Raw genomic sequence first — 43528 nt, 5'->3', positions numbered from 1 at the left:
CCGAGCCCCAGCGAGCGGGCCGCACGTAGGAGCAAGCCTTTTGGGTTACCTTTTCGGCGTTTGGAAAAGGTGACCCGCCGTAAGGGCGGAACCCTAAGACGCCGTTACCGCAGCAACGGATCCACCCCAAAAAATTGACTAAAAACCCAACCCCATGCTCTCCTACACAACTTGTTACGGGTGCCCTTCACAGGGTGAAACGGGAAACCGGTGAATCATGTGCTTTACTCAAGCCCATGTCAGTCCGGTGCTGCCCCCGCAACGGTAAGCGAGCGAAGCGTCAAAACCACTGTGCCCGTACGGCATGGGAAGGAGACGCTTGCAGGTCGGCCTGACGCCAACCCCTCGTGAGCCCGGAGACCGGCCCGCAACACACAGCTCGCACCTCGTGCGTCGCTGAACATAACAAACCCGCGGTGGGCGGGCGCTGTTCGAACCTCTGCTAGCCCGACCCGCAGGGGTTTTCATGCGCTCGATTCACCCGCTGACACTCCAGAGGGAAGCGCCATGTCGATCATCAGCAGCACCGGCAGCAACACGGACAAAATCACCAGCAGCGCCACACTGAGCCAACGCCTGAGCGCCGCGATCTTCGCGTCGATCCTTGGCGCCAGCCTGGTCTACTTCGCCGGCTTCTCGCACATCGAAGCGGTACACAACGCCGCCCACGATACCCGCCACAGCGCCGCGTTCCCGTGCCACTGAGACCTGCCGACATGATCAAGCGTATTGCGCAAACCGCAGGTTTCACCGGTCTTCTGGCCGCCCTGCTCCTCACCCTGCTGCAAAGCTTCTGGGTTTCGCCGCTGATTCTTCAAGCGGAAACTTTCGAGAAAGCCGAACCCGTCGCCGTGCATGAACACGCCGAAGGCGCCATGGCCGGCCACACCCACGACGCCGAAGCCTGGGAGCCGGAAGACGGCTGGCAGCGCGTGGTCTCGACCACGGGCGGCAATCTGGTGGTAGCCGTCGGTTTCGCCCTGATGCTCGCCGGCCTTTACACCCTGCGCGCACCGACCAAAACCTCGCAGGGCCTGCTCTGGGGCTTGGCCGGTTACGCCACGTTCGTCCTCGCGCCGACCTTGGGCCTGCCGCCAGAACTGCCGGGCACCGCGGCCGCTGATCTCGCTTCGCGACAGATGTGGTGGATCGGCACTGCCGCGTCGACTGCCGTCGGCCTGTCATTGATCGCGTTCAGCCGTCACTGGCTGATGAAAGTCCTCGGTGTGGCGATTCTCGCCGTGCCGCACGTGATCGGCGCCCCACAGCCGCAAGTGCATTCGATGCTCGCCCCTGAAGCATTGGAAGCGCAGTTCAAAATCGCTTCGCAGCTGACCAACGTGGTGTTCTGGCTGGCCCTGGGCCTGATCAGTGCCTGGTTGTTCCGCCGCAAAAGCGCTGACGCATGACAAATGACAGCGCAGCGCCGACCTTTGTGGTCGGCCTGGGCTGCCAGCGCGGCTGCCCTGCCAGCACGCTGCGCGCGTTACTCGATCAGGCGTTACAGGCACATCGCATCGAGCTTCACGCGGTCAAGGCTCTGGCCAGTATCGACCTGAAACGCGATGAACCCGGTTTACAGGAACTCGCCGCACAACTGGCGTTGCCATTGCTGTACTTCAGCAGCGAGGAATTGGCCAGTTACCAAGAGCGACTCAGCCATCGTTCCGAGATCGCTTACGAACGCACCGGTTGCTACGGCGTTGCCGAAAGTGCTGCGCTGGCCCTCGCCGAACAGTTGATTCAGGCACCGGCAAAACTGCTGATTTCCCGGCAAAAATACGCCCAGGCCACCTTCGCATTGGCCGGCGCTGCGTAAAAACCCGATAATCCCCGCCATCGATCATGAGCAATCTTCATCTGAAGCCATTGCTGCGCCTCTTTTTCACAGGATTCTACGATGACCGTCTACTTCATCGGCGCCGGCCCCGGCGACCCGGAACTGATCACCGTCAAAGGCCAGCGGCTGATCCGCAGTTGCCCGGTGATCATTTATGCAGGCTCGCTGGTGCCGACGGCGGTGCTTGAAGGTCATCAGGCTGAAACGGTGGTCAACAGCGCCGAATTGCATCTGGAACAGATCATCGAACTGATCAAAAACGCGCACGCGAAGGATCAGGATGTAGCGCGAGTGCATTCCGGCGATCCGAGTCTGTATGGCGCGATTGGTGAGCAGATTCGCTATTTGCGCGAACTGAATATTCCGTTCGAGATTATTCCCGGCGTGACGGCGACGGCGGCGTGTGCGGCATTGCTGGGTGCGGAACTCACGCTGCCGGACATTTCACAAAGCGTGATTCTGACCCGCTATGCCGATAAAACCGCGATGCCCGCGGGTGAAGAACTCGGCAGTCTGGCGCAGCACGGTACGACCATGGCGATTCATTTGGGCGTTAATCACCTGGACAAGATTCTGGCCGAGCTATTGCCGCATTACGGCGCCGATTGCCCGATTGCGGTGATTCACCGGGCGACGTGGCCGGATCAGGATTGGGTGGTCGGAACGCTGGCGGATATTGCCGGAAAGGTTCAAGAGAAAGGCTTTCGGCGTACGGCGTTGATACTGGTCGGGCGGGTGTTGGGCAGTGAAGTGTTCAGCGAGTCATCGCTGTACCGCGCGGGGCATGCACACCTTTACAGACCCTGAAAGCAAAAGATCGCAGCCTTCGGCAGCTCCTACAGGGAAACACATTCCAATGTAGGAGCTGCCGAAGGCTGCGATCTTTTGATTCTGTGGCTTCAGACAATGCATTCATCACGGGAAAATGCATTGCCTGAATTGGAACTGCTGCGCAGTTCATCGGGGATAAATCCCCTCGCCACAGCGCCGTTTTTCATGTCCGCAGCGAACACCTTAGTAGTAGGCGTTTTCTTTCTGCGTATGGTCGGTCACGTCACGAACGCCCTTCAGCTCAGGAATGCGCTCAAGCAAAGTGCGCTCAATGCCTTCCTTCAGGGTCACGTCCGCCTGGCCGCAGCCTTGGCAGCCGCCGCCGAATTGCAGAACGGCGATGCCGTCTTCAACCACATCGATCAGGCTGACCTGACCGCCGTGGCTGGCCAGCCCCGGGTTGATTTCGGTTTGCAGGTAATAGTTGATGCGCTCGTTGACCGGGCTGTCAGCGTTGACCATCGGTACTTTGGCGTTTGGCGCCTTGATGGTCAGTTGGCCGCCCATGCGGTCGGTGGCGTAATCAACAACGGCATCATCGAGAAACGCTTCGCTGAAGTGATCGATATAGGCGGTGAAGCTTTTCAGCCCCAGCGCGGTGTCTTCAGGTTTTTCTTCGCCCGGCTTGCAGTAGGCAATGCAGGTTTCGGCGTACTGGGTGCCAGGCTGGGTGATGAAGACGCGGATGCCGATGCCCGGGGTGTTCTGCTTGGAGAGCAGATCGGCCAGGTAATCGTGGGCGGCGTCGGTAATGGTAATAGCGGTCATGGAAACTCCTCGCAGGCTTGGGCGCAGTTTACGCCAATCGTTGCGCCGGACAAAGTCCTAGTATTTTTGTCGGGAAAGATTCTCGTCCGACTCGCCGTCGATGCGTGCCTTGAGCCAACGATAGCTGCGTTTTTCCACCCATTCGTAGCTCAACCACGAGCCGGCGCCAATCGCCAGCACACAGACGACAAACATAAGATACGGGTTGATCCCATAGCGCCGCGCGATAAAACCGCCCGCCGACAGCACCAGCACGTGCATCAAATACACCGAATACGAGCAGTCACCCAGCAATTTCAGCAACCGACTGCGTTCCACGTAACGCTCCAGCGCCATGCACGCCATCACCAGCACCGCACTCGGCACGCCCCAATTGAGCAGGCGAGGCGCTGGCGCCAGGTGATAAATCGCCAACAATGCCGCGACGATGCCGGCCAGCGGCAGCCATAGACCGGCGCCAATCCAGCCCCGACGATGGAGCATGCCGATGCCGATCCCCAGCAAAAACTCGTAGACGATGTCCGAACGATAAAATTCGCTGATCCAGCCAAACCCCGTCCACGCCTGACTCACCGCAAACAGCAGCGCCGCGACCACCAGCAGGCGCACCTGCAAGCGAAACAGCAGCGCCCAGGCGAACAGCACGTAGAAGAGCATTTCGTAATTCAGCGTCCAGCCGACATTCAACGTCGGGTAAATGCCGTAGCCGCCGGGGTTTTCAGTCGGGATAAACAGCAAGGACAGCAGCAGATGGTTCCAGTCCACCGTTTGATCGGGCAATAGCGGCTGGGCAAACACCACCAGTAACGCCATCAGCACGGTGTACAGCCAATACGCCGGGACGATACGGAACAATCGGTACAGCAGAAAGCGCGCGGGCGGCAGCGGTTTGTTCTCGGTGGAGAGGAAAATCACCAGACCGCTGATGACGAAGAAGATATCAACGCCCACCGCGCCTTTGTCGATGAACAACTGGCCGATCGGCCCGCGTGCTTCGAAATTGAAAAAAATCTGCATGAAGTGATGGCAGACCACCGTCCACGCGGCAAACGCACGCAGGGCCTGCACTGAAATCAACATCGCCCGCTCCCGTCCACACCCTCAAATCCAGCACCGCCCCAACGTCATCCGAATACTTCGATATGGCGCTGAATTCATGTAGGAGCTGCGGCACGCTGCGATCTTTTGATTTTGATTTTCAAGGTCAAAAGATCGCAGCCTCGTTGCACTCGACAGCTCCTACACAGCCCCTACACAGCTCCTACAGGGGTTTTGCGGTGTTGCTTATGGGTGGGACAGCGGGTCGGCCGCAAAAGATCAAAGATTCTCGTAGCGGTTCATGTCCAGCACGCCCTCTTCCACCGGGTCGGTTTCGTGCAGGTACTGGCTCAGGTCGTGGAAATAGAACCAGAACTGCGGGTGACTGCGGCGGATGCCCCAACGTTCGACGATTTTCTCGAACCGGTTGGCGTCCTTGGCATTCTCCATCGCGTCAACGAAGTCCGGCACCTGCTGCGCCGGAACGTTGAAGATGAAATTCGGGTAGCTGCTGAGCACCCCCGGATAAACAGTCAGCGTGTCCAATCCGGGCTGATAGCGCAGCGACTCACCGAGCAAAAACGCCACGTTGCTGTGCGCGCGGTTGCGCAACAGGCTGTACACCTCGCGTTTGCCGCTGGCGGTTTCAACGCGCAGCATCGTTGCTTCCGGCAACTGATCAATCACCTTCAAACCGGCGGCCGGGCGTGAGGTCAGGCGGCTCAACGCCTGTTCGGCATTTTGCAGCGCTGGCTCGATGTTCGGCCGCGAGCAATAAGCGCCGTCGCAGCGGTTGATCGGGTCGGGGCGCGCATTCAAGTCGCCGTAACGCGCCAGCAACTGCATGGCGAAGTCGTATTTCGGGTCTTTCTCGTTGAGTTTCAGCGCGGTCGGCTTGTCGTCATCAATGGCTTCGTAATCGAGCCACATCTTGAACTGGCCGCTGTTCTGGTACCAATCGTCCAGATAGTCCTCGCGCGAATCGGCCGGCATCAGGCGCAGGAAGTTCTGCTCGGCGCCGTTGCGAATCAGGTCGAAATACAGGCGAGTCTGCGCCTGGTGGGAGACGTTGCCGAACACGTCGAAGTTGACCGCCAACTGGTAATAGGTGCGTTCAAGCAGCGGATAGTCGAACAACCACATCGTCTGCGGCACTTCGCCGATCAAGCCCTTGGTCACCGAAGCACTGTCGAAGTGGCGGAAAATGCTCAGCAGCGCGTTGTCGTTGCCGGCCCACAGCGTCGACCAACTTGGCGCAGGGACTTCGGCATAACTGTCGCGACGCAACGCCTCGTATTCATTACGTTTGTCGCGATAGTTGTGCCACAGGCTCAGGACGCTGCCGACATCGTCGTTCTGCCCCGGCATCGCCAGCAATGGCGTGGCCTGGCCGCGATAGTTCGGGTCGGTGATGTACAGGTCGTGTTCCGGCGCCTGGAACAGCGCCCAGAAGTTGTCGCGGATCACGTCGGTGGCGATCTGCCCGCGGCACACCGGCCCGCGAATAAACGTGCGGACAAAGTATTCGGCGTTATCGAGCATGAACTGATAACGCGCCTGCGCCGGAATCGCCTCAAACGTGGCGAACGGGTTGGCGCGGCTCTGCGGGCCGTAGCCCGGCAAGGCATTGACCTGCCAGTTGCCGCTGTAGAACAGACTCTTGACCCGCGCCATCTTCGCCGCGCTCAGCGGATAGGTGATGTGGGTCTTGTGCACGATCACCCCTTGCACCGGCCACAAGCGGTAATACACCTGCGTACCGGGGTCGTCGTTCGGGCGACGGGTGGCGATCAGGTCAATTGGCTGGCCAGTCGGTGTGCGCGAGCGCACCCACTGGAAGAAATGCCCAGGCTCGCCGTCCTTGAAATAAAGGTGCGCGAGGAACAGATGCTCGTACAACCAACGGCCGACCAGGCTTTCGCGGGCACCAGGGCTGTTGAGCAGATTTTCCCACTGGACGATTTGCAGGGATTCTTTAGCGCTCGGCGCCAGGCCTTGTTCGTCGATCGGTGCACCGGAGGCGAGCCAGCGTTGCAAGGTCTGGTATTGCTGATCGGTCAGGCCAGTGACTGCCAGCGGCATGCCCTCTTTCGGGTGCGCCCCGGCGTAACCCTCGAATTCGGCGGGCATGGCGCACTGGTTTGCCCGATTCAGACCCAAGACGATGTCTTCGGGAAGTTTCGCGTTAGGCGTCAGCGGCGTCGTGTGCCCCAGTTCCAGCATCCGCGCCATCAACGCTGCTTGGCTGCCTTGGGCGTCGAGTACCGAATAGAAGTCCTTTTGCTGCCAGGCGCGCTTGCCGAAGGCGTCGTAAAACAAGCGAGTGGTCGGCGCCGCGACAGTGCGCTCGCCGTCATACACCGGCATTTTGCTCGCACCACGGGCTGCGCCCTCGCCACTGCCGAGATTGAGCTGGCAGGCGGAGTCGTAGCACGCATGGCAGGCCACGCATTTCTCGGTGAAGATCGGCTGGATATCGCGGGTGTAGGAAATAGAAGGGGAAATCGAAGGAGAAATGGCCGGTGCAGCCGCTGGCTCTTGCGCCACGGCGCCCCAGCTGAGAAACAGCAACACAAAACCCATGACGCGGTAAGACATGCTGCTGATCCCGATTTTATAAAAAACGCCGCGATTCTACATTATGACGTCCGTACCAACATGAGCGATATTCATGCAAAAGCGCCACATGCTCCAAAACCGCACAGGTTTGTTATGATCCCGCTCCTTCGTAATGGTCTTTCCGAGTAGTCCAAATGTCCGATCGCAGCGTCCGTCTTCAAGCTCTCAAGCAGGCTCTCAAAGAGCGCATCCTGATACTCGACGGCGGTATGGGCACGATGATCCAGAGCTACAAGCTCGAAGAGCAGGATTATCGCGGCAAACGCTTCGCTGACTGGCCGAGTGACGTCAAGGGCAACAACGACCTGTTGGTCATCACCCGTCCCGACGTGATCGGCGGCATCGAGAAAGCCTATCTGGATGCCGGCGCCGACATCCTCGAAACCAACACCTTCAACGCCACGCGCATTTCCATGGCCGACTACGGCATGGAAGAACTGGCGTACGAGTTAAACGTAGAAGGCGCTCGCCTGGCGCGCAAGGTCGCCGATGCCAAGACCGCTGAGAACCCGGACAAGCCACGCTTCGTTGCCGGCGTACTCGGCCCGACCAGCCGCACCTGCTCGCTGTCGCCAGACGTCAACAACCCGGGCTATCGCAACGTCACCTTTGATGAACTGGTGGAGAACTACACCGAAGCCACCAAAGGTCTGATCGAGGGCGGCGCCGACCTGATCCTGATCGAAACCATTTTCGACACCCTCAACGCCAAAGCGGCGATCTTCGCCGTGCAAGGCGTGTTCGAAGAGCTGCACCTCGAACTGCCGATCATGATTTCCGGAACCATCACCGATGCGTCTGGCCGCACCCTGTCGGGCCAGACCACCGAAGCGTTCTGGAACTCGGTAGCGCACGCCAAGCCGATTTCCGTCGGCCTCAACTGCGCACTCGGCGCCAGTGAATTGCGTCCGTACCTGGAAGAGCTGTCGAACAAGGCCAGCACCCACGTGTCCGCGCACCCGAACGCCGGCCTGCCGAACGAATTCGGCGAGTACGACGAACTGCCGTCGGAAACCGCCAAGGTCATCGAAGAATTCGCCCAGAGCGGCTTCCTCAATATTGTCGGCGGTTGCTGCGGCACCACGCCGGGGCACATCGAAGCCATCGCCAAAGCCGTCGCCGGTTACGCGCCGCGGCAGATTCCGGACATCCCCAAGGCTTGCCGCCTCTCGGGTCTGGAGCCGTTCACCATCGATCGCAGCTCGCTGTTCGTCAACGTCGGCGAGCGCACCAACATCACTGGCTCGGCGAAATTCGCCCGGCTGATCCGTGAAGACAACTACACCGAAGCGCTGGAAGTCGCCCTGCAACAGGTCGAGGCCGGCGCGCAGGTGATCGACATCAACATGGACGAAGGGATGCTCGATTCGAAGAAGGCCATGGTGACCTTCCTCAATCTGATCGCCGGCGAACCGGACATCTCGCGCGTGCCGATCATGATCGACTCGTCGAAATGGGAAGTCATCGAAGCGGGCCTGAAGTGCATTCAGGGCAAGGGCATCGTCAACTCGATCAGCATGAAAGAAGGCGTCGAGCAGTTCATCCACCACGCCAAACTGTGCAAGCGCTACGGCGCCGCCGTTGTGGTGATGGCGTTCGACGAAGCCGGCCAGGCCGACACCGAAGCGCGCAAGAAAGAGATCTGCAAACGCTCTTACGACATTCTGGTCAACGAAGTCGGCTTCCCGCCGGAAGACATCATCTTCGACCCGAACATCTTCGCCGTCGCCACCGGTATCGAAGAACACAACAACTACGCTGTGGACTTCATCAATGCTTGTGCCTACATCCGCGACGAGCTGCCGTACGCGCTGACCTCGGGCGGCGTGTCCAACGTGTCGTTCTCGTTCCGGGGCAACAACCCGGTGCGCGAGGCGATCCACTCGGTGTTCCTGCTCTACGCAATCCGCGCTGGCCTGACCATGGGCATCGTCAACGCCGGTCAGCTGGAGATCTACGACCAGATCCCGCAAGAGTTGCGCGACGCCGTTGAAGACGTGGTGCTCAACCGCACGCCAAACGGCACTGACGCCCTCCTCGCCATCGCCGACAAATACAAGGGCGACGGTAGCGTCAAAGAAGCCGAGACCGAAGAGTGGCGCAGTTGGGAGGTCAACAAGCGTCTGGAGCATGCGCTGGTCAAAGGCATCACCACGCACATCGTTGAAGACACCGAAGAATCGCGCCAGTCGTTCGCCCGCCCGATCGAAGTGATCGAAGGCCCGCTGATGTCCGGCATGAACATCGTCGGCGACCTGTTCGGCGCCGGCAAAATGTTCCTCCCGCAAGTGGTGAAATCCGCCCGTGTGATGAAGCAGGCCGTAGCGCACTTGATTCCGTTCATCGAACTGGAAAAAGGCGACAAGCCGGAAGCCAAGGGCAAGATCCTCATGGCCACCGTCAAGGGTGACGTGCACGACATCGGCAAGAACATTGTTGGCGTGGTGCTCGGTTGCAACGGCTACGACATCGTCGACCTCGGCGTGATGGTGCCGGCCGAGAAGATTCTGCAGGTGGCCAAAGAGCAGAAGTGCGACATCATCGGCCTCTCCGGTCTGATCACCCCTTCGCTGGATGAAATGGTCCACGTCGCGCGTGAGATGCAGCGTCAGGACTTCCACCTGCCGCTGATGATCGGTGGCGCGACCACCTCCAAAGCGCACACCGCGGTGAAGATCGAGCCGAAGTACAGCAACGATGCCGTGGTTTACGTGACCGACGCTTCCCGCGCGGTGGGTGTGGCGACGCAGTTGCTGTCCAAGGAACTGAAGGCCGGTTTCGTCGAAAGAACCCGCGCCGAATACGTTGAAGTGCGCGAACGTACCGCCAACCGCAGTGCCCGCACCGAACGCCTAAGCTACGCCGCTGCGATCGCCAAGAAGCCGCAGTTTGATTGGGCGACTTATCAGCCCGTCAAACCAACCTTCACCGGCAGCAAGGTGCTGGACAACATCGACCTGAAAGTCCTCGCCGAATACATCGACTGGACGCCGTTCTTCATCTCCTGGGATCTGGCCGGCAAATTCCCGCGCATTCTCGAAGACGAAGTGGTCGGTGAAGCCGCGACTTCGCTGTACAAGGATGCGCAGGAAATGCTCGCCAAGCTGATCGACGAGAAGCTGATCAGCGCCCGCGCGGTGTTCGGTTTCTGGCCGGCCAATCAGGTGCATGACGACGACATCGAGCTGTACGGCGATGACGGTCAGCCATTGGCCAAACTGCATCACTTGCGCCAGCAGATCATCAAGACCGACGGCAAACCGAACTTCTCGCTGGCCGACTTCGTTGCACCGAAAGACAGCGAAGTGACCGACTACGTCGGTGGTTTCATTACCACCGCCGGCATCGGCGCCGAAGAAGTCGCCAAGGCTTACCAAGACGCTGGCGACGACTACAACTCGATCATGGTCAAAGCGCTGGCCGACCGTTTGGCCGAGGCTTGCGCCGAATGGCTGCACCAGCAGGTGCGTAAAGAGCACTGGGGTTATGCCAAGGACGAAACCCTCGACAACGAAGCGCTGATCAAAGAGCAATACAGCGGTATCCGCCCTGCCCCGGGTTACCCGGCCTGCCCGGATCACACCGAGAAAGCGGCGCTGTTTGCCTTGCTCGACCCGGAAGCCAAAGAAATGCGTGCCGGTCGCAGCGGTGTGTTCCTCACCGAGCACTATGCAATGTTCCCGGCGGCAGCGGTCAGTGGCTGGTACTTCGCGCATCCACAGGCGCAGTACTTTGCAGTGGGCAAAGTCGATAAGGATCAGATCGCCAGCTACACCTCGCGCAAAGGCCAGGAGCTGAGCGTGACCGAGCGTTGGCTGGCGCCGAATCTGGGCTACGACAACTGATCAACGCAGCTTGAAAAAAACCTCGGTAGACCGTCTGGCTACCGAGGTTTCATGCCCCTCTCTTACACGCTGAACTGTTGCCGTTCAGTGTTCGTCAGCTCAAGCAACAACCCGGTTTCCTGGGTTTTGAACTCTACCTCCAGCGCCCCGACTTCCGTCAGGTACGCCTCGGTTATCTCTGTATAACGATCTTCCAACTCGCCCTGAATTTGCGCCTGTTTCTCTTTTAAAGCAGCGAATCGCCCTGGGTATTTGCGCTTCAATTGGGCGATCCAGTAATCGCGCGTGACCAGATCCTCCATGAAGTCAGCCGACTGCTCGGCTGCAATCACTTCCGCGTAAGCGGTGTCCAGTGTGGCGGCGCTGACGTTGCCACTGTAGAGCATGTCTTTCGGCTGTCCTGGCAGTTCCAGCCTGTCACCCAGACCAATCCGATAAGCCAGCCGGACTTCCGCCGGATCCGGTCTGCCGCCTAGCGCCTGGCGTTGCAACACGTCGCGATTGGCGATTTTTTCAATTCGACCGAGGCGAAACAGCTTTCTGCCCAGTTTGAACAGCACACTGTCCTGCTGATTCAGGGGCGTGGATTTGACGGTTTCGAACTCGAAGACCTTCACCTCAATGTCGCTGAATAACAGGATGCGCCCGTCACCACAGGTCTGCGCCGATTGCGCCATCGCAAACACCGTGCGCCTCAAGCTTTCATCGCTGTCAGCGGCTTTCAACACCCGATGTACACGACGAGTGAGGTCAGTGCGCCCAAGCGCAAAGTCCTTGGTGCCCTCCATGCGGTCGAGCAGATTGAAGAACGCCGCACTGTCAGGCTGCTGCTCGAAATCGCCCCAGATTCGCGTTAGTTCTTGGGCGTCATTTGACGCTGGATCGATCCAGCGGCGGCGGGCCTCGTCACCGGTGACATGGTCGACATCCACCTCTTCATCACTGAGCGGCGAGGTATCACTGCCGAAAATGCTTTCAGTGTCCTCGCTGTCCAGTACCTCGTCGAGCTCCTCCGCAGACCAGCCCATGATTGTCTCACCGGGATTAATCTCGTTGCGCAGCATTATCAGGCTCTGCCCGTTCAGACTGTCATTGCTCGACAAATCCACGCCTTCACGCAATCGGCGGTAGCGCTCAGTCATCAAGGCCGGGGGCACGGCTTCGAGCATGTTGTCTCGCAGATTCAGCGTTGTGAGCGAAGGCAGTTCGAGCACTCCTTCGGGCCACGCTACCAGTCGATTGGTTTGCAGATTGAGTGCCTCAAGCTGGGTGAGTGGCCTGACGTCCAGCGATTCCAGCCAGTTGTGCGACAGGTTCAGCGACTGCAATTGAGGCAACGTCGCAAGTTGCGTTGTCAGTTGCGGCGTCGATCTCAATTGGTTTACCGACGCCGACAGGCGCTTGAGATCATGGATCGCAAAAACAGGCGCGGGCAGGTTCGCCAGAAGATTGCCGTTCAGCTCCAGTGTATGGATGCCTTGGAATGCCCCGAGAAAACCGTCCAGGCCCTGCTCGCTAATAAAAACCTTGTTCAGTTTCAACGTGCCGACATGAGAGAAATCCCCTGCCAGCGTCGGCAAATCGCCTAAGGGATTCTCGGACAGATCAAGGGTGAAAACGGCGCTGCCACGTTCCGCCGCAGGTACTCCCCGCAGATTCTGACGCCAGCACGCCAGTATCTGATCGGCGGCTTTACGCCGCTCCACAGCGCTGACCCAGAGCGGCAGACTCATTTCCCTCAACTGAAACGGCGGCTGAGTGATCCATTGATTCAGGGATTCGGTCAACGCCTGAAACTGCTGGTCCCAATCATCCATCCGGGCGAACAACGCTCCAGCTCCGTGACTCAGTGTCAGATCATCAACCGCCTGCAACGCCTCGGAGTCGCGCAGATCCGGGTCAAGCCTTTGCAGGCGTGCCTTGGCCGTCATTCTCGCCAACTGCTCTGCAGACTCCACTCTCAGCGGCAACAACAGCTCCGGAAACTGGCTGACCAATGGCGGAAAAAACGCGGGGCCGCCCAGGGTGAACCCCTCACGCAAGTCAGTTCTGGAAATGCCCATTGGCGCAAATTCATGACTGTTGGCCAGCAGATCGTGTCGGGCCTTGGTCGTCAGTCGACATCCTCCCAGATCGACCTGGAGCTGGTCGTGCCCGCTGAACACGGCCTCGGGTACATTCACGACTGCGCTGTTGTTCAGCTCCAGCCGGGTCAGCGCAGGCAACTCCAGCACGCCCTCGGGCCAAGCGGCGAGCGCGGTGTGGCCCAGGCGCAAGCGCTTCAGCGCGCGCAAAGTCGTAACGTTCAGCGACTCGACACGGTTGTAGCGCAAATCGAGGGTTTCCAGCCCTGACAATCCGTTCAAACGCCCCTGCAGCGAGGGCGTGATGGTCAGATAATTGTGCTGCAGCCCGAGGTCTTTCAGCTTTGCCAGTTGCTTGAGTGTCGAGGGCAAATCGAACAGCTGATTGCGGCTCAGATCCAGCGTGAGAACCTCGCTGAAGTGCGGCAGAAATTGATTCAAGGCATCAACCGGAGCCACCACTTCTGACAACTTGAGTGTCAGCACATGGGAAAAATCCGTGGCGGTCAACGCGGATAAATCAGGCAAGTCACCGAGTGGCGCCCCCGACAAGTCCAGCAGGAATACATTATCCGCCGCAACAACCGGCAAGGTGTGCGAGCTTGAAGATCCCGGTTGAGGTTCAGCACTGACAGGTACTTCCTCACTTATGCCGACGCGTTGGCGCAACCCCTCTTGCCAGGATTCACGAATCAGTCGGGCCGTGTTGCGCCGAGCGTTCTGATCAACAGCACGGCCGTTGACGATGGGCGAGCGTTCCTGCCATTCGGTCAGTTGCCCGGACAATACCTGCATATCCCGGCGCACCGCATTAATGTGCTCGAGCAGTGCCCGGCCTGACAGGCCTCGCGCCTTCAGTTGCCTGAGCGCGGCGGAGGAAAGATCGCTGCCGCAATCCATCGCTATCTGTAATGAATCCCGACTGTAGCGTTCGAGTATCTGCTCGCTGTCCAACACATGCGCAGGATTGTCTCGGACGTATTCATAAGCTTTGACGAATTGTTCAGCGTCGAGCCGCGCCCAGTTGAGATCCAGCCCTCGCCACAGTTTTTCGTGACCTGCAAACAACTCGGCAGGCAACGCCTTTATGTTGGCTTGTCGAAGGTTTACTTGCTCAAGCCCGGGCAATTCCAGAATGCCTTTGGGCCAATGTTCGAGGGTACCCGCCACATTCAATGCCCGCAGCCGGGGCAATTGGATGACATCCAGTTCGCTGGATATTCCGCGCAGCGTCAGGCTCTCCAATTGCGGCATGACATTGACCAGCGACTGCGCCGCCTCACTGAACTCGTTGCCGAGATTGCCACCCAGCAGCAATTCACGAATGCCGGGGAGCGTCTTGAGTTTCTCGGCCAGCCGTGCTGACTGGAGGGGACTCCAGACGTAAAGCTCAAGTGAACGGACGTTAGGAAACTGCCGCATCAACGATTCGCTGCTCTGACTGAGCAAACTGTCGACACTTAACTGCAGACTGCTGACGTGAGGGAAATGCGCTGTCAGCTCCGGCAACAAACCGGCGTTACCCCATTCCAGATGAATCCCGGCCGGGACGTCGACCAGCCCCCGCAGCCGCCAGGCGTCCTTGACCATTTGCGCCGTTTGTTGACGGGCCAACGACACGTCATCCTGGGCGCTCCACTGATCAAGTTCAATGGCAAGCGTCTCGTACTCCATGGCGCGCAGGTTGAGCAAATGCGCAATTTGCGTCTCGGTACTTCCACCCAGCATCAGGTGATTGATCATCATCTGCGCCGAGTCATCCGAAAAGTCCGGATAGAGGTCGCGAACCCTTGAGATCAACGAGGGGTTGACCATCGCGTCCGCACCACGGCCGCTCAAGAGGTAGCCAGTACGATTGTCCGCCAGACGTGACGGCGACTTGAACCGTCGGCTGGAAACATTCGGGAATAAGGTTTCGAGCATCTCCGCTCGATGCGCCAGAGCATATTGGCTCAGCGTTTTCTGCAACTCTGCGCTCTGCCAGACGTCTGGCAGGCCGAGCTTGATGCGCGCATTGTCCGGTAAGGCGTGCATCAACGATTGATAAAAGTTGTCGCCGTGGCGGGGCACACTGTTTAACGCATTGCCTTGGCTGTCGAAGGCCTGGAACTGCCCGGGTTGATGATGTTGACCGCCGTCAGTGACCACGTATTTGACATCTTCGGCCGACTCGCTGCCGATACTCGCAAGCACCTTGCCGGTGCAGTCGTGTTGGCGCACTTCGAGACGCAATGATCGCGGCCAGCCTGGTTGTTTCTCCAACGCCTGCAACGCCAGACGCTGACTGTCGAAGGACGCCAGGCCTGGCAGTTGCATGCCGGCCAGCGCCCGGTTCATTCGCCCGACTCTGGCGCGAGTGCGCGCCTTCAGCAGGAGACTCACCGGCAGCCGCCCGCTACGTCGGTTAAACCGGCGCTCCCGAGCGGTGGCAGCATTCAACACCTCTTGTGCAGCGTCATTCGACAGGCTCGGGAAGGTGCTTTGCAGCTGTTTGATTTCAGGCGTTAGCGCCGTTTCGGCGGGAACACCCTCGTGAAACAGGCGCAAGGCATCGGACAAGACCGAGGGCATGGATTGGTGATCGACGTGCATTTTGCGCAGCACGCTGTCGTTGACCCCACTGATCCGCGCGATGTTCTCCAATGTTGCCGTATCCAGCCCATCGGTTGCGTGGCCCATGCGTCTGAGCAGCGTCGTACGATCCCATTGCAGCGGGCGTTCGAAATCGTGACGCCAGGCGCCCTGGCCATTGGAGCGCAGCGCTGGCTGATAGGCATTCGGGTTGCTCGGATGTTTGAGGCGCCAGCGGCCGAGGGTCGCGTCAAAGGTTTGCTCATACACCTCACCGTCCACGCGAATGAACGTTCTACCGTCTACCTCATATTGCCCAAGACGATTGGGTTCAAGCGTGGACGGCAGTACAACCGAGCTTTTGTACGGCGCCAGGCCCGGCCGCCAGAGTTGCTCGTCACCAAACGGCAGTTTGACCTTGACCATGCCGTCGACTAACGGTGCCGAGAGGATTTTCGGCGCTTTACTGACAGCCGCGCCGATAACAGCCATAAACGCCAGGTTCGTTGCGACAGCGCTGAGATAACGCCATGCCTGATCACGGTCGCCAACGCTCCAGGCTTCCACGCCGTGATACACGTCCAGCGTCAACTGCACGGCCATCACGGCCATCATCACTTCGCCCAGCCCCGGGATAAAAAACGCTGCGACGTTCAATATGTTCAAGCCCCATTCGGCATAGCGCGCCAACCGCGCATACCAGGCGTCATGGTCGACCGTGGCGGTCGGCACCGCCAACTGTGCGGAGGACTCTTTAAGACGCGCCTCGTGGCGGCTGTACAACTCGCCGAACAAGTTTTCGTCAAAAAAACTTTCCGCCAGATCCAGCACCGGGTCGTCTCGATAAACCCGTTGATAAATTCCGTCGAGATGCCCGAACAGCGTTTGTTCCCGGTGCGGTGCGTCTGGATTCCATTTCAGCGTCTGCAACGCTGACTGAACGCTGCCAAGAAACCTGCCAGCGTCGCCATGCGGGATAAGACGTAAAAACGCGCGCTGATAGGCGTCGTCCCGCAGGCGCGACGCTAAATCCTTTTCGAATGCCTTGAGCGACGCGTATTCCTTGATCGGAGCCACCGGGTCACCCGGTATGCAGACGATGATCCGTGAGTCCGTGTACGCGAGCACGTTGAACAGGTTGGTGCCGGGATTGCTCAAGCTCAGGTCAATTTTTTTCTGTTTGCGTCGATTCGCCCCCAGCACAAACATCTCGCTCGCAGGCAAGCCCAGTACATGCAGCTGGCTGAACACAACGGGTTCGCCATCCAGCGTCGTCGCCGGCTCTTCGTTAAGTACGCCGAGCACCGCCAGATAGGCGGTCGGGCTCAGCAGCGACTTCAGGCGAGCAATGTGCGCATGGGCCCTCAGGCTGTCTTTCCACGCTTCAATGGTCTGTGCCTTGACCGTTGCAGCGGTGTCGGCCGCATCAAATATTGCCGCCAAGTGCTGCTGATAGTGCTTGCCGATATCCAGCTCACGGCATAACAGCGCAAAGTCGCTGGGCTTGATCGCCAGCTTCTTGATTCTGTAGCACTGGGAGTGGCCGAATTTGGGGTAATACCAGCCATAAAGTCCTTCGTTTTCATCAACGATGGGCGCCCTCTCCCCCTGTTCCGCGATGATGTCTGTTTCAGCGAAGGGCTGCTCGTCGGCAAAATTTCGTAACGCCAATTGCAGCAGGTTTTCATCGGTGATGAGCCTGTTGCGGTAAAGCTCGGTGTAAAGCCAGGTGTTGGCCGTATCGACCTTGATGCCAAACTTTTCAAGCAGCGCGTCTTCAAGCAAGGGTTGCGCAAATTCGACGACACCCTTGAGCCCCTTGAGGGTTTTCGCCAGATTCTGACTGGACTCGCGGCTGCGTTGCTGACTGTCGCGCACGATTTGCCGTTGCCCCTCGCTCAGCACTTCGAACCACTCGGGCAGCGCCCCTTCGGGCAGACCTCCGGGGGTTCTGGCCCGATCTAGTTGCCGGATGTTTTCGGGGCTGAAATGACGCAGCCGCTTGTGCAGTTTCTGTTTGACGAAATGCTTGTACAGGCCCTCCTCCCGGCCCGGTATGAGTGCTCGCATGTGAAATCCTGACGGCTTGTGAATGAGGCGTCAGTCAATCACCGGCGGCGTTGGCGATGGCGGTACATATATATATGCCGTCACTTTTGTCAGCGACCCGCAGGCATTTAATTGTCTATGCTTGGATTTCACACTGTGATGACGAGGGATTTATGGACGATCCAGTCGACAATAAACCGCCGACCTTCTGGCAGATGCTGCACAGCGTCATGGCAGCGGCGTTCGGGGTGCAAAGTGGCAAGAACCGGGCAAGGGATTTCACCCACGGCAAGCCCAGCCATTTCGTGGTGCTGGGTATTTTGTTCACGGCAGTGTTCGCCCTGACGCTGTTTGCCATCGTCAAACTGGTGCTGCATTTCGCCGGTGTCTGATGGCGTTCAGCGCATCAGGGTTTGCAGATTGAACGGGTAGCGATAGGACGCCGGCCGATCCTTTGCCGAGAGTTTGCGAAAATTCACCCCGTAGTTCGGCGATTCACCCATGGCAAGCAGTTTTCGCGCGTGGGCGCTGTCGATCAGTTGCAGCAAGGGGATCTGTCGATCACGGCCGCCGTAGCGATTCAGATCCACGCCTTGCTCGACGTCGTGCAACTCGACCAATGCCCAGCCACCGAGCGTGAAATGCCCGCCGACCAATGCGCTGAGGCGGCCGTCAACCAATGCCTGCAACGCCGCCGGTGACGTATTGACCGCACTGAACAAGGCGTCTTTGCCGGGCACCTTGCCGGTCTCGGCAAACGCGCGCATCGCCCCGAAGGCCATTTCATCATTGGCCGACCACACCAGCGAAACATTCGGATATCGGCCAAACAGTTGCTTGGCCTGTTCATAGGCGCGCTCCTGCGTCCAGCCGCTGTAGACCAGTTGCCGCAAACGCACCTGTGGATGCTCGGCCAGGGCCCGCTGCATGCCGTGTTCACGCAGTTGCGCCGACGGGGTGATCTTCAGGCCGGAGAAGGCCAGTACTTCAATCGACTCATTGCCAGCCACGGGCCGATGCAAACGAATCAGCTCCTTCATCATCAGGTAGCCGCCCTGCTCGTCATTGGGTACCAGGCTGCCGATCCGGTCACTGCGTTTGCCGATCAATGCCTCTTGATCGACCGTCAACGCGGCGTTGACCATGAACAGTTTGACCCCACTGTCCTGCGCCAGACGCAGGATCTGCGGCGCGACATATTGTTCGTTGACGAAAATCAGGTAGTCGGGCCGCGTCGCCCCCTGCAGTGCCACACGAGCCTGGGCCAGGGTCCGTTCAGGTTGACGTTGCGAATAGACAATCTGCAGGTCAATGCCAAGGTCACGCGCAGCCGCCTGCATGAATTGCGAATAGCTGACCCAGAACGCTTCCTCGGTCGAGCCTGGACTGAGAAACAGCACCGACTCCGCTCGCGCAGCGGTAGCAAAAGCCGCGCTGAACAGCAGCAGACTGAGGTGCAAACGCTTGAACATGAGTCATCCGGGCCCAGGGAAAAATGGCCGCGCATTATAGCCATCGAACCACCGGCTATTGATGCCTGATCCCGTTTTTTGTCCGACAATCTGTCGGAAGCGGGCCCGGATGGGTCGTTTACTGATGACTGACCCAGAATACCGCCGTCCCTACGACCAAAATGATCAGGAACAGAATGGCCCACGCATCGACACTGCTATCGCTTTTTCTTGCCTTGGTCGGATTGCTCATTGCATCGCCTCTTGTCGGTTTTATCGGTGATTGCAGAAAGACTCGACCACAGTTAAGACGATGATTGTCCGCACGACAAATGTGGATTAGTTGACAGCCATTCTCGTTAGGCCATTTGGTTCTTTACATATACTCAAACATCACTTTTGCGCATAACTGCAAACGGGTATATTGCCCCGGCTCCGTTAGGGAGTGCGCGGCCGTGCGCGCAGAATTGCAGAGGCACAATTCGGACTCCAGCAAGCGAAAACGCAGCGTTTTCCGAGTGGCCCAAGCCTGAGAACAGGACTTATATGTACGTATATGACGAGTACGATCAGCGGATCATCGAGGACCGCGTCAAGCAGTTCCGTGATCAGACCCGACGCTATCTGGCAGGTGAGCTGAGCGAAGAAGAATTCCGCCCCCTGCGCCTGCAAAATGGCCTCTACATCCAGCGTTTTGCGCCGATGTTGCGTGTGGCGGTGCCTTACGGCCAACTGACTTCGCGTCAGATGCGCATGATGGCCAAGATTGCCCGCGACTACGACAAGGGCTACGCCCACATCAGTACGCGGCAGAACGTGCAGTTCAACTGGCCGGCGGTGGAAGACATCCCGGACATCCTCGCTGAACTGGCCACCGTGCAGATGCACGCGATCCAGACCAGCGGCAACTGCCTGCGCAACGTCACCACCGACCAGTTCGCCGGTGTCGCCGCCGACGAAGTGATCGACCCGCGCCCATGGTGCGAGATCGTCCGCCAGTGGACGACGTTCCACCCGGAATTCGCCTACCTGCCGCGTAAATTCAAAATCGCCGTCAACGGTTCGACCGCTGACCGCGCCGCCATCGAAGTCCACGACATTGGCCTTGAGCCGGTGCACAACGCCGCTGGCGAACTGGGCTTCCGTGTACTGGTCGGCGGTGGCCTCGGGCGTACGCCGGTAGTGGGTGCATTCATCAATGAATTCCTGCCGTGGCAGGATCTGTTGAGCTACCTCGACGCCATTTTGCGGGTGTACAACCGCTACGGCCGTCGCGACAACAAATACAAGGCGCGGATCAAGATCCTCGTCAAGGCACTCACGCCTGAAGTGTTCGCACAGAAAGTCGATGCGGAAATGGAACACCTTCGCGGTGGCCAGACCACACTGACCGAAGCCGAACTGCAGCGTGTGGCCAAGCACTTCGTCGACCCGGACTACAAGGCGCTGGACAACCAGAGCGCGCAACTGGCCGATCTCGACAAAGAGCATCCGGGTTTCGCCCGCTGGCGCACTCGCAATACCCTGGCGCACAAGAAGCCGGGTTATGTGGCTGTGACCCTGTCGCTGAAACCGACCGGCGTCGCCCCGGGCGACATCACCGACAAGCAGCTGGACGCCGTCGCCGATCTGGCCGACCGCTATAGCTTCGGTCAACTGCGCACCTCGCACGAACAGAACATCATTCTCGCCGACGTCGAGCAAAGCCAGTTGTTCACCCTGTGGGGCGAACTGCGTGAAGGCGGTTTCGCCACGCCGAACATCGGCCTGCTGACCGACATCATCTGCTGCCCTGGCGGTGATTTCTGCTCGCTGGCCAACGCCAAGTCGATCCCGATCGCCGAATCGATCCAGCGCCGTTTTGACGACCTGGATTACCTGTTCGACATTGGTGAACTGGACCTGAACATCTCCGGTTGCATGAACGCCTGTGGTCACCACCACGTCGGCCACATCGGCATTCTCGGGGTGGACAAGAAAGGCGAAGAGTTCTATCAGGTCTCCCTCGGCGGCAGCGCCAGCCGTGACGCAAGCCTGGGCAAGATCCTCGGCCCGTCCTTCGCTCAGGAAGTCATGCCTGACGTGATTTCGAAGCTGATCGACGTGTACGTTGAACAACGTACCGAAGACGAGCGCTTCATTGACACCTATCAGCGTATTGGCATCGACCTCTTCAAGGAACGCGTCTATGCAGCGAATCATTAAGAACAACGAGGTCGTCGACGAAACCTGGCACTTGCTGCCCAAGGATTTCAACATCGACGAGATCAGCAACTGCGACGATCTGATCGTGCCGTTGCAACTGTGGCGTGAACACAGCCGCATGCTCAAGGCTCGCGACGGTGGCCTGGGTGTCTGGCTGGACGCCGACGAAGAAGCTGAAGAAATCGGTGAAGACGTGGCTGAGTTCCAGGTGATTGCCCTGAACTTCCCCGCATTCACCGACGGCCGCAATTACTCCAACGCCCGTTTGCTGCGCGACCGTTATGGGTTCAAAGGCGAACTGCGGGCGATTGGCGACGTGCTGCGCGACCAGCTGTTCTATATGCACCGCTGCGGTTTCGACGCCTTTGCCGTGCGCCCTGATAAAGACCCGTACGAAGCGCTTGAAGGTCTCAAGGACTTCTCGGTGACCTATCAGGCTGCCACTGACGAGCCGCTGCCGCTGTTCCGTCGTCGCTAACCGCGTTAGCCGCAACACCCGAATCTGAAACCGGAGCTGATCCGGTTTCAGATTTTTTTTGCGTTGAAAATTGACGCTGTTGCAGTCGCCGCCATTCGCGCAAAAGCACTTCGGGCGTCATTGCAGTAGGCGTATTCATGATCGCTCCCCTCCATCAAGCCTTGGTTTTTTCACCGGTGACTCAATGTAAGTGGCTATTGTTTCTTCAAGCCGAGTAAAACTGGCAAACGGATCCTGACCGTCCAGCGCTGGCCATTGCACATCCTGAAACAGGTACCGGCGCAGTGCGGGGGAAGCATCCATGGCCTCAAACATCCGCCAGACACGACTTTGCAACGGTACATAATCAACGATGTAATCCGCTGTACGGGTCAGCACTCCAAGTGTGCCAAAGAGTCGGTCTCCCCCCGGCATGACCGCTATCCGCTCCCAGCGTGCGCTGAACAGCTCCGCACGCTCAGCCGATAATCCAGCCGTCCAGGCCCCCGGAAGAAACACAGTGTGTGTCGGCATCCCCATCCACACATTGATGCCGCTTTGCTGACGATGCTCCACCACCCAGCGCAAACTGTCGGGATCACTCAGCGGATTGCCGGACAGCAGCACGTTCCCCTCTGCCACCGACTGTCGCCGCACGGCTTCGGGTATGCGGGTCAGTCGGTTATCGCGCAGATCCAGACGCCGTAGGTAGGGATAGTCAAAAATGCCGACAGGGCTCACGGTGAGGCCGGCGCCGCGCAGCTTGAGCTGGCGCAGTTCAGGCATACCCATCAGCAGTGGCGCAACGCCCAACGGGTTACTACTGAGGTCGATGATACGCAGTCGCTTCAACCCGGCGATTTTTCCGGCGGTTTCATCCGTTAAAACCAACCCGGTTGAACTCAGATCAAGCGTCTCCAATTGGCTCATCTGGCTGATGGCGGGGGGCAATTTGCCAACCTCCTGGGCCAGTTCATTGAAAAGACGTAAATCGACGCCCCTCATGCCCAACCAGCGCAGGTTCGGGAAGCATTCGAGAAAGCCATTGATACTGCCGCGCTGGGTCACTTGAAAATCAGGCATCGATAGCGAAATGACGTCGCGAAACTTGACGTTGAGTTGCGGCAAGCTGTGCATGGGATCGAAATCCATGTCCAGGTGAAAACCGATAAACCGGCCATCCTCATACACTCGGCTCTCAGGCCCACTGCGTTTTTGCCAAATGGCAATCAACTCTTCGGCCAGCTCGTAACGAATTTCGCGCTCCCTGTCCATCCGGACTTCGAGGCGGGCATCGTTTTCTTCTTCGATTTCGACAGCACTCATGCCCCGTGCGAGGCCTTCGCTGTCCGGCAGTAATTCGACATCCATGTCATGGATGTCCGTGTGGATGTCTTCGATCCACTCGGTGATGTCGTTGCGCAACTGTGCCGTTTGCAGTCTTAGCCTATCCAGTTCAACCTGCGCCCCCGAGCCGAGCGCACGCAAAAAATCGTCGGCTTGAGCATCGGAAACAGCCGGGTAAATTTCTTTGACCTGGAGCCTCATCACCTGTCTGGAAAAGTCTGCGTCGTGGGCCGTAGCGGGAAAACCGCCGCCGCGTAACCCGGCGAAATGAAAGTGAGCCCCCGTATCCATCCGACGCAGTCCGAGCATCAGCTCGGGTTGTGTTAAAGCGTGCAATCGGATTTTCGCCCGAAGGTCAGCCAGTTCATGATCGAGGCGCAACCCCAGCGCCGAGCGCTGTTCAATTGTCAGAACATTGAGCAGGCGCTGCTCAAACGCCATCCCGGACGTTTTGGCCAGTTGCGTTTTAACGCCTGCGGAGGGTATGCCAATACTGTCGATCACCCTCGAACCTGCGCCGCCCTCAAGTACTTCGATTCGTGTTGATGACGACCAGCCGGGCAAACGCTCGAGGGTATGCAGAACCAGAACATCGCTGTCTGCACTAATCGACGACTTCAGATAGAGCCCTTCAAAGGCTCGACAGACCCGAAAGTGTTGTTCGTACTGTTGCGCCTTATCAGCCAACCGGCTGAAAACACGCTTGCTGTCGGCGAGGGTATGCGGCGCAGCGATGTCCACGCCTGAGCGGTCAAGCATTTGCTCCACCGCGCTCGTGGGGAGTTGCGGATATTGCTGGCGAAACAGCCTGACCCAGGAATTATCAGATTGTTGCAGGGCTTCATGACGCTGATGGAAGGTTTCGGCTCGGGTGCGTTGCAGTTGTTGAGCCTGCGCCGAGTATTCAGGGAGCGCATCGATGGCCTCTTGCAGATCCTGATCAATGGCGAAACGGCTGATGGTGTCCTGCAAAATTGGCGTGAGCACTCGGCCGTCAGTCTGCATCAGGCGCAGAGCGTCATCGCTCACGCCACTGACATGGCGAATCTGCAGCAAGACATGATTGCTGAACCGCTCGATGCTTGGCCCGATACCCTGCATCAAGGCAATTTGCTCTTCGACCGACAGTGCTACGCCGGGCTCGGCCACCCCGGCAGAATGCTCCGCAGCCTGGCGCGCGGCAACTGACTCCTCTTGCAGGCTTTTTACGATGGCGGGTTCTGCGTGAGCGATCAATTGCCCTGCCAGCACCGGTAGCGCGTTCAATACACCGAACACGGTTCGAGTAATGCCCTGCGAACGTTCGGTTGTGTTTGTCGCGTTGACCGTCTCGGCGAGCCCGTAACCGGCATCAATCAGACCGGCCAATGCCAGCAAGCCTTCCCCTCCGGGAATCAATAGCGCCAACGGCCCGTATCGGTTGAGCCACTGCACCAGCGGCTCGACCACTGCGTTCAATTGCTGACGATTGACCTCGGCGTCATCATGGATCGTGGCAATGCTGGCGAGCGCCGCTTGTTTCATCGCCCTCACCATCTGCGCAAATGGATCCGTGCCCTCAGCGACCTTGTCCAGATTGGCGTAGTCGGCCGGCTTCCAGTAACCATCGTTGTTGAAGAAACCGGCGGAGGGGGTCAGGTGATGTTGCCGCGGGTATATCGCCATGCCTTGCAGGGCCGTAAGCACACCGGCGTGCAGAACGCCGTCAACGCGATCATCCTCCATGAAGTGCGCGGCCAGGGCGCTGCTCATGTCGAAATTGCGCCCCACCTCGGTCAGCCAGTGGCGCATCGCTTGAACATCGGCGAACTCCTGAAAGGGCGACGAGTTGCCGGGGACATAGAGCAACCTTCGACCGTGGCCCTGTTGAGAGAAACACCAGATGTCGGTCGCGACATAACGATAGATGCGCAAGCGGCTGAACTGGATGTCCTTTGGCTCGATAAAGCGCCCTTGCAAATGCTCAAGGGTGAGTGATTCCCAGGATTGTTGCGGATCCAGCCCTGCTCCGCGCAATGCCAGTTTCAGCCCATCGTCAGACAGCGTTTGTTCTTGATGTTGCAGGTAAGCAGCCAAGACATAGGCGAACTTTACTGTGGTTTTCAGAGGAAAATCGTTGCCTGTCTCAATGTCGGCGTCGGCCGGCCAGGCCTGTTTGACGTAGGCGCTGTATTGATTTTTGAGTTCCAGTGTCCATACCCAGCGTTTGAAGGCGTGTGGCTGCAATGCGAGCTGCGTTTGCGGTTCGTAACGCTGGGGAATGGTTTGTCGGTAGATGCCTTCATAGTCCGCGTGCCCGCCCTCGGGAAACGCCGATTCATCGATGTCGGCGATATTGATACGCGGCCCCACTGGAGGCGGGGTGTACAGACCAAATACTGTTTCACCGAAACGCCCGGCGCCGACCGTCTGCTGATTGCTCATGGCCGCGTGAAGCAGACTTTCAGTCCTCTTGAGGCGTCCCTGATGAATCCCTTCAAGCGCGGGATAACCACGAAAATCGTATTGCAGATACGCCAGTTGCGACGTCATCGGCGCGATATCGGCACCCCAGCGGCTTTCAATCAGGTTGCTGGTGAACCGGGTGGCGCTGTGCGGCAACGCGGTTTCCAGTTCGAGGGCCCACTGTTGATGCCTGTTTCGGCGGGTTTCTGCGTTCTCCATCATTCTCTGCAATCCTTTGCATCGCTACAGGAGTCGTTAACCTAGAGGATGCGCGGCGAGAAAAATGCAGGACGTTTCCGCGATGGGCGAGGAAAATTCGCTTAGAGGGGGGGGTTAAGATCAAAAGATCGCAGCCTTCGGCAGCTCCTACATGGGGATATCTGTAGGGCTGGCGATCTTTTGATTTCGAGCGTTACCAGAAGCGTTGTTGGGTCAAGCGGCTCCACCAGGTCAACAGCACGCGATCCACCGAACCGCTGGCCGCCATGCCGATTCGCTCTTGCAGGCTTTTGCGCTCGGCGTAATGCAGGTGGTAAACCTCGGACTTCTTCGCGCGCTCCGCCAGGTACTCGTCACTGGTTTTCAGTTCGTCGACCAGTTGTTTGTCGAGCGCTGCGACACCGAGCCAGACTTCACCGGTGGCCACTTCGTCGATCGCCAGTTGCGGGCGATAGCGCGATACGAAGTTCTTGAACAGTTGATGGGTGATATCGAGGTCTTCCTGGAATTTCTCCCGGCCCTTTTCGGTGTTTTCGCCAAACACGGTCAGGGTGCGCTTGTATTCGCCGGCGGTCAGCACTTCGAAATCGATGTCGTGCTTTTTCAGCAGGCGGTTGACGTTGGGCAGCTGCGCGACCACGCCGATCGAGCCGAGAATCGCGAACGGGGCGCTGATGATCTTCTCACCGATGCACGCCATCATGTAGCCGCCGCTGGCAGCAACTTTGTCGATGCACACGGTCAATGGCACACCAGCTTCACGGATCCGCGCCAGTTGCGAGGACGCCAGGCCATAGCTGTGAACCATGCCGCCGCCACTTTCCAGACGCAGGACAACTTCGTCTTTCGGCGTGGCGAGGGTCAGCAGTGCAGTGATTTCATGGCGCAGGCTTTCGGTGGCCGAGGCCTTGATGTCGCCGTCGAAATCCAGCACGAATACCCGCGCTTTGGCGTCAGGTTTGTTCTTCTGCTTCTTCTCGGTTTTCTCGGTCTTGGCCTGTCCCTTGCGCAAAGCCTTGAGCTGGTCTTTGTCGAGCAGCGTCTGCTCCAGACGCTCGCGCAGGCCTTTGTAAAAATCATTGAGCTTGCTGACCTGCAACTGACCGGCCGATTTGCGCCGGCCCTTGCTGCGCAACGCGGCAAAACTGGCGAGCACCACCAGAATGGCGATCACCAGGGTCACGGTCTTTGCCAGGAAGCTGGCGTATTCAGTCAAAAACTCCACAGAGACTCCTTAAAACAATGCGCGGATGTGCAACACACGCGGGATGACGTCAGCATACCCATGCGCCGGCTCGTCGGCCAGCCGTGAAACCTCTGGCAACACGCCTGTAACGGGCATTTCAAACAAGCGTATGTTTTTTCATTGACAGCTACCCATCATCCTCATAACCTCGCCACAACCTTCAACGTACCGGGATGACGCGGACGTGGGCAGCATCTACTTGATTCGACATGGCCAGGCCTCTTTTGGTGCAGACGACTATGACGTCCTGTCGCCGACCGGTGTGCGCCAGGCAGAAATCCTCGGTCAGCACCTGGCTGAACTGGGGCTCAGCTTCGATCGCTGCATTGCCGGCGACTTGCGTCGTCAGCAGCACACAGCCACCAGCGCACTTGAGCAGTTCAGCGCCAAAGGCCTGAAAGTGCCGACGCTGGAGACTGATTCCGCATTCAATGAATTCGATGCCGACGCGGTGATCCGCGCCCTGCTCCCGGCGATGCTGGAAGACGAACCGGAAGCCCTCGACATCCTGCGCAACGCCGCACAGAACCGTGCCGAGTTCCAGCGTATTTTCGCCCTGATCATCGAGCGCTGGCTGGCCGGCACTTACGACACGCCAGGGCTGGAAAGCTGGCTGGGCTTCGTTGAACGGGTCCAGGCCGGATTGCATCGAATCCTTGAACAGGCTGAAAAAAACCAGAAGATCGCAGTCTTTACCTCTGGCGGCACCATCACCGCCCTGCTCCACCTCATTACGCAGATGCCTGCCAGACAGGCCTTTGAATTGAACTGGCAAATCGTCAACACCTCGCTCAACCAGCTGAAGTTCCGCGGTCGCGAGGTGGCTTTGGCCTCCTTTAACAGTCATGCACATCTGCAGCTGTTGAAGGCTCCGGAACTCATCACTTTTCGTTGAGTCCGGTTAGCTGTGAACCTTGCTGTAATCAACCAGCGCCTACTATCCAAGAAAGGATCGAACCATGACCTCCGTAGCCGATGCCGTAAAAGCAATGCAAGCCAAGTTCAACCCAGCCGCTGCTGCCGGTCTGGATCTGGTCTTCGGTTTCAACATCACCGACGAAGACAAGCAGTACTCGCTGATCGTCAAAGATGGCACCTGCGATATCCAGGAAGGTGAAAACCCGGACGCCAACTGCACACTGGTGCTGGACAGCGAAACCCTGAAAGGTATCGTCAGCGGCGAAACCGACGGCATGCAGGCTTTCATGGGCGGCAAACTGCGCGTTGAAGGCGACATGATGCTGTCGATGAAATTGTCCGAGCTGTTCCCGTCGTAAGACTGCGGTCCGCTTGAAAAACAAATCCCGCCTTGATGGCGGGATTTGTCGTTTCTGGGTTAAGGGTTGCCGGCGGCGTCCAGCTCCTTGAAGATCTGAACATATTGCGCATCGGCTTCTTGATCCGCAGACACCCGCCTTGCACTGTTTTTGTCTATCAGTTCACCGGTCTGCGCGTCTCGACTGAAGGTGATGACAAACCGCTCCTGCCCCAAATTCAAGAACAGGTTATAGAGATCAACCGGCTTGTCCGGCTTGTCGAACTTGCTGGCCCAGTACTTGACGCGTCCTGTCAGAATCGGCGGATCATTGATCAGGGAGTCGGTATTGACCTCGGGAAAATCATACTCAAGCGCCACGCCAGCGATAGCGACCAGGTCATCATTCATGTTCGCGACAATGGGCAGAGGTTTACTGCGCAACATGGTTTCTGTACTGGCTTCGGCCGGAGTGCCCATCAGGCGCCTTTTGTACATTCCGCTGCTGAACCAGCGAGTGGCGTCGAAACGATTGTCGTCTGGACTCCAGATGCCGTAATACATCATTACTTTCGAGGACATGTCGTCTTCCTTGCCAACAAGATATAGACCCAGCAAAACCGCGATGGCCAATAGGCCAGCCGCACAAACTGTGGTTTTTTTAAGGGTTAGCGTCATTTGGCTGGCTTGTATTCGCACAATTTTTTCGGAACGCCGTCCGGCGTATTACCCGATCGCACACCATGGACAGCACCTTCAGCGTCCAGGGGATAACCCAGTGTATCGTTGTAGTGCTCTCTGCCTTGAGCCTGTTTCAATAGCGCGGCATCTTTCTCGCTCAACGTTTTGGTGGGCTGGACAGGTGGACTCTCATTCGGCAACTGAGCGTCAGGATTTTTGCTGGCGGCGCGATGGGCCGTCAGCCGACGCTGGTAATCACTGAGACTTTTGCGGTAAGCACGGCTCGCAGCCTTGTCGGCTTCCTGTTTGGCCGGCGCCTTATCCACCGCCGCGCGATCTTCATCGGTGCCATAGGTCTGATCGTACAAACTTCGCCGCGGAAACGCCCACACGGTTGCGCCCGTCGCGTCAGCCATGATTTGGGCAAGACTGAGTTCAAAGTGCGGGTCTTCATTTTCCGCCACTTTCAGGTTTGCGTTGATACCCAATCCGGTACGGCAGGCATACGAGTAAATCTTCGCGCCATAGGCGAACGCATCAGGAGTAAACATGCGAGCCTGGGCATCGCGCAGTCGGTAACTGTCGCGCTTATCCAGTTCGTATCCCAATTCGATGCTCCCCACCACACCATGAGAAAAGAAATCCATTTGCTTGATTTCTCGACCCCTGCGCTTTCGCGTGGCGACGAAATCAACCAACTGCGAAATGGAGTCGTACTCGCGATACTCGGCACCGTAACGCTCGGTCACGATTTTTTTGACCTCCGCCAACAGCTTCGGGTCGTACTCATCCTTGAAGATCAGAAATGCCCTTTGAATCGAGTAACTCGGCGTGGACGGCGGATAACTTCTGATCTGACGAATTCCCTGATTTATGAAGTTCATCATGTTGCCGCGCTGACCACGCATGTTGGCGATAAAGCCGAGGTAAGAGGCGCCCACGACTGTCACATAGTCCTGCGCCAGTGTGCCCTTCACCTGCGTCGTCGCGTGTTGATCGCTGGTCTCGCCCTGTTTCTTTTCCGGTGTCGCCACGTTGAACCTTCCTTAGTAAGCGATGCCCAGTGCATCCAGATGAGCGGCGGCTTCCTTGCCCCATTGCACGACAATGGAGGTGGGATCGGCGGTGAATACCCGCGCGGCGTTACCATGGTTGTCGGTATGGCCGACGAGGCGCTGGCCGTCACCGGTTTCGATGCAAAAGAGCATGTCGGGAATGGCTTCGCCGGTGGTTTCATCGACCAGTTGGAAACGTTCGCTGTGCGCGGGCACGGTGATGATCGGGGTAAATGGCGCAGAGCCGACGGCAGTGCCGACGAAGACGTCACCGGAGCCGGTGATGATCACACCGCCATGCGCGGTGGCGCTGCCAAGAAAGGCAATGGGTTTGCCATTGATCAGGATGTTGCCGATGCCTTCGGTGACCGAGTCGCCGCAAGCCGTGGTATCGCCAACACGCAGCACGGGCATGCCGTTGATGTTCACGTCGGGTGAACCGCTGTTGCTTGCATTGGTACCGTGACCGGTCACCGGGCAGGCATTGAGATCACTGAGTCGAGCGGCAGGTTTTGCCATCATCTACTTCCTTGTATTGGCCAGGACGCGGAATGTACCGGATCTACACGACGGATAAAAGTCTGTCGGTATGTGTCACAGGCAAAACCGCTGTGGCAAACGATGCCGCCAATAGCTCCTGCGTATAAGGATGCCGCGCCCCCGCAAACAGTTGATCCGTCTGACCACGCTCCACCACCTGGCCCTCCTTCATCACGATCAGGTCATGCGCCAGCGCTCGCACCACCGCCAGATCGTGGCTGATGAACAGGTAAGTCAGGCCATGTTCTTGCTGCAAACGCCGCAACAAAGCCACGATCTGCTTTTGCACCGTGCGATCCAGTGCCGACGTCGGTTCATCCAGCAGGATCAAGTCGGGCTTGAGCACCAGCGCCCGGGCAATGGCGATGCGTTGCCGCTGACCACCGGAGAACTCGTGGGGATAGCGATGGCGGGTGGCCGGATCGAGGCCGACTTCACGCAGCACATCGATCACCGCCCTCTCACGCTCGCCGGCGTTCAAATCGCTGTGCACCTGTAAACCTTCAGCAATGATCTGCTCCACGCACAGGCGCGGACTGAGGCTGCCGAACGGATCCTGAAACACCACTTGCAGGCGTTTGCGCAGTGGCCTGAGTTGCTTGCCGCTCAAGTGCTCCAGCGCCTCGCCCTGAAAGCGAATGCTGCCCTGGGCATCCAGCAAACGCAGAATGGCCTGGCCCAATGTCGACTTGCCTGAACCAGACTCGCCAACAATCCCCAGGGTTTTGCCGCGCTGAAGATTCAAATCAATACCATTGACCGCATGCAACCAGGACTTCGCGCGCAACCAACCGCCGCCCAAACGAAAGCGCACATGGAGGTCACGCACCTCCAGCAAATTCTCAGCGGGCTCCCGGCACAACGCCTCACCACCGGGCTCGGCGTTGAGCAACTCAATGCTGTAAGGATGCTGCGGCGCGCTGAACAACTGGTCACAGGGCGCCTGCTCGACGATCAATCCGCCACGCATGACTGCCACGCGCTGAGCGATATTGCGCACCAGGTTCAGATCATGACTGATGATCAACAGCGCCATGCCCAGCCGCTCCTGCAGTTCTTTGAGCAGCAACAAAATCTTGCGTTGCACGGTCACGTCCAGCGCCGTGGTCGGCTCATCGGCGATCAGCAACTGCGGCTCGCAGGCGAGCGCCATGGCAATCATCACCCGTTGGCGCTGACCGCCCGAGAGTTGATGCGGATAGGCCTTGAGCCGTTCGCGCGGGCGTTGAATGCCCACCAGTTCGAGCAACTGCACAATGCGCTGACGCGCCGCCGCCCCGGCCAGCCCCTTGTGCAGCGCCAGGCTTTCGCCCAGTTGCCGCTCAATCGTGTGCAAAGGGTTCAGTGAACTCATCGGCTCCTGAAAAATCATCGCAATGCGGTTGCCACGCAATTGCCGCAAGTAGCGCTCATGCACGCCAAGCAACTCCTCGCCGGCATAGCGGATGCTGCCGTCAATCTGCGTGATGGCCGGGTCAAGCAATTGCAGAATGCTGTGGGCCGTCACCGATTTACCCGAGCCGGACTCACCAACCAGCGCCAGACATTCGCCGGGGCGGATATCGAGGTCGATGCCGTGCACCACTGGCTGGCCATTGAAAGCGACGCGCAGGTCGCGTATTTCGATCAGATGTTCAGGCATATCAAGTCCTCGGATCAAACGCATCGCGGCAGGCCTCGCCGATGAATACCAGCAATGAAAGGATCAGCGCCAAGGCAAAGAACGCGGTCAGACCGAGCCACGGCGCTTGCAGATTACTTTTGCCCTGGCCGATCAACTCGCCCAGCGAAGCGCTGCCGGCCGGCATGCCAAACCCGAGAAAATCCAGCGCCGACAAGGTCGCGATCGCCCCGGTGAGGATGAACGGCAGATAAGTCAGTGTTGCGCTCATGGCATTGGGCAGAATGTGCCGGACGATCACTTGCGCATCGCCAACGCCCAATGCCCGTGCGGCTTTCACATATTCCAGGCCACGACTGCGCAAGAATTCCGCGCGGACGACGTCAACCAGACTCAGCCAGGAAAACAGCGCCATGATCCCCAGCAGCCACCAGAAATTCGGCTCGACAAACCCGGACAGAATGATCAGCAGGTACAACACCGGCAGCCCCGACCACACCTCCAGCACGCGCTGACCGATCAGGTCGACCCAGCCGCCGTAGTAGCCCTGCAATGCCCCGGCGGCGATACCGATCAGCGCACTCGCCGCCGTCAGCGCCAGGGCAAACAGCAGCGATACGCGTGTGCCGAAAATCACCCGCGCCAGCACGTCCCGCGCCTGATCATCGGTGCCCAGCCAGTTGGCGCCACTGGGCGGACTCGGCGCAGGCTCCGTCAGGTCGTAATTGACCGTGTCGAACGCAAACGGAATCGGCGCAAACCACATCCGTCCGCCCTGCCCTTCGATCAATTGCCGCACCTGCGCGCTGCGATAGTCCGGTTGAAAAGGCAGCTCGCCGCCGAAATCCTGCTCGGTGTAGCGCTTGAACGCCGGAAAGTACCAGTCGCCCTGATACGTCACCAACAGCGGTTTGTCATTGGCCACCAGCTCACCACCGAGGCTCAGGCCGAACAGCGCGAGAAACAGCCACAACGACCACCAGCCACGCCGATGCGCCTTGAAGCGCGCCCAGCGGCGCTGGCCGATTGGAGTTAACGTCAGCATCAGGCAGCCCTCGCGGTGAAGTCGATTCGCGGGTCGACCAGCGTGTAACAGAGGTCGCCGAGCAGTTTTATCAATAGGCCGAACAACGTGAAGATGAACAGTGAACCGAACACCACCGGGTAATCGCGCGCCACCGCCGCTTCGTAACTGAGCCGACCGAGGCCATCGAGGGAAAAGATCACTTCGATCAACAGCGAACCGCCGAAGAACACCGTCACCAACGCTTGCGGCAAACCGGCGACGACCAGCAGCATCGCGTTGCGAAACACATGGCCGTACAACACTTGCCGTTGACTCAGCCCTTTGGCGCGCGCGGTCACCACGTACAGGCGCGAGATCTCGTTGAGAAAGCTGTTCTTGGTGAGGATCGTCAAGGTGGCAAAACCGCCGATCACCAACGCCGTCACCGGCAAGACCAAGTGCCAGAAATAGTCGGCGACCTTGCTCCACGGGGTCAGCTCGGCGAAATTCTCGGACACCAGCCCGCGCACCGGAAACCAGTCCAGCGCCGTGCCGCCAGCGAACACCACGATCAGCAGCAGCGCGAACAGAAATCCCGGCAACGCATAACCGACGATGATCGCCACGCTGCTCCAGACATCGAACGCCGAGCCGTTGTGCACCGCTTTGCGAATACCCAGCGGTATCGACACCAGATAGGTGATCAGTGTCGCCCACAGGCCCAGCGACAAGGTGACCGGCAGCTTCTGCCAGATCAGTTCAGTGACGCTGGCACCGCGAAAGAAACTCTGACCGAAATCCAGTTGCGCATAGCTTTTTAGCATCAGCCACAAGCGCTCGCTGGCGGGTTTGTCGAAGCCGTACTGACGCTCGATGTCGGCCACCAGTTTCGGGTCCAGCCCTCGTGTCGCGCGGGATTCACCACCCACCGTTTCGACATGGCTGGAGCCCACGGCCGCGCCGACGCCAATGCCTTGCAAGCGTGCGATGGCCTGCTCTACCGGGCCACCGGGCGCGGCCTGGACGATGACGAAGTTGACCAGCAGAATCGCCAACAAGGTCGGCACGATCAACAGCAGACGCCGCAGGCTATAACCCCACATGGCTGTACTCCTTTTGCATCTGAGTCGAAGTCAGTGCGGTCGGGCTGATTTCCCACCAGCTGTCGAGACCGGCGTCGTACAGCGGCGCAATGGCCGGACGACCGAAGCGGTTCCACCAGACCGTGGAAATCCCCGGCGGGTAATAATTCGGAACCCAGTAGTAACCCCACTGCAGCACGCGATCCAGGGCGTGCGCGTGACGCAGCAGACTCTCGCGATTGTCGGCCTGCACCAGCCCTTCGAGCAGTGCATCGACGGCCGGATCGCGCAGTACCATGTAATTGTTCGAGCCGGGATCATCGGCGCCATCGGAACCGAAGTAATTGAACAGCTCGCGCCCCGGTGCCTGGCTCACCGGGTAACCGGCGACGATCATGTCGTAGTCGCGATTGCGCACGCGGTTGGTGTATTGCGCGGTGTCGACCTGGCGAATATCGAAGCCGATGCCGATCTGTGCGAGGTTGCGCTTGAACGGCAGCAATAGCCGTTCGAAACCCTTCTGGCCATTGAGAAAGGTGAAGTGCAGTGGCTCGCCATTGGCGTTCACCAACTGATCGCCGCGCGGTTTCCAGCCAGCGGCTTCGAGCAACTTCAGCGCCTGTAATTGCTCGGCGCGAATGTTGCCGCTGCCATCCGTTTTCGGCGCCTGGAACACCTGAGTGAAGACCTCGTCGGGAATCCTGCCGCGCCAGGGTTCGAGGATTTTCAGTTCTTCGGCGTCCGGCAGTTCACGGGCCGCCAGTGCGCTGTGGGAGAAGTAGCTGTGCTGACGCAGGTACATGCCGCGCATCATCTGCCGGTTAGTCCATTCGAAATCCCAGAGCATGGCGATTGCCTGGCGCACGCGGCGATCCTGAAACGGCGGTTTCTGCAGGTTGAACACAAAACCCTGCGCACCTTGAGCGGCGCCGGGTGCGAGATGTTCACGAAGTAATCTGCCTTGCTCCAGCGCGGCCCCGGCATAGCCGATGGTGTAGCTGGTGGCGGAGAACTCGCGGTTGTAATCGAAGCCGCCGGCCTTGAGCACTTGCCGCGACACGTCGGTGTCGGCGAAGAACTCCACGCTCAATTGATCGAAGTTGTAGAGCCCACGGGTGATTGGCAGATCCTTGGCCCACCAGTCCTGCACCCGTTGGAATTTCACGCTGCGCCCGGCATCGACGGCGCTGATCCGATACGGGCCGCTGCCCGGCGGAATTTCGAAACCGCCGCCCTCGGCGAAATCACGTGTCCGCCACCAATGTTCGGGCAGCACCGGTAGTGTCGCCAGATCCAGCGGCAAGGTGCGGCTGTCGTTGTTCTTGAAGATGAAGCGCACTTGCGTCGGCGACTCCACAACAACCTCGGCGACATCGCGAAACTGCTGACGGTATTTGAGGCTGCCCTGCGTGATGAAGAGGTTAAAGGTGTAGCGCACATCTTCAGCGGTGATCGGCGTGCCGTCGTCGAAACGCGCATTGGGGTTGAGATAAAAACGCAACCAGCGGCGGTCGCTGTCCAGCTCCATCTGCTGCGCCACCAGACCGTAGACGCTGTAGGGCTCGTCTTTGCTGCGATAGGCCAGCGGCGCGTAGAGCCAGCCATCAACATCGGCCACCCCGGTGCCTTTGTCGGTGTAGGGAATCAGGTGATCGAACGGGCCGCTTTCCAGCGAGGAGCGACGCAAGCTTCCGCCCTTCGGCGCATTGGGGTTGGCGTAGGCCAGATGCTGAAAATCAGCGGCGTACTTGGGCGCTTCGCCGTAGACCGTGAGTGCCGGTTGCGGCGCCGCCCAACTGAGCGGGGTTAAAAGCACGAAAGCGCTGAACACAATAAGCCTGGAGAACATGGGCAGATCCCTTTTACAGGTTGCTGCTACTGGCCTCATCGCTGGCAAGCCAGCTCCCACAGGGTCGGTATTCCATGTGGGAGCTGGGTTGCCAGCGATGGGGCCAGAACAGTCAACACACCTTCTGCCTACCTGTGATGTGCAACAGGCCGGCCATGTTTATAGGGCAGGCTTTAGATCAATAACTGACTAAAATCCGCACCAACTGCTAAAACCTGTTCTGTAGAAGCTGCCGGAGGCTGCGATCTTTTGCCGTTGGAAAATCAACAGATCGCAGCCTGCGGCAGCTCCTACAGGGGCTTATTCAGAATTTGTAGGCGACCCGCGTGTACAGCGTCCGCCCAAACGGATCGCCATATTTCGGGTCGTAACCACTCTGGAACGTGTAGGTCTGGTTGCTGAACGGTGGCTCGCGGTCGAACAGGTTTTTCGCGCCGAGGGTCACGCTGAGGGTTTTGCGCCAGGTGTAGGTACCGGCCAGATCCCAAACGTTGTACGAGCCGACGTAGTCATGGGTGTCGCGGTCGGAGTCGTGGTAACCGCTGGTGTAGCGGTTGGTCAGCGCTACGCCGTACGCGCCGTAATTCCAGCTGCCGGTCAGGCTGTGCCGCCAGCGTGCCACCGCGCCGGCCGAGGCAAAGTCGCCGCCCCGGAAGTCGCCGAGCTTGTCGATGTAGTCGCCCTTCTGTTGCTGCTGGTAGTCATATCGGGTGACGTAAGTGCCTTGCAGGCCGATACCGAAATTGCCGTACGGGGTGCTCGGCAAGCGGTAGTCGAAGCTGACATCGACGCCGTTGGTCTTGATCTTGCCGAGGTTGGCCAGGCCCGTGACGATATGGTCGATGGAGCCATCAGGCTTGCGGATCAGCCGTTCCGGGTACAACTCCGGGTTCTCGAACACAGCCGATTCCGGGAACTCGGCAATCTGGTTGGCAATGTCGATCCACCAGAAATCGAGGCCCGTGGTCAGGCGTTCGAACGGTTGATAGACAAAACCGAGGGTGACGTTACGCGCGGTTTCCGGGCTCAGGTCGGTGTTGCCACCGGTGCTGCGGTTGAACTGTTGTGCGCAGTCACGGTTGGCGATGCCGCCGTTGCTCGGATTACCACCGGCGCACAAACGCGGATCGTTGTAGTTGGCATTGGTGAAGGTCGTGAAGTTCGGGTTGTACAGTTCATACAGTGACGGCGCGCGGAAGCCTTCACTGTAGGCGCCACGCACCACCAGTTCCTTGAACGGCTGGAAGCGGAACGAGTATTTAGGATTAGTGGTGCTGCCAAAATCGCTGTACTTGTCGTGGCGCACCGCAGCGGACAATTCCAGGCTGTCGAGCACCGGCACATTGACCTCGGCGTATTCCGCCGAGACGCTGCGATCCCCGGCGACACTGCCGTTAGGATCAACGCCGAGGCTCTGTACGTCGCCGGCAAACTGCGCAAAGTCCTGATGGAAATCTTCCTTGCGATACTCGCCTCCCAGCGCCAGCGCCGAAGGGCCGGCACCGAACCAGTCGCCGATCTCGCGGCTGATGCGACCGTCGATCGCCTTCACGCGCCCTACCGCTGTGGCGTAGTCACCGTCGACCGCGTTGGCCGCCAACAGCGCAGAACCAGCCGCCGTCTGTGGACCGAAAGGGTTGATCACGCCGTTGGCAATGCCGTCACTGACCGCTCGGTCGTTGACGTAGCCGGCCTCAATGCTGTTGACCACTTTGTTTTGGTTGTACGAGGCGCCGAGGTTGTAATCCCAACCGGCGAGCGTGCCATCGAAACTCAACAGCAGACGCTGACTGGTGTTGTCATCTTCATGCTGGCGTGCGCCAACGGCGGTTTCACGCCAGTTCACATCCACCGGTTGTGTCGGATCAAGGGCAAAACCGTTCGGCCCGGGCGTGATGCCGTTGCCGGGATAGAACGCAGTACCAGGATTGACCTGATTGCCCATCAAGGTGCCAGGGCCGATCTGTGTGCGGTTTTCGTTACGCGCCCAGAAGTATTCGAGGCTGACGTTGTGATCGTCCGAGAGCTTGCCGGTGGCTTTGGCGAACGCCGAGGTCTTCTCGGTTTCCGGCACCAGATCAAGATAATTCCACAGGCTTTGACGGCAGATACCGTTGCGCGACAGCAGCCCCGGTGCGTTGCACCCGGAACCAGCCAATGGATTAGTCGCGTTGCGGCCCTGGCTCCAGTTGGCGGGCGACGCAGTCCCGGAGGTGTAATCGAGGCCGCGACCGGGCTGGTAGTTGTAGGTGTAATCGCGGTCATCGGCGGCCAGTCGTTGCTGTTTGTCGTAACTGACCACGCCGAAGACGTTGAAGCGGTCATCCTGCAAATCGCCGAAGCCCCAACTACCGCTGACATTGCGACTTTCGCCGCCGCCCGAATGCGTCGGCGTGTCGTAATTGGTGCTGATCTGGCCTTCGGTGAGGCTGGTCTTGGTGATGAAGTTGATCACCCCGCCGATCGCGTCGGTGCCATACAACGCCGAAGCACCATCGCGCAGCACCTCAACGCGGTCGATGGCAGCGAATGGAATGGTGTTGAGGTCGACACCGGAGCCATTGATCGCATTGGTGGCGTTGTTGCTCAGACGCCGGCCGTTGAGCAGCACCAGCGTCTTGTTAGCGCCGATGCCGCGCAAGTCCGCATAAGCCGCACCGCCGCTGCTCGACCCGACCGAACGCCCGGAACCGACCGAAGACTGGTTGGCAGAAATGCGGCTGACCAGCTCCTCCGTGGTCGAAACGCCCTGCTCGCGCAACTCTTCGACGCGCAGAATGGTCACTGGCACTGCCGTTTCGGCATCGACCCGGCGGATCGCCGTACCCGTGACTTCGACGCGTTGCAGCTGGGTGGTCGGTTCGGTTGCTGTGCTGTCGGCGGCAATGGCTGGCAGCGTGTTGATTGCCAGCAGCAAGGCCAGGCTCAAAGGTGATTTGACGGGTGAAAACTGAATCATGAACAGCCATCCCTGCGTTTTGGTTTATGCAGGGATGTGCGATGAAGAATAAGGATTTATAGAGGGCGGTTTAGACCGTTGGGTGATGAGGTTATGCACAAAATGCCGTGCGTCCGTATCAAGCCAATGTCACCTCCCTCAACAACCGGGTATCCAGGCCAAACCGCTCCTGGGAGACCATCCTGAATTGCCCCTCTGCCAGGTCGCAGCTCACCAGCAGATTCCACGAGTGGCGGGTTGCCGCCGAGGGAATCAGGAGAAATGGATGCTCATCCAGTAAAGCGTCGGCAAACCGCTGTTGATTGGGAGACGGCCACGCGGGACTCAACCAGTAAGGATTCGGTACCTCTTCGGGCTGAACGACTTTGACCCGTGCATCGCGGATGACCTCAAAGCACGTCAACACATAGGGCTCTCTGTCCAGTGCATCAAAACTATTATTGGCTGCTACCTCCAGAATGGCCGAGGACGGGTCGACAGATGCATAGACGACTCGCCGGCCAGGCGCATTCCATCGACCGCCCTTCAGTTTTGAACCCATCCCGCTGTCCCACGTCTCTCCGTAGGCCTCCTGATCCAGGCGCCAGCCATACCAGTGCCCTTCCCAGGGCAAGGGATTCATGGGTAACCCCCGTACAGGAGCTGACACAAGTATTGCTCGACCATCTGGAAACCCAGTGGGTGGCGGGTCAGTTCCAACGGTACGTAGCCGTTAAGGTAAGGGGTGGGTTTTTGCATCCATATCTCCGCCTGTGACAGCCCCCCGAACGCCCGAGTGGCCATCTCCAGCACCAGCGCATATTGGTAGGCGACGACACTCTGCTGCGAGTCAAGCCGTATCGATTTGCCTTCCTTCAACAACCGCTGCACGGTTCTGACAGACCTGCCGGTGATGCGTTTGACCATGTCTTCGCGCAGGTACATTTCAGAAGTTGAAAGCATGTTGACGACGTCGCTCAGCTCAAAGCCCTGGTCGGTAAGGCGGACAATCAGCATGGCATCGTCACCGAGGTCCTGGCCATGCACGAGCAAATCGACAGGCTTGCCCGCGACCTTCTTTAGCCCCGTCAGCCGGGGCGTTTTTGGCGTGGGCATTGCGACATCCTCCATGGGGCATCTGGCGCGATCGTCGATCCAGAAGTTACGCAGGGAATAAGCAGGCGTTTCATGCTCGATGTGTGGGGTACGCATAATCGATCCTTTATCTGGGAACCTGAGCGTTCAAGCCGCTCAGCGACTTCAATGTCAGGTCCGATGCTATAGATCGCGCTTCCGACGACCAACCTGAAAAAGTCGTCGGAAAAATCCCCGATAACGCACAAGCGGCTCCAGTTTCCGTAGGACGTATACGACGTACTTGCCCTGTTTAACTGCCGAAGTGATAACTCATATCCAGCCACCACTGCCGGCCGTAAGGGTCGTAGTTACCGGTCGGGTAATACGGCCAGCCCGCCGATTCATCGTGTTTGACCTGATTGAGCAGGTTGTTCACGGTCAGGCCGACGCTGGCCCGGTCATTCAATTTGTAACGCGCACTGGCGTTGAACACTGTCCAGGGCGACAGACGCCCGTCACCGGCGCCGTTGGTGACCGAACCGTAACGAATGCCCATCAGCGTGGCCGTGGCGTTCTGGTAATCCCAGGTCAGGCTCGCGTTGACCTTGCTGCGCCAATCGTAATTGGTGCGCGAGGTGCGCCAGTCCTGGGTCGGTGCGTCGTCGGACTCCTTGTAATAATGCGAAAGCACCAAGGTATAGCCCAGCGCCGAGCTGAACGCGCCGTACTGCCCCGCGCCCCAGCGAATGTTGCTCTTGAAATCGAGGCCGCTGACCCGTTCGCTGGCGGCGTTGATCGCATTGACCCGCACGCGTTGTAACTGATTGGGATCAATGGCGGCGTTGCCGGCGTTACGATCAATGCGCGCCAGCGTCGATTGGCAATTGGCCGAGTTGATGTCCTGGCTGCCGTTGCGGCATTCATTCTCTTCTTGCAGCAAGCGGTTTTCGTCAACGGTGGTCAGCAGGTCATCGATCTCGACGCGCCAGAAGTCAGTGGAAAAATCGAAGTTGCGCGACGGCGACCAGACAAAACCGTAGGTCCACGACTTGCCCCGTTCCGACTCCAGATTCGCCGTGCCGCTTTGCGTGTAATCGACCCGCCCGCGATCACAGGCGCCCTCCACGCCCTGGCTGCAACCGTAATAGTCGATCTGCGCCGGGTAGTAGCCGTTGCTGTCGGACTGGTAGATGTAATTGAGGTCCGGCGCGCGGAAACTGGTGCCGTAACTGCCGCGCAGCAACAGGCTGGTCACCGGGCGCCATTCCAGACCGAGGTTGTAGGTTTTCTGCTGTTCGGTGCGACCGCTGAACTTGTATTGATCCCAGCGCCCCGCCGCAGTGGCCAGCACGGTGTCGGTGACCGGGATGCTGAACTCGCCGCCCGCCGCGTAACGCTTGCGCGAGCCGCCGGAGCTTTGTGCCGGGCTCACGCCGTAAAAGGTGCCGTCGTTGAGGCCGTCGTCCGGGTCCACGCGATATTCCTGTTTACCCGCTTCCAGCACACCGGCGAACCCTACCGGCCCTGCCGGCAAATCAAACAGATCGCCATTGACCGACGCGTTGTAACTGGTCGACACCGATTTGCTGCTTTGGGTCAGGTTGCCGCGAAATTGCTGCCACTCCTGCGGCGTCAATGGCCGGTCGAGGCGCGAAGCGTCCGGAGCGAACACCGGATAGCCGCCGCTGACACCCAACTGCGGGCCGAGGTAGAAGTCCTGAATCGACGACAGCGGCGTGTAACGCGTGGTGCGGACGCTGCGATACTCGGAACGGTTGGCCGCCAGATCATAGTTCCAGCCGGTGTCGGCAATCTTGTCGGAAAGGCCAAGGGTGCCGGTCCACGAGGTGTCGCGCCACTTGCTGTTGTTACTGGTACGGCCGCCGATTTCCTCTTTACCGAAACGACGATACCAGCGCTCCAGATTGCCGCTGTTCTGGTTGACGAAGTCCGGGGAGGTGAAGGTCGGGCCGCGGGTGTTGTTCTGAATGTGATCGAGGCCATACATCAAGTCCGCGAAGACCTGACCGCTGTCGCTGAAGTGCCAGGTGCCGCGCGTGTAACCGTCGTAGTTTTCCTTCTGGGTCTGCACCGTCCAGTAATCGTTGTACATCTGGTCGGTGCGGCAGCGACCGCCGTTGTTGAACAGTTTGTTGTCGAACGTGCCTTGGTAGGCGCCGCAGCCCGGCCCCAGATAACGGCTGTTGCTCAGGTCGCGACGGTAACCGACATCGGCCAGCGGGCCGCTCTGCATGAAGCCGCGATCATCGGCCCAGATCGGATCGCGGTTGGTCAGTTCAAGCCCGAACAAACCATCGAAGTCGCCCCAGCTGCCGCCGCCACTGATCTGCAAGCGCTGGTTGTCGCCACCGCCGCGCTCGCTGGTGCCACCCTTGAGGTTGACGTCGACGCCGTTGATCTTGTCTTTGAGGATGATGTTGACCACCCCGGCAATCGCGTCCGAGCCGTAAATCGCCGACGCGCCGCTGCTGAGGATTTCGATGCGTTCGATGACCGCCGACGGAATGTTCGCCAGGTTGGTGAAGTTGACCTTGCCATCGTAGGGCGTCGGATAATCGGCGACGCGACGGCCATTGATCAGCACCAGCGTGTGGTTGGGCCCGAGACCGCGCAGGTTCAGCGCGCTGGCCGCCGGCTGCCAGGTATTGCCGTAGTCTTCGCCCTGAGTCATGCCGGTGTTTTGAGTCTGGGTGGCCAAGGCGTCGTAGACGTTTTTGTAGCCGCGCGCTTCCATTTCTTCGTGGGTGATGACGTTGACTGGCGTCGCTCCATCGCTCTGCGCACGGGCGATGCGCGAGCCAGTCACGGTGACTTTTTCCATGCGGTAATCGGCGCTGCTGGCCGGCGTCACGGCGCTGACTTTTGCCGGCGCGACAGCCGCCACATCGCCTTCGCGAACACTCAAGCCCTGAGCGCTTTGCTCGACTTGCAGGCCGCTGCCAAGCAGCGCTTTTTCCACGGCCTGACGCCCGCCTAATGCACCGCGCACCGCCGCACTGCGTTTGCCTTGCACCAGGTCCTGGCTGAAGGAGATCGGTACGCCGGTCTGCCGCGAGATGTCCAGCAGCACCTCATCGAGCGGGCCGCTGGCAATGTCGAAGGTGAACACCGCCGCTGCGGGCGACTGCGCCAACGCAGTCAATGGTCCCATGCCCAGCGCCAAAGCGGCGGCGAGGGTCAGTCGAGGTAATTGTTGTTTGAATGAGTACATCGAGGGGCTTCCCTGTTGAAGGCGTCTGCAGGGAATGAGCAGTGAACCGGCGCTTTTTATAGAGCATCGATTAGGCCAAGAAGTCATATCCCTATAACCAGAATCCCCCCCTGTAGGAGCTGCCGCAGGCTGCGATCTTTTGATCTTGTTGTTCAAGGATCAAGATCAACAGATCGC

At 59.0% G+C, this 43528-nt stretch carries 28 protein-coding genes and 1 riboswitch; of the genes, 10 read left to right on the top strand and 18 right to left on the bottom strand.

All coding sequences use genetic code 11. From position 1 onward, the window contains the following. Positions 1-161: 161 nt before the first annotated feature. Positions 162-383: riboswitch (cobalamin riboswitch) on the top strand. 124 nt (positions 384-507) lie between these two features. The 4 genes from PMI37_RS10115 to cobM all read left to right on the top strand — a co-directional run bounded on the left by PMI37_RS10115 (position 508) and on the right by cobM (position 2647). Beyond that, complete coding sequence (locus PMI37_RS10115; protein ID WP_008080475.1) at positions 508-705, top strand: CbtB domain-containing protein; 198 nt, start codon at positions 508-510, stop codon at positions 703-705. A gap of 11 nt (positions 706-716) precedes the next feature. Continuing rightward, positions 717-1409 (top strand): CbtA family protein, encoded by a 693-nt coding sequence (locus PMI37_RS10110; protein WP_008080474.1) that lies wholly within the window; start codon positions 717-719, stop codon positions 1407-1409. Then, a complete protein-coding gene (locus PMI37_RS10105; protein WP_008080473.1) occupies positions 1406-1819 on the top strand; it encodes a cobalamin biosynthesis protein in 414 nt (137 codons plus the stop codon). The genes PMI37_RS10110 and PMI37_RS10105 overlap by 4 nt, the downstream gene beginning before the upstream one ends. Before the next feature lie 81 nt (positions 1820-1900). Then, positions 1901-2647, top strand: a complete 747-nt coding sequence (cobM, locus tag PMI37_RS10100; protein WP_008080472.1) for a precorrin-4 C(11)-methyltransferase — start codon at positions 1901-1903, stop codon at positions 2645-2647. A 207-nt stretch (positions 2648-2854) separates the two neighbouring features. Here cobM and nfuA read toward each other — a convergent pair whose 3' ends face one another. The 3 genes from nfuA to PMI37_RS10085 all read right to left on the bottom strand — a co-directional run bounded on the left by nfuA (position 2855) and on the right by PMI37_RS10085 (position 7075). After that, positions 2855-3439: a Fe-S biogenesis protein NfuA gene (gene nfuA / locus PMI37_RS10095; protein ID WP_007912592.1), complete on the bottom strand. Its 585-nt coding sequence runs from the start codon at positions 3437-3439 to the stop codon at positions 2855-2857. A 57-nt stretch (positions 3440-3496) separates the two neighbouring features. Then, positions 3497-4519, bottom strand: a complete 1023-nt coding sequence (locus tag PMI37_RS10090; RefSeq protein ID WP_008080471.1) for an acyltransferase family protein — start codon at positions 4517-4519, stop codon at positions 3497-3499. 237 nt (positions 4520-4756) lie between these two features. After that, complete coding sequence (locus PMI37_RS10085) at positions 4757-7075, bottom strand: fatty acid cis/trans isomerase (protein ID WP_008080470.1); 2319 nt, start codon at positions 7073-7075, stop codon at positions 4757-4759. 155 nt (positions 7076-7230) lie between these two features. On the opposite strand from PMI37_RS10085, the gene metH reads away from it, so the two are divergent. Further along, the gene (gene metH, locus PMI37_RS10080; RefSeq protein WP_008080469.1) at positions 7231-10941 is read left to right on the top strand and encodes a methionine synthase; all 3711 of its coding nucleotides are present in this window, start codon (positions 7231-7233) and stop codon (positions 10939-10941) included. A 62-nt stretch (positions 10942-11003) separates the two neighbouring features. On the opposite strand, the gene PMI37_RS10075 is transcribed toward metH, so the two are convergent. After that, positions 11004-17666 (bottom strand): NEL-type E3 ubiquitin ligase domain-containing protein, encoded by a 6663-nt coding sequence (locus PMI37_RS10075; RefSeq protein WP_008080468.1) that lies wholly within the window; start codon positions 17664-17666, stop codon positions 11004-11006. Positions 17667-17818: 152 nt separating this feature from the next. Here PMI37_RS10075 and PMI37_RS10070 point away from each other — a divergent pair, with 152 nt between their 5' ends. Next, the gene (locus PMI37_RS10070) at positions 17819-18037 is read left to right on the top strand and encodes a DUF2970 domain-containing protein (protein ID WP_008080467.1); all 219 of its coding nucleotides are present in this window, start codon (positions 17819-17821) and stop codon (positions 18035-18037) included. 6 nt (positions 18038-18043) lie between these two features. On the opposite strand, the gene PMI37_RS10065 is transcribed toward PMI37_RS10070, so the two are convergent. Continuing rightward, complete coding sequence (locus PMI37_RS10065) at positions 18044-19117, bottom strand: ABC transporter substrate-binding protein (protein WP_008080466.1); 1074 nt, start codon at positions 19115-19117, stop codon at positions 18044-18046. Positions 19118-19642: 525 nt separating this feature from the next. Between PMI37_RS10065 and PMI37_RS10060 the strand changes: the two genes are divergently transcribed. Together PMI37_RS10060 and PMI37_RS10055 are read left to right on the top strand one after the other, a co-directional pair. After that, on the top strand, positions 19643-21301 hold the full coding sequence (locus tag PMI37_RS10060) for a nitrite/sulfite reductase (RefSeq protein ID WP_008080465.1): 1659 nt from the start codon (positions 19643-19645) through the stop codon (positions 21299-21301). Continuing rightward, positions 21285-21779 (top strand): DUF934 domain-containing protein, encoded by a 495-nt coding sequence (locus PMI37_RS10055; RefSeq protein WP_008080464.1) that lies wholly within the window; start codon positions 21285-21287, stop codon positions 21777-21779. Before PMI37_RS10060 ends, PMI37_RS10055 begins: the two co-directional genes overlap by 17 nt. A 135-nt stretch (positions 21780-21914) precedes the next feature. Here PMI37_RS10055 and PMI37_RS10050 read toward each other — a convergent pair whose 3' ends face one another. Next, positions 21915-25772: a dermonecrotic toxin domain-containing protein gene (locus PMI37_RS10050; protein ID WP_008080463.1), complete on the bottom strand. Its 3858-nt coding sequence runs from the start codon at positions 25770-25772 to the stop codon at positions 21915-21917. Positions 25773-25962: 190 nt separating this feature from the next. After that, positions 25963-26994 carry a protease SohB gene (gene sohB, locus PMI37_RS10045; protein ID WP_008080462.1) on the bottom strand — a complete coding sequence of 344 codons (1032 nt, stop codon included), beginning with the start codon at positions 26992-26994 and terminating at the stop codon, positions 25963-25965. 205 nt (positions 26995-27199) lie between these two features. On the opposite strand from sohB, the gene PMI37_RS10040 reads away from it, so the two are divergent. Both PMI37_RS10040 and PMI37_RS10035 read left to right on the top strand, forming a co-directional pair. Beyond that, positions 27200-27910, top strand: coding sequence for a histidine phosphatase family protein (locus PMI37_RS10040; protein ID WP_008080461.1), 711 nt, complete (start codon positions 27200-27202; stop codon positions 27908-27910). A gap of 64 nt (positions 27911-27974) precedes the next feature. Further along, positions 27975-28292 carry an SCP2 sterol-binding domain-containing protein gene (locus PMI37_RS10035; RefSeq protein WP_007912567.1) on the top strand — a complete coding sequence of 106 codons (318 nt, stop codon included), beginning with the start codon at positions 27975-27977 and terminating at the stop codon, positions 28290-28292. 59 nt (positions 28293-28351) lie between these two features. Here the strand turns inward: PMI37_RS10035 and PMI37_RS10030 are convergent, their stop codons facing one another. The 11 genes from PMI37_RS10030 to PMI37_RS09980 form a co-directional block, all read right to left on the bottom strand. Then, a complete protein-coding gene (locus tag PMI37_RS10030) occupies positions 28352-28852 on the bottom strand; it encodes a hypothetical protein (protein WP_008080460.1) in 501 nt (166 codons plus the stop codon). Positions 28853-28944: 92 nt separating this feature from the next. Then, positions 28945-29985, bottom strand: a complete 1041-nt coding sequence (locus tag PMI37_RS10025) for a hypothetical protein (RefSeq protein ID WP_008080459.1) — start codon at positions 29983-29985, stop codon at positions 28945-28947. A 12-nt stretch (positions 29986-29997) separates the two neighbouring features. Beyond that, positions 29998-30525 (bottom strand): PAAR domain-containing protein, encoded by a 528-nt coding sequence (locus tag PMI37_RS10020; RefSeq protein ID WP_008080458.1) that lies wholly within the window; start codon positions 30523-30525, stop codon positions 29998-30000. Between the two features lie 43 nt (positions 30526-30568). Further along, positions 30569-32188: an ABC transporter ATP-binding protein gene (locus PMI37_RS10015; protein ID WP_045123091.1), complete on the bottom strand. Its 1620-nt coding sequence runs from the start codon at positions 32186-32188 to the stop codon at positions 30569-30571. 1 nt (position 32189) lies between these two features. Then, positions 32190-33212, bottom strand: a complete 1023-nt coding sequence (locus PMI37_RS10010) for an ABC transporter permease (RefSeq protein ID WP_008080456.1) — start codon at positions 33210-33212, stop codon at positions 32190-32192. Beyond that, on the bottom strand, positions 33212-34276 hold the full coding sequence (locus PMI37_RS10005; RefSeq protein ID WP_008080455.1) for a microcin C ABC transporter permease YejB: 1065 nt from the start codon (positions 34274-34276) through the stop codon (positions 33212-33214). The genes PMI37_RS10010 and PMI37_RS10005 overlap by 1 nt, the downstream gene beginning before the upstream one ends. Then, positions 34263-36104 carry an extracellular solute-binding protein gene (locus PMI37_RS10000; RefSeq protein WP_008080454.1) on the bottom strand — a complete coding sequence of 614 codons (1842 nt, stop codon included), beginning with the start codon at positions 36102-36104 and terminating at the stop codon, positions 34263-34265. Before PMI37_RS10000 ends, PMI37_RS10005 begins: the two co-directional genes overlap by 14 nt. Positions 36105-36408: 304 nt before the next feature. Beyond that, complete coding sequence (locus PMI37_RS09995) at positions 36409-39063, bottom strand: TonB-dependent receptor (protein ID WP_008080453.1); 2655 nt, start codon at positions 39061-39063, stop codon at positions 36409-36411. Positions 39064-39181: 118 nt separating this feature from the next. Beyond that, positions 39182-39685, bottom strand: coding sequence for an RES family NAD+ phosphorylase (locus PMI37_RS09990; RefSeq protein WP_008080452.1), 504 nt, complete (start codon positions 39683-39685; stop codon positions 39182-39184). Next, entirely contained in the window at positions 39682-40158 is a 477-nt protein-coding gene (locus PMI37_RS09985; RefSeq protein WP_081500502.1) for an antitoxin Xre/MbcA/ParS toxin-binding domain-containing protein, read from the bottom strand. Before PMI37_RS09985 ends, PMI37_RS09990 begins: the two co-directional genes overlap by 4 nt. Before the next feature lie 271 nt (positions 40159-40429). Beyond that, complete coding sequence (locus PMI37_RS09980; RefSeq protein WP_008080450.1) at positions 40430-43351, bottom strand: TonB-dependent receptor; 2922 nt, start codon at positions 43349-43351, stop codon at positions 40430-40432. Positions 43352-43528: the final 177 nt, after the last annotated feature.

It is taken from the genome of Pseudomonas sp. GM80, assembly GCF_000282515.1.
Classification (GTDB): Bacteria; Pseudomonadota; Gammaproteobacteria; order Pseudomonadales; family Pseudomonadaceae; genus Aquipseudomonas.
Note: the sequence above shows the minus strand (reverse complement) of the source record. Positions and strands in the feature narration are given on the sequence as shown.

Coding starts and splice junctions, on each gene's coding strand:
- PMI37_RS10115 (WP_008080475.1), top strand. CDS start 508: ATGTCGATCATCAGCAGCACCGGCAGCAACACGGACAAAATCACCAGC.
- PMI37_RS10110 (WP_008080474.1), top strand. CDS start 717: ATGATCAAGCGTATTGCGCAAACCGCAGGTTTCACCGGTCTTCTGGCC.
- PMI37_RS10105 (WP_008080473.1), top strand. CDS start 1,406: ATGACAAATGACAGCGCAGCGCCGACCTTTGTGGTCGGCCTGGGCTGC.
- cobM (WP_008080472.1), top strand. CDS start 1,901: ATGACCGTCTACTTCATCGGCGCCGGCCCCGGCGACCCGGAACTGATC.
- nfuA (WP_007912592.1), bottom strand. CDS start 3,439: ATGACCGCTATTACCATTACCGACGCCGCCCACGATTACCTGGCCGAT.
- PMI37_RS10090 (WP_008080471.1), bottom strand. CDS start 4,519: ATGTTGATTTCAGTGCAGGCCCTGCGTGCGTTTGCCGCGTGGACGGTG.
- PMI37_RS10085 (WP_008080470.1), bottom strand. CDS start 7,075: ATGTCTTACCGCGTCATGGGTTTTGTGTTGCTGTTTCTCAGCTGGGGC.
- metH (WP_008080469.1), top strand. CDS start 7,231: ATGTCCGATCGCAGCGTCCGTCTTCAAGCTCTCAAGCAGGCTCTCAAA.
- PMI37_RS10075 (WP_008080468.1), bottom strand. CDS start 17,666: ATGCGAGCACTCATACCGGGCCGGGAGGAGGGCCTGTACAAGCATTTC.
- PMI37_RS10070 (WP_008080467.1), top strand. CDS start 17,819: ATGGACGATCCAGTCGACAATAAACCGCCGACCTTCTGGCAGATGCTG.
- PMI37_RS10065 (WP_008080466.1), bottom strand. CDS start 19,117: ATGTTCAAGCGTTTGCACCTCAGTCTGCTGCTGTTCAGCGCGGCTTTT.
- PMI37_RS10060 (WP_008080465.1), top strand. CDS start 19,643: ATGTACGTATATGACGAGTACGATCAGCGGATCATCGAGGACCGCGTC.
- PMI37_RS10055 (WP_008080464.1), top strand. CDS start 21,285: ATGCAGCGAATCATTAAGAACAACGAGGTCGTCGACGAAACCTGGCAC.
- PMI37_RS10050 (WP_008080463.1), bottom strand. CDS start 25,772: ATGATGGAGAACGCAGAAACCCGCCGAAACAGGCATCAACAGTGGGCC.
- PMI37_RS10035 (WP_007912567.1), top strand. CDS start 27,975: ATGACCTCCGTAGCCGATGCCGTAAAAGCAATGCAAGCCAAGTTCAAC.
- PMI37_RS10030 (WP_008080460.1), bottom strand. CDS start 28,852: ATGTCCTCGAAAGTAATGATGTATTACGGCATCTGGAGTCCAGACGAC.
- PMI37_RS10020 (WP_008080458.1), bottom strand. CDS start 30,525: ATGGCAAAACCTGCCGCTCGACTCAGTGATCTCAATGCCTGCCCGGTG.
- PMI37_RS10015 (WP_045123091.1), bottom strand. CDS start 32,188: ATGCCTGAACATCTGATCGAAATACGCGACCTGCGCGTCGCTTTCAAT.
- PMI37_RS10010 (WP_008080456.1), bottom strand. CDS start 33,212: ATGCTGACGTTAACTCCAATCGGCCAGCGCCGCTGGGCGCGCTTCAAG.
- PMI37_RS10005 (WP_008080455.1), bottom strand. CDS start 34,276: ATGTGGGGTTATAGCCTGCGGCGTCTGCTGTTGATCGTGCCGACCTTG.
- PMI37_RS10000 (WP_008080454.1), bottom strand. CDS start 36,104: ATGTTCTCCAGGCTTATTGTGTTCAGCGCTTTCGTGCTTTTAACCCCG.
- PMI37_RS09995 (WP_008080453.1), bottom strand. CDS start 39,063: ATGATTCAGTTTTCACCCGTCAAATCACCTTTGAGCCTGGCCTTGCTG.
- PMI37_RS09990 (WP_008080452.1), bottom strand. CDS start 39,685: ATGAATCCCTTGCCCTGGGAAGGGCACTGGTATGGCTGGCGCCTGGAT.
- PMI37_RS09985 (WP_081500502.1), bottom strand. CDS start 40,158: ATGCCCACGCCAAAAACGCCCCGGCTGACGGGGCTAAAGAAGGTCGCG.
- PMI37_RS09980 (WP_008080450.1), bottom strand. CDS start 43,351: ATGTACTCATTCAAACAACAATTACCTCGACTGACCCTCGCCGCCGCT.